Origin of the sequence: Catenulispora sp. EB89 (genome assembly GCF_041261445.1) — a bacterium.
Taxonomy (GTDB): domain Bacteria; phylum Actinomycetota; class Actinomycetes; order Streptomycetales; family Catenulisporaceae; genus Catenulispora.
This window is the reverse complement of record NZ_JBGCCU010000015.1, coordinates 1-56914: the sequence shown is the minus strand read 5'-3', so window position 1 is coordinate 56914 and position 56914 is coordinate 1. Positions and strand designations below refer to the sequence as shown.

At 70.4% G+C, this 56914-nt stretch carries 49 protein-coding genes and 1 tRNA gene; 29 read left to right on the top strand and 21 right to left on the bottom strand.

Features of this window, described 5'->3' with window-relative positions:
- The first annotated feature begins 219 nt into the window (after nt 1–219).
- Entirely contained in the window at nt 220–1167 is a 948-nt protein-coding gene (locus ABH920_RS28655) for a TIGR01777 family oxidoreductase (RefSeq protein WP_370352268.1), read from the top strand.
- 297 nt (nt 1168–1464) lie between these two features.
- Here ABH920_RS28655 and ABH920_RS28650 read toward each other — a convergent pair whose 3' ends face one another.
- The 3 genes from ABH920_RS28650 to ABH920_RS28640 form a co-directional block, all read right to left on the bottom strand.
- Nucleotides 1465–1764 (bottom strand): DUF2218 domain-containing protein, encoded by a 300-nt coding sequence (locus ABH920_RS28650; RefSeq protein ID WP_370352267.1) that lies wholly within the window; start codon nt 1762–1764, stop codon nt 1465–1467.
- Between the two features lie 92 nt (nt 1765–1856).
- Nucleotides 1857–2951: an aldo/keto reductase gene (locus ABH920_RS28645; RefSeq protein ID WP_370352477.1), complete on the bottom strand. Its 1095-nt coding sequence runs from the start codon at nt 2949–2951 to the stop codon at nt 1857–1859.
- 75 nt (nt 2952–3026) lie between these two features.
- Entirely contained in the window at nt 3027–4217 is a 1191-nt protein-coding gene (locus ABH920_RS28640) for an Ig-like domain-containing protein (protein WP_370352266.1), read from the bottom strand.
- 280 nt (nt 4218–4497) lie between these two features.
- On the opposite strand from ABH920_RS28640, the gene ABH920_RS28635 reads away from it, so the two are divergent.
- Nucleotides 4498–5787 carry an adenosylmethionine--8-amino-7-oxononanoate transaminase gene (locus tag ABH920_RS28635; protein ID WP_370352265.1) on the top strand — a complete coding sequence of 430 codons (1290 nt, stop codon included), beginning with the start codon at nt 4498–4500 and terminating at the stop codon, nt 5785–5787.
- A 176-nt stretch (nt 5788–5963) separates the two neighbouring features.
- On the opposite strand, the gene ABH920_RS28630 is transcribed toward ABH920_RS28635, so the two are convergent.
- Nucleotides 5964–6740 (bottom strand): SDR family oxidoreductase, encoded by a 777-nt coding sequence (locus ABH920_RS28630; RefSeq protein ID WP_370352264.1) that lies wholly within the window; start codon nt 6738–6740, stop codon nt 5964–5966.
- A 67-nt stretch (nt 6741–6807) separates the two neighbouring features.
- Here ABH920_RS28630 and ABH920_RS28625 point away from each other — a divergent pair, with 67 nt between their 5' ends.
- Complete coding sequence (locus ABH920_RS28625; RefSeq protein WP_370352263.1) at nt 6808–7920, top strand: phosphotransferase family protein; 1113 nt, start codon at nt 6808–6810, stop codon at nt 7918–7920.
- A 160-nt stretch (nt 7921–8080) separates the two neighbouring features.
- On the opposite strand, the gene ABH920_RS28620 is transcribed toward ABH920_RS28625, so the two are convergent.
- Nucleotides 8081–8731 carry a hypothetical protein gene (locus ABH920_RS28620; RefSeq protein ID WP_370352262.1) on the bottom strand — a complete coding sequence of 217 codons (651 nt, stop codon included), beginning with the start codon at nt 8729–8731 and terminating at the stop codon, nt 8081–8083.
- Nucleotides 8732–8738: 7 nt separating this feature from the next.
- On the bottom strand, nt 8739–9671 hold the full coding sequence (locus tag ABH920_RS28615; RefSeq protein WP_370352261.1) for a hypothetical protein: 933 nt from the start codon (nt 9669–9671) through the stop codon (nt 8739–8741).
- Nucleotides 9672–9925: 254 nt separating this feature from the next.
- On the opposite strand from ABH920_RS28615, the gene ABH920_RS28610 reads away from it, so the two are divergent.
- The 3 genes from ABH920_RS28610 to ABH920_RS28600 all read left to right on the top strand — a co-directional run bounded on the left by ABH920_RS28610 (nt 9926) and on the right by ABH920_RS28600 (nt 12176).
- Nucleotides 9926–10891 (top strand): TetR/AcrR family transcriptional regulator, encoded by a 966-nt coding sequence (locus ABH920_RS28610; protein ID WP_370352260.1) that lies wholly within the window; start codon nt 9926–9928, stop codon nt 10889–10891.
- 184 nt (nt 10892–11075) lie between these two features.
- Complete coding sequence (locus ABH920_RS28605) at nt 11076–11705, top strand: DUF6230 family protein (protein ID WP_370352259.1); 630 nt, start codon at nt 11076–11078, stop codon at nt 11703–11705.
- 3 nt (nt 11706–11708) lie between these two features.
- Complete coding sequence (locus ABH920_RS28600; RefSeq protein ID WP_370352258.1) at nt 11709–12176, top strand: DUF6114 domain-containing protein; 468 nt, start codon at nt 11709–11711, stop codon at nt 12174–12176.
- A gap of 306 nt (nt 12177–12482) precedes the next feature.
- Here ABH920_RS28600 and ABH920_RS28595 read toward each other — a convergent pair whose 3' ends face one another.
- Together ABH920_RS28595 and ABH920_RS28590 are read right to left on the bottom strand one after the other, a co-directional pair.
- Nucleotides 12483–13769 carry an FAD-binding oxidoreductase gene (locus ABH920_RS28595; RefSeq protein WP_370352257.1) on the bottom strand — a complete coding sequence of 429 codons (1287 nt, stop codon included), beginning with the start codon at nt 13767–13769 and terminating at the stop codon, nt 12483–12485.
- Nucleotides 13763–15265, bottom strand: coding sequence for an FAD-linked oxidase C-terminal domain-containing protein (locus ABH920_RS28590; RefSeq protein WP_370352256.1), 1503 nt, complete (start codon nt 15263–15265; stop codon nt 13763–13765). The genes ABH920_RS28595 and ABH920_RS28590 overlap by 7 nt, the downstream gene beginning before the upstream one ends.
- 288 nt (nt 15266–15553) lie before the next feature.
- Between ABH920_RS28590 and ABH920_RS28585 the strand changes: the two genes are divergently transcribed.
- Entirely contained in the window at nt 15554–16585 is a 1032-nt protein-coding gene (locus ABH920_RS28585) for a GlxA family transcriptional regulator (RefSeq protein ID WP_194906590.1), read from the top strand.
- Between the two features lie 48 nt (nt 16586–16633).
- Here ABH920_RS28585 and ABH920_RS28580 read toward each other — a convergent pair whose 3' ends face one another.
- Nucleotides 16634–17008, bottom strand: a complete 375-nt coding sequence (locus ABH920_RS28580) for a cupin domain-containing protein (protein ID WP_370352255.1) — start codon at nt 17006–17008, stop codon at nt 16634–16636.
- A 124-nt stretch (nt 17009–17132) separates the two neighbouring features.
- Between ABH920_RS28580 and orn the strand changes: the two genes are divergently transcribed.
- From orn to ABH920_RS28565, 3 genes are all read left to right on the top strand, one after another.
- Nucleotides 17133–17774: an oligoribonuclease gene (gene orn, locus ABH920_RS28575; RefSeq protein ID WP_370352254.1), complete on the top strand. Its 642-nt coding sequence runs from the start codon at nt 17133–17135 to the stop codon at nt 17772–17774.
- A 129-nt stretch (nt 17775–17903) separates the two neighbouring features.
- Nucleotides 17904–17978: transfer RNA gene (locus tag ABH920_RS28570), tRNA-His, on the top strand.
- Nucleotides 17979–18063: 85 nt separating this feature from the next.
- Nucleotides 18064–19428, top strand: coding sequence for a (Fe-S)-binding protein (locus tag ABH920_RS28565; RefSeq protein WP_370352253.1), 1365 nt, complete (start codon nt 18064–18066; stop codon nt 19426–19428).
- A 46-nt stretch (nt 19429–19474) separates the two neighbouring features.
- On the opposite strand, the gene ABH920_RS28560 is transcribed toward ABH920_RS28565, so the two are convergent.
- Complete coding sequence (locus ABH920_RS28560; RefSeq protein WP_370352252.1) at nt 19475–20686, bottom strand: hypothetical protein; 1212 nt, start codon at nt 20684–20686, stop codon at nt 19475–19477.
- A 273-nt stretch (nt 20687–20959) separates the two neighbouring features.
- Here ABH920_RS28560 and asnB point away from each other — a divergent pair, with 273 nt between their 5' ends.
- Nucleotides 20960–23623 carry an asparagine synthase (glutamine-hydrolyzing) gene (gene asnB, locus ABH920_RS28555; RefSeq protein WP_370352251.1) on the top strand — a complete coding sequence of 888 codons (2664 nt, stop codon included), beginning with the start codon at nt 20960–20962 and terminating at the stop codon, nt 23621–23623.
- A gap of 97 nt (nt 23624–23720) precedes the next feature.
- On the opposite strand, the gene ABH920_RS28550 is transcribed toward asnB, so the two are convergent.
- Entirely contained in the window at nt 23721–23912 is a 192-nt protein-coding gene (locus ABH920_RS28550) for a hypothetical protein (protein WP_370352250.1), read from the bottom strand.
- Nucleotides 23913–24077: 165 nt separating this feature from the next.
- Here ABH920_RS28550 and ABH920_RS28545 point away from each other — a divergent pair, with 165 nt between their 5' ends.
- Complete coding sequence (locus ABH920_RS28545; protein WP_370352476.1) at nt 24078–24650, top strand: SMI1/KNR4 family protein; 573 nt, start codon at nt 24078–24080, stop codon at nt 24648–24650.
- A 535-nt stretch (nt 24651–25185) separates the two neighbouring features.
- Here the strand turns inward: ABH920_RS28545 and ABH920_RS28540 are convergent.
- From ABH920_RS28540 to ABH920_RS28525, 4 genes are all read right to left on the bottom strand, one after another.
- Complete coding sequence (locus tag ABH920_RS28540; RefSeq protein WP_370352249.1) at nt 25186–25665, bottom strand: carboxymuconolactone decarboxylase family protein; 480 nt, start codon at nt 25663–25665, stop codon at nt 25186–25188.
- Entirely contained in the window at nt 25662–26921 is a 1260-nt protein-coding gene (locus ABH920_RS28535) for a dihydrodipicolinate reductase (RefSeq protein ID WP_370352248.1), read from the bottom strand. The genes ABH920_RS28540 and ABH920_RS28535 overlap by 4 nt, the downstream gene beginning before the upstream one ends.
- An 8-nt stretch (nt 26922–26929) precedes the next feature.
- Complete coding sequence (locus ABH920_RS28530) at nt 26930–28573, bottom strand: GMC oxidoreductase (RefSeq protein ID WP_370352247.1); 1644 nt, start codon at nt 28571–28573, stop codon at nt 26930–26932.
- A gap of 123 nt (nt 28574–28696) precedes the next feature.
- A complete protein-coding gene (locus ABH920_RS28525) occupies nt 28697–29380 on the bottom strand; it encodes a flavin reductase family protein (RefSeq protein ID WP_370352246.1) in 684 nt (227 codons plus the stop codon).
- Nucleotides 29381–29445: 65 nt separating this feature from the next.
- Here ABH920_RS28525 and ABH920_RS28520 point away from each other — a divergent pair, with 65 nt between their 5' ends.
- The gene (locus ABH920_RS28520) at nt 29446–30201 is read left to right on the top strand and encodes an ArsR/SmtB family transcription factor (protein WP_370352245.1); all 756 of its coding nucleotides are present in this window, start codon (nt 29446–29448) and stop codon (nt 30199–30201) included.
- 228 nt (nt 30202–30429) lie between these two features.
- The gene (locus ABH920_RS28515) at nt 30430–31899 is read left to right on the top strand and encodes a choice-of-anchor P family protein (protein WP_370352244.1); all 1470 of its coding nucleotides are present in this window, start codon (nt 30430–30432) and stop codon (nt 31897–31899) included.
- 130 nt (nt 31900–32029) lie between these two features.
- Here ABH920_RS28515 and ABH920_RS28510 read toward each other — a convergent pair whose 3' ends face one another.
- Together ABH920_RS28510 and ABH920_RS28505 are read right to left on the bottom strand one after the other, a co-directional pair.
- Nucleotides 32030–32611 carry a hypothetical protein gene (locus ABH920_RS28510; protein ID WP_370352243.1) on the bottom strand — a complete coding sequence of 194 codons (582 nt, stop codon included), beginning with the start codon at nt 32609–32611 and terminating at the stop codon, nt 32030–32032.
- 125 nt (nt 32612–32736) lie between these two features.
- Entirely contained in the window at nt 32737–33228 is a 492-nt protein-coding gene (locus tag ABH920_RS28505) for a nucleoside 2-deoxyribosyltransferase domain-containing protein (protein WP_370352242.1), read from the bottom strand.
- Between the two features lie 148 nt (nt 33229–33376).
- On the opposite strand from ABH920_RS28505, the gene ABH920_RS28500 reads away from it, so the two are divergent.
- Nucleotides 33377–34837, top strand: a complete 1461-nt coding sequence (locus tag ABH920_RS28500) for an alkaline phosphatase family protein (RefSeq protein WP_370352241.1) — start codon at nt 33377–33379, stop codon at nt 34835–34837.
- A gap of 353 nt (nt 34838–35190) precedes the next feature.
- Nucleotides 35191–35931, top strand: coding sequence for a transglycosylase family protein (locus tag ABH920_RS28495; protein WP_370352240.1), 741 nt, complete (start codon nt 35191–35193; stop codon nt 35929–35931).
- Between the two features lie 81 nt (nt 35932–36012).
- On the opposite strand, the gene ABH920_RS28490 is transcribed toward ABH920_RS28495, so the two are convergent.
- Nucleotides 36013–36606, bottom strand: a complete 594-nt coding sequence (locus ABH920_RS28490) for an AAA family ATPase (protein WP_370352239.1) — start codon at nt 36604–36606, stop codon at nt 36013–36015.
- 68 nt (nt 36607–36674) lie between these two features.
- On the bottom strand, nt 36675–37838 hold the full coding sequence (locus tag ABH920_RS28485; RefSeq protein ID WP_370352238.1) for a pyridoxal phosphate-dependent aminotransferase: 1164 nt from the start codon (nt 37836–37838) through the stop codon (nt 36675–36677).
- A 150-nt stretch (nt 37839–37988) separates the two neighbouring features.
- Between ABH920_RS28485 and ABH920_RS28480 the strand changes: the two genes are divergently transcribed.
- Both ABH920_RS28480 and ABH920_RS28475 read left to right on the top strand, forming a co-directional pair.
- Entirely contained in the window at nt 37989–38915 is a 927-nt protein-coding gene (locus tag ABH920_RS28480) for an LLM class F420-dependent oxidoreductase (RefSeq protein ID WP_370352237.1), read from the top strand.
- 11 nt (nt 38916–38926) lie between these two features.
- Nucleotides 38927–39739, top strand: a complete 813-nt coding sequence (locus ABH920_RS28475) for a pentapeptide repeat-containing protein (protein ID WP_370352236.1) — start codon at nt 38927–38929, stop codon at nt 39737–39739.
- Nucleotides 39740–39828: 89 nt separating this feature from the next.
- On the opposite strand, the gene ABH920_RS28470 is transcribed toward ABH920_RS28475, so the two are convergent.
- Nucleotides 39829–40050 (bottom strand): hypothetical protein, encoded by a 222-nt coding sequence (locus ABH920_RS28470; RefSeq protein ID WP_370352235.1) that lies wholly within the window; start codon nt 40048–40050, stop codon nt 39829–39831.
- A gap of 423 nt (nt 40051–40473) precedes the next feature.
- On the opposite strand from ABH920_RS28470, the gene ABH920_RS28465 reads away from it, so the two are divergent.
- The 10 genes from ABH920_RS28465 to ABH920_RS28420 all read left to right on the top strand — a co-directional run bounded on the left by ABH920_RS28465 (nt 40474) and on the right by ABH920_RS28420 (nt 52831).
- The gene (locus tag ABH920_RS28465; RefSeq protein ID WP_370352234.1) at nt 40474–41625 is read left to right on the top strand and encodes a sugar ABC transporter substrate-binding protein; all 1152 of its coding nucleotides are present in this window, start codon (nt 40474–40476) and stop codon (nt 41623–41625) included.
- Between the two features lie 222 nt (nt 41626–41847).
- Nucleotides 41848–42825, top strand: a complete 978-nt coding sequence (locus ABH920_RS28460) for an ATP-binding cassette domain-containing protein (protein WP_370352233.1) — start codon at nt 41848–41850, stop codon at nt 42823–42825.
- Nucleotides 42822–44150, top strand: a complete 1329-nt coding sequence (locus ABH920_RS28455) for a sugar ABC transporter permease (protein WP_370352232.1) — start codon at nt 42822–42824, stop codon at nt 44148–44150. The genes ABH920_RS28460 and ABH920_RS28455 overlap by 4 nt, the downstream gene beginning before the upstream one ends.
- A gap of 88 nt (nt 44151–44238) precedes the next feature.
- Nucleotides 44239–45498, top strand: coding sequence for an ROK family protein (locus tag ABH920_RS28450; RefSeq protein ID WP_370352231.1), 1260 nt, complete (start codon nt 44239–44241; stop codon nt 45496–45498).
- 90 nt (nt 45499–45588) lie between these two features.
- A complete protein-coding gene (locus tag ABH920_RS28445) occupies nt 45589–46704 on the top strand; it encodes an alanine--glyoxylate aminotransferase family protein (RefSeq protein ID WP_370352230.1) in 1116 nt (371 codons plus the stop codon).
- 73 nt (nt 46705–46777) lie between these two features.
- Nucleotides 46778–47695 carry a LysR family transcriptional regulator gene (locus ABH920_RS28440; RefSeq protein WP_370352229.1) on the top strand — a complete coding sequence of 306 codons (918 nt, stop codon included), beginning with the start codon at nt 46778–46780 and terminating at the stop codon, nt 47693–47695.
- Between the two features lie 61 nt (nt 47696–47756).
- On the top strand, nt 47757–48116 hold the full coding sequence (locus ABH920_RS28435) for a S26 family signal peptidase (RefSeq protein ID WP_370352228.1): 360 nt from the start codon (nt 47757–47759) through the stop codon (nt 48114–48116).
- Nucleotides 48117–48210: 94 nt separating this feature from the next.
- Nucleotides 48211–50322, top strand: coding sequence for a serine/threonine-protein kinase (locus ABH920_RS28430; RefSeq protein ID WP_370352227.1), 2112 nt, complete (start codon nt 48211–48213; stop codon nt 50320–50322).
- A 48-nt stretch (nt 50323–50370) separates the two neighbouring features.
- Complete coding sequence (locus tag ABH920_RS28425; protein WP_370352226.1) at nt 50371–51867, top strand: alkaline phosphatase family protein; 1497 nt, start codon at nt 50371–50373, stop codon at nt 51865–51867.
- A gap of 205 nt (nt 51868–52072) precedes the next feature.
- Nucleotides 52073–52831 (top strand): LLM class F420-dependent oxidoreductase, encoded by a 759-nt coding sequence (locus ABH920_RS28420; RefSeq protein WP_370352225.1) that lies wholly within the window; start codon nt 52073–52075, stop codon nt 52829–52831.
- A gap of 98 nt (nt 52832–52929) precedes the next feature.
- Here ABH920_RS28420 and ABH920_RS28415 read toward each other — a convergent pair whose 3' ends face one another.
- The gene (locus ABH920_RS28415) at nt 52930–55614 is read right to left on the bottom strand and encodes a GH92 family glycosyl hydrolase (protein ID WP_370352224.1); all 2685 of its coding nucleotides are present in this window, start codon (nt 55612–55614) and stop codon (nt 52930–52932) included.
- Between the two features lie 147 nt (nt 55615–55761).
- On the opposite strand from ABH920_RS28415, the gene ABH920_RS28410 reads away from it, so the two are divergent.
- Nucleotides 55762–56784: a LacI family DNA-binding transcriptional regulator gene (locus ABH920_RS28410; protein WP_370352223.1), complete on the top strand. Its 1023-nt coding sequence runs from the start codon at nt 55762–55764 to the stop codon at nt 56782–56784.
- Nucleotides 56785–56914 lie beyond the last annotated feature (130 nt).

The window sequence follows — 56914 nt, the reverse complement described above, 5'->3', positions numbered from 1 at the left end:
GGTTCTTGGCCTGATCGGCGCCCTAGTTCTCGGCCTAGTTCTCGGCCTGGTCCTCCGGCTGGCTCTCCCTCCGGATCTTCGCCTGGTTCTCCGTCTAGTCGTAGGACCAGGCGCCGAAAGCCTTCCCCGGCAACGGAACCCGACAATCCCGGACCCCGCCTACCTGTGCAAAACCCCCTCCGCTACGATTTGAGCGATCGCTTAAACGGGAGGCGCAAGGTGAAGATCGTGATACCCGGCGGGTCCGGACAGGTCGGCGCGGTGGTCGAGCGTGCGTTCACGGCGGCCGGCCACTCGGTCGTCGTGCTCAGCCGTAACCCGCGGCGGCCGAACGAGGCGCGCTGGGACGGCCGGACACTGGGCGCGTGGGCGGGGGAGATCGACGGGTGCGACGTCGTGCTGAACCTGGCGGGACGCAGCGTCAGCTGCCGCTACACGCCCGCGAACCTCCAGGAGATGATGGATTCGCGCGTGCTGTCGGCCCGCGTGGTCGGCGAGGCGATCGCCCGGGCCGAGCGTCCGCCGCGGGTCTGGCTCCAGGCCAGCACGGCGACCATCTACCAGCACACCTTCGGCGCACCGAACGACGAGGACGGCGTCATCGGCGGCGGCGAGAGCGGCGTGCCGGCGTACTGGGCCTACAGCGTCGAGATCGCGAAGAACTGGGAGCGCGAACAGGCCGAGGCGAACACCCCGCACACGCGCAAAGTGGCGCTCCGCTCCGCGATGGTGATGAGCCCCGACCGCGGCGGCGTCTTCGACTACCTGGCCTGGATGGCCCGCCTCGGCCTCGGCGGCCCGGTGGCGGGCGGACACCAGTACGTGTCCTGGATCCACGCCCACGACTTCGTCGCCGCCCTCGACCACCTCACCACCCACCCCGACCTGACAGGCCCGATCAACCTCGCCGCCCCGAACCCCCTCCCCCAACGCGACTTCATGCGCACCCTCCGCCACGCCTGGGGCACCCCCATCGGCCTCCCGGCGACCCGCACCATGGCCGCCCTCGGCGCCTTCGCCCTCCGCTCCGACACAGAGCTGCTGCTCAAGAGCCGCCGCGTGATCCCCGGCCGCCTCCCCGACACCGGCTTCCGCTTCACCTACCCCCACTGGGACGACGCGGCGCGAGACCTGGTACGCCGGGTGCGCGCCGGCCGGGAGAGTTGATGAGGGCGAATCCGCTGGCACACAGCGAATACGGGCCGCTGTCTACGGCCGTACCTCTGCGGCAGCCGACCGCTCCGCTGTCAGCTGGCCTGATGCCGGGCTGTGCTGCGATGGCTCAGCCAGTCGCAAGCCGCCGAGCCGCCACTTCGCATCAGCTGTACCTGCGCCGGATCCGGGCTGCTATGCGGCTAGCGCGCTCGTCTGCCAGCGCTGCGCACGCCGCGTTCGCCGCCCGCGAGCCCGCCGAGCCTCCCAGCCCCCAGCCCCCAGCCCCCGAGCCCTCAGCCCCCGAGCCGCCTAAACCTCCGCCGAGGCCGACCACTCCACCACCAGCTCGTCCTTCTCCCCGAACCGCACCAAATGCCGCGCCACCACGGCCTCGACCGCTGCGAGGCGTTCGGCGTCCTCGGCGCGGGCCGTCATGCGGAGCGTGCCGGGTTCGGCGGACAGGGTGCAGCCTCCTGAGCTGAAGATCAGTGCGCCGTTCTGGCCGTCTTCCGACTGCTCGGCGTCGACTTCGCGGCCCAGGTGCGAGACCAGCTGCTTCAGATAGCGCGCGGGGCGGTCTGTGGCGACGGTGGCGACTGATTCGATCATGCTGCGATTATCTCCGCTCGGGCCGGGATCCGCGGGTGCTGCCGTCCACCCGCGGATCCCGGTTTCGTTCACTCGGCCGAATCGTCCGTCGGCTACGACTGCGAACCCGACTCCGAACCCGACTCCTCAGCAGCCGCCGCGGCCCTGTCTCCGACCCCGCGCCGCCGCAGTGCCTTCTCGCTCAGTGCCGGGGGCAGCCAGCCGCCGCCGTCCTGGACCCACGCCAGGTCCGTGCCCGGGGGCACGATCTCGTCGATGCGGTCCAGGGTCGCGTCGTCCAGGACCAGGTGCTGGCCGGCCAGGGAGGACTCCAGCTGCTCCATCGTGCGTGGGCCGATGATCACCGAGGTCACCGCGGGGTGCGCCAGTGGGAACGCCGTCGCCAGCTGCGGGAGGGTGACGCCCAGGTCGTCGGCGAGCTTCACCAGGTCCTCGACCGCGTCGTACTTCGCGGCGTTGGCCGGCAGGGTGGGGTCGAAGCGGTCGGCGCGCAGGGCGGCGCGGCCGGCGGTGAAGTCCACGTCCGTGCCGCGGCGGTACTTGCCGCTCAGGAAGCCCCAGGCCAGTGGGCTCCAGGTGAGGACGCCCATGTTCAGCCGCTGGGCGGTGGGCAGGAGTGCGCGCTCGATGTCGCGGGACAGGATCGAGTACGGCGGCTGCTCCGTGCGGAACTTCATCAGGCCGCGGCGCTCGGCCACGTGCCAGGCCTCGACGGTCTGCTCGGCCGGGAACGTGGAGCTGCCGAAGGAGCGGATCTTGCCGGCGCGCACCAGGTCGGTCAGGACGCCGAGGGTCTCCTCGATGTCCGTCTTCGGGTCCGGCCGGTGGATCTGGTACAGGTCGATCCAGTCCGTCTGCAGTCGCCGCAGGCTGTCCTCGACGGCGCGGGTGATGTAGCGCCGGGAGTTGCCGCCGTGGTTGCGCTCGCCGTCCAGGGAGAAGTGGACCTTGGTGGCCAGCACGACGTCGTCCCGCCGGCCCTTCAGGGCCTTGCCGACGATCTCCTCGGACTCCCCGGTGGAGTACATGTCCGCGGTGTCGACGAAGTTGATCCCGGCGTCCAGCGCGGCGTGGATGATCCGCTCGCCGTCGGCGTGGTCGGGGTTGCCGATCGCGCCGAACATCATGGTGCCGAGTGCGTAGGTGCTCACTTCGATGCCGGTGGCACCGAGGACGCGGTAGTTCATCGTCATGATTGGGACGCTACGACCTGGAGTCGACTCCAGGTCAAGCGCGCACCGTCCCGGACCGGCGGCGAAAGCCTAAGCCTTCACCGCGCTCCCGCTCAGCCACTGGTTCCAGTTCTCCTGCCAGTCTCCATAACCGTTGCCCGGCGCGACGGTCTTCGGCGAGTTCACCACCTGCACCAGGTCCCCGGGCAGGGTGCTCTGGAACAGCCAGGCCGCGCGGTCGGTCGACAGCCCGACACACCCGTGGCTGACGTTCGCATAGCCCTGCGATCCGACCGACCACGGCGCGGCGTGGATGTACGTGCCCGAATACGTCAGGTGGATCGCCCACTGGACGTTCGGGATGTCGTACGCGTCGCCGAACCCGACGGTGCGCGACTGCATGTGCACCGACGCCGCCTTGTCGATGACCGCCATGGTCCCGCCCCAGGTGTCGTCCCCCGGCTTGCCGCCGGTGACCGGCATCGAGCGGATCACCTTGTCGTTGTCGTAGACCGTCATCTCGTGCTTGGACAGGTCCACCAGCGAGAGCTGCTTGCGCCCGACGTTGAAGGCGAACGAGGTGTCGCTGCCGCCGTACTGCCCGGCCCCGGCCGGCACGCCGTCCAGGTTCAGCGACACCCGGACCTTGGTGCCGGGCTGCCAGTAGCTCTCCGGGCGCCAGTCCAGGCGCGCGTCCGACAGCCAGCTCCAGTGCCCCGGCTGCGGCGGGTCGGTCTGCACGACCAGCGCCTTCTCCACCGCCGCGCGGTCGGTGACCGGGTGCGTGAACTGCACCAGGATCGGCATGCCGACGCCGACCAGGTCGCCGTTCTGCGGCTCGGTGGTCTGGAACTTCAGCTGGCTGTCGGCCGTGGGGGAGAAGGTGGTGAACGACGAGCTCCGGGTCACCTGGGTGCCGTCGGAGGCGACGCCGATCGCCGTGAGCGTGTACTTGGTGTGCGTCCGCAGATGGTCGTCCGCGGTCCACACGGTGCCCTCCGGGTTCAGCGACCCCGGCACGGCGTTCCCGTCCGGCGCGGCCAGCGTGACCGCGGCCAGCTTCTCCCCGGACTGCGCCGTGACGCTCACCGGCACCTCGGTCCGGATGCCGGTGGCGCCGTCGGTCGGCACGCTGGTCAGCGGAATCGGCGTGGCCACCGGCTGTACGGTGGCGTTCGCGGTGCCCGGCACGGCGGCCGAGCCGAGGGCCCCGCCGAGCAGCGTGGCGACGGCGGCGACGCCGAGGGTCCGGCGGGTGTGGCGCGGGGTCCCGGTGCGCACTCTGGTCTTCCTCAGGTTCGTGGCGGATGAGCGGTGCATACCGATACATGTGCGCCGCTTCCTCCTCATATATGCCGATCGATGAGCCGAACGGCGGAAGGCGCACCGAGTTGTCCCCCGGAAGTTTGAACGGGGGTGGGTAGTGTCTCGTTGATCGTCTGTCCGACGGCCTGCCCGACGCCCTGCTCGGCCGTCTGCCCCGGCGCCCCGCGCCCCGCTCGTTCGGCCCCGTGACGAGCGCCGGTGGGAGCCGCGCACACCGAAGTGTTTTCATAGCCCGGTGACCGACGCACTGCCCTGGACCCCCGAACTCGCCGCCGCGGACCGCGACAAGGTCTGGCACCCCTACGCCCCGATGCCCTCGGTGGTCGAGCCCTTCCCGGTGGTCGGCGCCGACGGCGTCCGCATCCGCCTGGCCGACGGCCGCGAACTGGTCGACGGCATGGCCTCCTGGTGGTCGGCGATCCACGGCTACCGCCACCCGGTCCTGGACCAGGCGGTCCGCGACCAGCTGGACTCCATGGCGCACGTGATGTTCGGCGGCCTCACCCACGCCCCGGCCGTCCGCCTCGCCGAACGCCTGACCGCGATGGCCCCGGCCGGCCTGGAGCACGTGTTCTTCGCCGACTCCGGCTCGGTCTCGGTCGAGGTGGCGATCAAGATGTGCCTGCAGTACCAGCGCTCGCAGGGCCACGCGTCCCGCACGCGCCTGATGACGGTGCGCGGCGGCTACCACGGCGACACCTTCGGGGCGATGGCCGTGACGGACCCGGCGGGCAGCATGCACCAGCTCTGGGCCGACGTGCTGCCCGAGCACGTCTTCGCCGACCGCCCGCCGAAGACCCTCACCGAGGAGTACGCCGCACACCTGGCGCGGCTGGCGGCCCGGCACGCCGACACGCTGGCGGCGATCATCGTCGAGCCGGTCGTGCAGGGCGCCGGAGGCATGCACTTCTACGACCCCGAAGTGCTGAAGGTACTGCGCGCGCTGTGCGACGAGCACGGCCTGCTGCTGGTCTTCGACGAGATCGCCACCGGCTTCGGACGCACCGGCGAGCTGTTCGCCGCCGGGCACGCCGCCGTCAGCCCGGACATCATGACCGTCGGCAAGGCACTGACCGGCGGCTACATGACGCTGGCCGCGGTGCTGTGCACGACCCGCGTCGCCCACGGCATCTCCAGCGGCGAGGCCCCGGTGCTGATGCACGGGCCGACGTTCATGGCCAACCCGCTGGCGTGCGCGGCGGCGTACGCCTCGACCGGGCTGCTGCTGGAAGGCACGTGGCGCGAACAGGTCGCCGGAATCGGGAAGCTGCTCACGGAGCACCTGGAACCGGCGCGCGAGCTGCCGGGCGTGGCGGACGTGCGGGTGCTGGGGGCCATCGGGGTGATCGAGATGGAGCAGCCGACGGACATGCGCGTGGCGACCGGGGCGGCGATGGCGCAGGGGGTGTGGATCCGGCCGTTCGGGAAGCTGCTGTACGTCATGCCCCCGTACGTGACGGGGGAGGAGGACGTCGCGCGGATCGCGGCGGGGTTGGTGGCCGCGGCTCGGGCTTCGGGGGAGTGAGGTCGGCGGCCGGGGCGGTGCCGGCGGAGTGAGGTCGGTGGTCAAGGCCGTGTCGGCGGCCGGGGCCGTGTTGGTGGTCAAGGCGGTGTCAGTGGCGCGCGCTATACGTATACAAGGGGCGAAAACGTCCTAACAGAATGCGCGATCATCGCCCCCACCGCCCCAGCCTCCCACTCTCAAATCCCACCCTTGATCATCGCCCCACCATCCACCACCAGCACCTCCCCGGTGATCCACGAAGCCAGCTCGCTCGCCAAGAACAGCGCCGCGTTCGCAATATCCTGCGGCTCCCCCAGCCGCTCCAGCGCCCACGGGTACTTCGCGTCCGGCTCCGCGCCCTCCCACAGCATCCGCGCGAACTCCGTCTTCACCAGCCCCGGCGCGATCGCGTTCACCCGCACCGCCGGCGCCAGCTCGCCCGCCAAGTGCTTCGTCTGATGGATCAGCGCCGCCTTCGTGGTGCCGTAGACGCCCAAGGGGTCGTTGAACTGCAGCCCGCTGACCGACGACAGGTTGATCACGCACCCGCCGGGCCGCTCCGCCTCCGGGTTCATCGCCTGGCGCCAGGCCTCCTGGGTCCAGATCAGCGGGCCGCGCAGGTTGACCTCGACCGTCTTGTCGAAACGCGGGGGGTCCACGTCGATCACGTTGCCGAAGTGCGGGTTCGTCGCGGCGTTGTTGACCAGGATGTCCAGGGTGCCGAAGGTGTCGACGGCGAACTTCACGCAGTCGTGCGCCGCCTGCGGGTCGCCGGCGTGCGCGGCGAACGGCAGTACCTGGGCGTCCGGGACCTGGGCTCGGATCTCCTCGGCGGCGCGCTCCAGGCCGTCGAGCTTGCGGGAGCTGATCACCACCCGGGCGCCGCAGGCCGCGTAGGTGGCCGCGATGGCCTGGCCGATGCCGCGGGAACCGCCGGTCACCAGGGCGACCTTGCCGTCGAGTCGGATGTCCACAGGTTGCTCCTTCGTGCTGCAGTCTTCGCTCTTCCGCGACGGAACGATAGGCCATACCTTTCGAAGGGTGACAGACCCCGCCGCGCCCGCCCTGTCCGGGCTCGACCCGGCCGCCGTCGCCGGCTACCTCGCCGCCGTCCCGCACGTGGAGGCCCGACCCCCGCTGACCGCCGAGCTGATCGCCGGCGGTCTTTCCAATCTCACCTACGAACTCCGCGACGCCGACGGCCGCGCCTGGGTGCTGCGCCGCCCGCCGCTCGGGCACGTCCTGCCCACCGCGCACGACATGCGCCGCGAGTTCCGCGTGATCTCCGCGCTGCACGGCACCGGTACCGTGCCGGTGGCGCGCGCCCACGTGCTGTGCGAGGACCCGGACGTGATCGGTGCGCCGTTCTACGTGATGGAGAAGGTCGACGGCGTGGTGCTCCGGACACGCGAGCAGTGCGCGGCGCTCACCGCGGAGCAGCGGCGCTCGGTCGGCGAGAGCCTGGTCGACGTGCTGGCCGCGCTGCACGCCGTCGATCCGGCGCAGGTGGGACTGGCCGATTTCGGGCGCCCGGAAGGGTATCTGCACCGGCAGCTGGACCGGTGGGACCGGCAGTACGCGTCATCGCAGAGCCGAGAGATCAGGGGCCTGTTCGAGCTCGGCGACGGCCTGCGCGCCGCCGTCCCGGTGACTCAGCGCTCGACGATCCTGCACGGCGACTACCGGCTGGACAACGTGATGATGCGGCTGCCCGGTGTTCCGGACGGAGCTAGGAACACGCCCGCAAACCCAGGCGGGCCACCAGATCGCCCCGCCGTCGCCGCCGTCTTCGACTGGGAGATGTCCACCCTCGGCGACCCGCTGGCCGACCTCGGCCTGCTGCTCACCTACTGGGAGGATCCCGGCCACCCGCCGAAGGACATCCTCGCGGCCAGCGGCGGCGGCCTCACCAACCAGGAGGGCTTCCCCGGCAGCCGCGAGATCGTCGACCGCTACCAGAGCGCGACCGGCCTGATCGTCGACGACCTCGACTGGTACATCGCCTTCAGCCACTACAAGCTCGCGGTGATCCTGGAGGGCATCCACTACCGCCACGAGCACGGCCTGACCCTCGGCGAGGGCTTCGAACGCGCCGGGGCGGCGGTTCCCGGGTTGGTCGAGCTCGGCCGCCGCTATCTGGACAAGACCAGATAGCGCGCACGAGGCAGGGAACACAGCGCAAAAAAGGCGTAAAAACCCCAGTACAACACAAGAAGCGGAGGAGCCCGGAGCCCGACCGGGCCCCTCCGCTTGTGGGGCGGTTCAGCGTATTGGTTGTGCGGGCTCGCTGCCAGTTTCCGCCCGGTAGCTTCCCTTAATTGACGTACACCGCCTGGTTGCTCTGCGAGGAGTCCAGCACCGGACCGACGCCGCCGCTGAACGTGCCGTTGCTCGGGCACAGCCCGGAGCCGCTGATCAGGTTGACGTTCTGGGTCGCGAAGCTGATCGACTTGCTGACGTTCGACAGCGCGCCGTCGATCTCGGTGACCGAGCCGGTGGTCCCGTAGTCACACGTGACGTCGCCCAGGAACGAGGACAGCGTGACCTGCTCGTCCAGGTTGGTGACCTTCAGCTTCGGGCTGGAGCCGTCCACGACGGTGCCGTTCGCCGCGCCGTTGATCTCCACGCTGACCACGCCGAGGGTGCCGCCGATGGTGGTGCTGCAGTTCGCCGGGTCGGCGTGCAGGCCGGTGATGGACTCGGTGGCGTTTCCGGAGCCGACCGCCGGGTTGGCGGTGACGCCGGCGGTGAACGAGCCGGTGCTGCAGTCGATGGTGCCGCTGCTGGTGGTGAAGATGAAGTCGCTGTTGATCGCGCCGGTGAGGGTGTCGCCGACGTTCGCGTTGGTGCCGCCGGCGCTGCCGACGGTCAGCACGCCGCCGGTGCTGGCGCCGGCCTGGCCGGCCGCGCCGAGCACGAGGCCGGCGGCGGCCAGAGCGGTCAGGGCGAGGGTACGGGTGCGCATGACGGACTCACTTTCTGGTGGCGTTGATGGCGTTGATCAGATCGCTGTCGCTGTTGTCGACGGCGAGGGCGGTGGTGACCGAGGAGAGCGTGATCGCGTTGTGGCCGGCCGCCGAGGGCAGGCCGAACAACAGGTTCACGATCCAGTCGGCGGTGTCGAACAGGCCGCAGCCGTTGGCCGAGGGCACCGGCAGCGCGTTGTCGTTCAGCGTCGCGCCGTTGAAGCCGACGATCGTGGGCTTGAAGCCGTTGGGGTCCCGGCCGATGGAGATGGTGCCGGTGCTGCCCTTGACCGGCTGGTTCGGCGGCGGCGGGCTCGTGGTCCCGGCCGTCGGGCTGAGCAGGATCGGGGCACTGTCGGAACCGACGTAGCAGTCGGAGCCGAGGAACAGGTTCATCAGATGGAGCTTGATCGGCAGCTGGAACAGCGGGTAGTTCTCGCCGGCGGACAGCGGGGCGAAGTTCGTGATCGGCCCGGCCAGCTCGATCTGCACGATGGCGCTGGTGACGCCGGGCCAGAAGTTGGACAGGCCGGGGATCGGCACGTCCAGCGGGCTGGCCTGGAGCTCGTCGCCGTCGGTCGGGGACACGGTGGAGAACAGCTGCGCGACCGTCTTGTCCGGGAACGTGACCGTCGGGCCGCCCTTGGCCCAGGTGACGCCGAACGTCACGGTCATCGGTGAGCTGAAGTTCACCTGAGTGGAACCCACAGAAAACCCGCCACCGCCTATGGTGGCCACCACGCAGCCGACCACGGCCTGGTTCGGGTCCTGCATCTGGGTGCTGGAGGTGGGGCACGTGCCCATGCCCGTGTACGGGCCCGAAGGCTGCCCGGTCGCCGCGGCGGACGGCGAGGCGGCCACGGCGACCAGCGCCAGGGCGGCCGCGACCGCGGCGGCTGTACGTGTTCTGAACCGATGGAACAGGCCTGGGACAGCCATGTTCACGCTCCCTCGTCAGCGGGGATGTCAGATGAGCGGGGACTGCGTCGACGACGACGCCGGGGAGAAGCAAGATCGAGAAGGCGTTTGTGCAGATCCAAGAGCGCTCTTGCGGGGGTCGAGCAGGGACTTTCAGGGGTCGAGTACGGATTTTCAGGGGTCGAGTACAGATCACACTCTGATACCGGCCGGTAACAAAACCCGTGGGAGTTGTAACTCTGCGGGGTTCTCCAGTCAAGCCCCCGGGGGAGAAGATGCCTGTTTCACCCGTTCTGACCCCGCTGCCCGGCGCGCGTTCGCCGCGTGATCCGCAGCGGGCTATCAAACGCGGGCCCAGCCGGGTGCCGCGCGAGCAGGTCGTGGCGACGCAGCGGGACCGGCTGTACGACGGCTTGGTGCGCACGGTCGCCGAACGCGGATACGCGAACGCCTCGGTCAGCGATATCTGCCGGGTCTCCGGCGTCACGCGGCCGGCTTTCTACGAGCACTTCGAGAGCAAGCAGGGCGCCTTCCTGGCCGCCTACCGGCATGGGACGGACGTGCTGTTCGCCATGCTGCGGCATGCTTTTCGCGACGCGGTCGACATCGACGAGGTCGTGGACGGTGCGGATGGCTCGGGTGCCGTGGATGACTCGGATGACGCGGGTGCCGCCGCCGGCGCGGGCGCTTCCGCCGATGCCGCCGGCGCGTATGCCGACGCCGACGACGTCACCGCGCACGCGGCCGACGGCACGGCGCACGCCGCCGAAATCCCTTGCCCCGCCGCCGACTACGAGACCGACGTCGAGACGTGGACCCGTGCCACCAGCGCGGTTCTCAGTGTCCTGCTGGACGTCCTGGCCAGCGTCCCGGCCTTCGCCACGGCCGCGATCGTCGAGATCGACGCCGTCGGCCCGGCCGGCCGCCAGGCCCGCTCCGAGCGGCTGCGCGACTTCGAGGCCTTCTTCGCCCTGGCGCCGGCCACGCCGCCGGCCGTGGACCGCGGGGAGCTGGTGAACGCGGTGGTTGCCGGCGCGTACGGCACCCTCTACCGGTACATCGCCAACGGCCGCACGACCGAACTGCCGAACCTGCTGCCCGGTCTGGTCTATTTCGTCGTCGCACCCTTCGTCGGCCCCGAGATCGCCGCGAAGGCCTCGCACGCCGCGCTGGCAGATCATCCCCGCTCGGTCGCACCGTGCGTCCCGCCGCAGGCCGACGCCGGTGTCGGCAGCGACTGAATCAGCGCACGAAGAATCAGGTACCGAACGGTTGACCGATTCAAAACCCTGAGAGTATGTTACCCGTCAGTCACCTAGCAGGTGACTCATGTCACATTCCAGCTGTGCCGGTGCTGGTTCCATCTCGTCCAGGCGATCGCGCCGGCATCACCCGCGCCTGGTGACAGGAACGGAAAGGAGCCGAATGGCGACGAAATCCGTCAAGGCCGAAGGCAAAGTCCGCTACCGTCGCGCCGCGATACCCGGGATGGCCGCCCTGGCCACCACCGGCGCGCTCGTGATCCTGACGGCGCAGGGCGCCCTCGGCGTGCAGTTCGCGATCTCGGGCATGCCGTTCGTGGTGACCGCGAGCCACCTGCACGGGTCGAACTTCGAGCAGTTCGCCGGGCTCGACACGACCCTGCTCAACAGCCAGAACAAGTGCGACAACCCCTGGCTGAAGAGCTCGAACTGCCAGGCCCTGGTGATGACCTCGGTCATCGGCGACGCGCAGATCACCAACCTGTGCCAGAGCGTCCACCTGCCCGGGATCGACCTGGTGATCAGGGCGGGCGACAAGGGCACCCCGGTGCACGCCAGCAACCTGATCCTGGACTCCACGGACCTGTCCGGCGACGCGACCTTCCAGAACATCCAGATCGGCCGCGACGCGTCCAACCTGTCCGAGGACACCCAGGTGGGCCCGAAGTACAGCTTCGGCCAGCAGGCGGACACGGTCGACATCGACAACGTCCGCCAGGACAGCTACGCGACCACCGCTTCGACGTTCACCCTGCCGGGCCTGAGCATGAGCTTCCAGAGCACGGGCTGCTGAACGGTGACCGAGCATGAAGAAGGCGCGCTCCTCTTCCCGGAGGCCCCGGCCCCCGAGGAACACCGAGGAGCGCGCCGTGCCTTCCGGCACTGGCGCCGCACCCGGCCGTTCTGGGGCGGACTGCTGGTGATCCTCGGCGGCGGCGAGATGCTGCTGCTGTACCACGCCGCCATGAAGGCCAGCATCCACATGGGCCTGTACGGCCTGGCCGGCTACGCGGTCCCGGTCCTGCTGGTGGTCCTGGGCCTGTGCCTGATCTTCGACCCCCAGCACCGCGTCTTCTACTCGGTCCTGTCCCTGCTGTTCGCCGCCGCCAGCTGGATGACCAGCAACCTCGGCGGTTTCCTGATCGGCATGCTGCTGGCCATGGTCGGCGGCTCGCTGGCGTTCGGCTGGACCGAGGCGGAGCAGGCGGAGGAGCAACCCGCGCAGCAGATGGAGAACGTGACCGAAGGACTGCCGACCGCCTGAGGCGCGCCGCCGGTGGGCTTCGGTGCAAGCAGGGCCAAGCGTGTTGCCCTGGCGCGGCGTTTTCGCGCGATGGGTAGGGCCGCCCCACCCAAAGGGGGCCACCAACCTCAAAGGAGAGCGCGCGCCAACGAATCCTCAGCCAGCATCGGCGCCGGCGGCGGTCGCGGTCAACGCCGGCGGCAGGACTCGCCGAGGAAGTTGCGCCGAACGTGGGCGTGGCGGCGACGAACGGCGCGGCCTGCGACGCCGTCCGGCAGCGTCACGCCCGCGTCCGGCTCAGGCCCTCAGCCCCGCGCCCCCAACCCCTCAGAACCAAGGCGCAAACCGCCCCGGAGCAAACCGATTCTCCGGATCAAAGTTCGCCTTCACCCGCCGCATCACCTCAACGCTCCCCGGCGCGCGCCCCCAGGACTCCACCATCGCGTCGACCCCCGGGCGCCGCCTCCGCAGCATCACGAACCCGCCGACCGCCTCGACCGAGGCGCGCCAGTTCTTCACCACCTCCGCGTGCGCCTTCGCGTCCGCGCCCGTGATGCGCACCGTGTACGCACCGGTCGCCGGGCTGCAGGTCAGCAGTGCCTTGACCCCTGCCCGGTCCGCCCACGCCGACAGCGCGCCGACCAGCGCCGGGTCGACGCCGGGCCGGGTCGCGGCGCGGAGCACCGTGTCTCCGGGTTCTGCGACGACGCGGGCCGCGTGCGACTCCCAGAAGCTGTGCGCCTCGCCCGCGTCCAGTTCTGCCAGGCTCCCTGTGAGCATCGAGCGCGCGGAAGCCGCGCGGGCCGCCGCGCCGTCGGCGGTTCCGTCGAAGCGCACCGCCAGCACCTGCTCCGGTTCGCACCACTCCACCGCCGTCGGTTCGACCGCCGACTTCGTCAGCGCCCACGTCAGGCGCTGCGCCGTCGCGGTGTCGACGTCGCGTGCCATCACCGTGCGCGAGGCCTGGGGGAGCGGGTGCACCCGCAGTACGAGCTCGACCACCACCCCCAGGGTGCCCAGCGATCCGTGGCACAGCTTCGCCAGGTCGTAGCCGGCTACGTTCTTGATGACGTGCCCGCCGCTCTTGGCGATCGCGCCGTCCGGGAACACCATCGTCGCGCCGATGACCAGCTCCCGCAGCGAGCCGTACGCCATGCGCCGGGGCCCGGCGTCGCCGGTGGCCAGCAGCCCGCCGATCGTCGCCTCCGAGCGCGCCGGGTCGTACGGCAGCCACTGGCCGTGCTCGGCCAGCTCCTCCTGCAGCACGTCCAGCCGGATCCCGCCCTGGACGTGCACGGTCATGTCCGCGGGCCGGTAGTCCAGCACCCGGTCCATGCCGGCCAGCGACACCGTGGTGCGCGCGTCGCGCACCGGCGCGCCCCACGTGGTCGCCGTCCCTGTGCCCCGTATCAGCACCGGGCCGTTCGTGGTGACGGCGTCGCGCAGGTCCTTCACCGTCGTCGGCGTGATCGAGCGCGGGCTGGACGACGCCTCGAAGGTCGGCGTGCCGTCGGCCGACGAGTTCTGGCCCGCCGACGAGCCGCCGCCGGACGAATGCCCGCCGGATGAATGCCCGCCGGGCGTGGAAGCGGAGGACGATGATGCGCCTACCATCTCTGGATCTTTCCGGTCTCTTCGAGCGGGTGCGGCTGATAGGCCCCGCCCCTGGCCTCGCCGCACAACGCGGGAGTCGGGAACACCTTGTTGGGGTTGCACAGCCCTGACGGGTCGAACGCGGCACGCAGACGGTCCATCGCCGTCAAGTCCGCGGGGGAGAACATTTTGGGCATCGAGCACGCTTTGTCCACGCCGATCCCGTGCTCGCCGGACAGCGAGCCGCCGAGCGCGACGCACAGCTCCGCGATCGCCGCGGCGAGCGCTTCGGCGGCCGGACCCTCGCCGTCCGATTCGCGGTACAAAACGAGCGGATGGAGGTTTCCATCGCCCGCGTGGAACACATTGGCAACACGCAACCCTGCGGCCGAAGAAAGGTCCGCAATTCCGGCCAATGCCTCAGCAAGGCGGGTCCGCGGTACGACTCCGTCCTGCAAAAGGAATTCCGGAGAGAGCCGTCCCATGGCCGCGAAGGCGGCTTTTCGGCCGGCCCAGATCGCCGCGCGCTCGGCGTCGTCGGCGGCGATGCGCAGCCGGGTGCAGGCGTGCTCCGAACACAGGGCGCTGACCTGCTCGAACAGCTCCGCGCACTCCTCGCCGGGGCCGTCCAGCTCGATGATCAGCGAAGCCGCGGCCTCCCGGTCGTAGCCGGCGTGCACGGCGTCCTCACAGGCGCGAATGGCCAGGTTGTCCATCATTTCGATGGCCGCGGGCACGATCCCGGCGGCGATGACCGCGCTGACCGTCTCGCAGGCCGAGGGCACGTCCGGGAAGTCCGCGACCAGCGTCCGGACGACCTCGGGTTTGCGCAGCAGCCGCACCGCGATCCGGGTGGCGACGCCGCACGTTCCCTCCGCGCCGACGAACACTCCGCGCAGGTCATAGCCGGGGGCGTCATAACAAGGTGCTTCTATGTCATCCGAGCCCAGGACCACCGTCGAGCCGTCCGGCAGCACCGTTTCGACCGCGAGCACATGATGCGAGGTGAAGCCGTATTTCAGGCAGTGCGCACCGCCGGAGTTCTCCGCGACGTTGCCGCCGATCGTGCACACCACCTGCGACGACGGGTCCGGCGCGTAGTAGAGCCCGTATCCGGCGACGGCCGCGCTGATCGACAGGTTGGTCGCGCCCGGCTCCACGACGGCCACCATCCGGTCCGGATCCACATCAAGTATGCGGTTGAGCTTTGCCAATGCGATGACGACCCCTGATTCAGTCGGCAGCGCGCCCCCGGACAAACCGGTCCCGGCGCCGCGCGCGACGTAGGGCACGCCGTGCCGCAGACAGGCGCGGACGATCGGCGCGACCTGGGAACGGTCGGCGGGCAGCAGCACCAGACCCGGCAGCACGCGGTGCGAGGTGAGCGCGTCGGTCTCGTACGCGCGGCGTTCGGCCGCCACGGCCAGCACCCGGAGGCTGGGACCGCACTCGCGGCGCAGGTCAGCCAGTACCGCGTCGAGCTTTCGCCGCCGGTCCGCCGCGGCTTGCGCATCCATCGGCCGTGCCCCCTTTCCGCCGTCCCCCGCGTCGTGATGGATCACCACATGATGATTGGTGAGGCCACCCAGATTATTAATAGATCAACACAGATCACCATTGTGCGCCACCGCCGCGAGCCCCGGCGGGGCCTGGAGCGCGGGTGGACACCCGTGCCCCGATCATGTATGTGTTCTGATAATCACCGGCCCGGCACGGCTTCCGCTCCAAGTCGCTTTTGCCTTTGCGCACAAAGGAAAATGGCTCGTTCCGACGATCCATCTGGACCAGAGAGGTCAGCCCGCCGAATGACACTGACTGCCCCCCGCCCGCGCCTGGCCCCCACGCGCGACCGGGGTACCGTCGCCGTCCTGCTGTTCCGGGACGCCCCCTTGTTCGAGTCGTCGATCCCGATCTCGGTGTTCGGCGTCGACCGGCGCGTCATGGGCCTGCCGTACTACCGGTTACTGGTGTGCGCCGGGGAGGCCGGGCCGTTGGCCACCACCGGCTCCCTGCGGATCTCCACGCCGTTCGGGCTGTCGGGGGCCGACCAGGCCGGCACCGTGATCGTGCCGGCGTGGCGGGCGCCGGGCGAGCGGCCCCCGGAACCGGCGCTGGCCGCGGTGCGCAAGGCTCACAAGGAGGGCGCGCGGCTGGCCGCGTTCGACTCTGGGGTCTTCGTCCTCGCCGCGGCCGGCGTCCTGGACGGCCGAGGGGCCACCACGCACTGGATGTACGCGCCGGCCCTGGCCCGCCACCACCGCAGGGTGAAGGTGGACGCCCGCTCGATGCAGATCGACCACGGCGACGTGGTCACCGGGGCGGGCGCCGCGGCCGGCCTGGATCTGTGTCTGTACCTGGTCCGGATGGACCACGGGGCCGAAGCCGCCAGCGCGCTGGCCCGCCGCCTGGTGGTGGGCCCGGGACGGCGCAGCGGCCAGGCCGCCTACTTCGACCGCCACCTGCCCTCCGAACTCGGCGCCGGCACGCCGATCGGCGACGCGATGTCCTGGGCCCTGGACCACCTGGCCGAACCCTTCGACGTGGACGAGTTCGCCAAACACTCCGCGATGTCCCGCCGGACCTTCGACCGCCGCTTCCTGGAGGTCACCGGCACCACGCCGCTGCGCTGGGTGAACTCCCAGCGCGTGATCGCCGCCCAGCGCATCCTGGAGTCCACCGACCTGCCGGTGGACGAGGTGGCCCGGCGCTCCGGGTTCGCCTCGGGTCCGGCGATGCGCGCCAACTTCCTGCGGGTGCTCGGCACCCAGCCCGCGCGCTATCGCGAGGCCTACCTGGCGTCCCGGGCCAGGGGCGGCCGCGAGGGCCGCGACGGGTAGGACCCGTTCCGGACGGACCCGTTCCGGACGGACCCGCTCCCACCGGCCCTACTGAGCCCACGGCGGCGCGAACGCCGCGCCGCCGACGGTCGCGTTCATCCCGGCGGACGTCACGGCGGTGAGCACCGCCGGGCTCTCGGTGCTGGCGTTGCCCAGCCGCAAGGTGGTGTGCGGCGGCACGATGACCGCGTCTCCGGGGCCGGCCTGCACCTCGCGCTCGCCGACGGTGGCCGAGACGGCGCCGCTGACCACGACGAACACCTCCTCGCGGTCCATGGTGTGCGGCTGGCTGCGGGCGCCGGGCTCCAGGTCCAGGGCCCAGATCGCCAGTTCGGTGCTGCCGCGCGAGGGGACCGCGAGCGGGCGGAAGGTGAAGCCGTCGAGGTCGAATCGCGGGGCCTCGGCGAGGGTGGACAAGGGCATGGCTGACTCCTGGTTCTCAGTAATGGTCAACGGGGTTGTCGATCTGAGCCTAGAGCGCCGTCGGTCAAATGGTCAACACAGTTGTCGATCCCGCTCCCACTCCCACCCCCACTAGGGTGGGAGCATGAGTGACAGGCTGGTGTGGATCGACTGCGAGATGACCGGGCTCGACCTGGACAAGGACGCTCTGATCGAGGTGGCCGTCCTGGTCACGGACTCGGAGCTGAACGTCCTGGGGGACGGGGTCGACGTGGTGGTCGCCCCACCGGCCGACGACCTGCCGGGCCTGCTGGCCGGCATGGTGGACGTGGTCCGCGACATGCACACTTCCTCCGGCCTGCTGGAGGAGCTCGCGGACGGGATCCCCATGGCCGAGGCCGAGGAGCGCGTCCTGGCCTATGTCCGTGAGCACGTCCCGGAGGCCGGCAAGGCGCAGCTGGCCGGCAACTCCGTCGGCACCGACCGCGGCTTCCTGGCCCGCGACATGCCCGATCTCGAACAGCACCTGCACTACCGCATCGTGGACGTCTCCTCGATCAAGGAACTGGCCCGCCGCTGGTACCCGCGCGTCTACTTCAACGCCCCGAAGAAGACCGGCAACCACCGCGCCCTCGGCGACATCCGCGACTCCATCGCCGAACTCCGCTACTACCGCGACGCGATCTTCGTCCCGCAGCCCGGCCCGGACTCGGAGACCGCGCGCACCCTGGCCGGCCGGATCGAGGCCGAGGAGGCCGCCGCCGCGGCGGCACGTGCGGAGTCCTGACCTCCCGATCGGGTCCTTCGGGACCCGGGCGAAAGGGTTGTGCGGAGCACCGCCGGATCCATGTATGCTTGGCGGTGCCAGCGCGGCGCGGGACCCGGGAGACCGGAGTCCACCGACGCGACGGTGCATGGTGGGCGTAGCTCAGTTGGTAGAGTCCTGGGTTGTGATCCCAGTTGTCGCGGGTTCGAGCCCCGTCGCTCACCCTCCATGGAGCGGTCCCTGATCTCGGTGAACGAGAGCAGGGGCCGCTTTTCTGTCATCTGGATCTTCTGATCAGTACACTCCCATCATGGGCGAGAACCTGGACGACCTCACCGCCAAGTGCGTCCACTGCGGCTTCTGCCTCCCGGCCTGTCCCACCTACGCCCTCACGGGTGACGAGAACGACTCCCCGCGCGGCCGCATCCACCTGATCCGCCAGGTGATCGAGGGCCAGGCCGAACTCGACGACGCCGTCGCCGAACACGTCGACTCCTGCCTGGGCTGTCTGTCCTGCGTCAGCGCGTGCCCCTCCGGCGTCCAGTACGACCGGATCATCGAGGAGTTCCGCCCCGAGGTCGAGCAGGCCTACGCCGAGCACCGCGGCGACCGGGCCTTCCGGGAACTCGTGTTCGGCCTGTTCCCGCACCCGGCACGGCTGCGGGTCGCGGCGCTCGGCGCGGTCGCGTACCGCCGGACGGGTGGTGCGGCGCTGGTCCGTTCCAGTGGACTGCTGCGGCGCTTCCCCAAGCTCGGCGCCATGGAGGCGCTGATGCCGGAGACCACGCTGCGCAAGGCGTGGCGCAGGCTGCCGGCCAGCAGCCAGCCGCAGGGGGAGCGGCGCGCGATCGTCGGCATGATCTCCGGCTGTGTGCAGCGCGTGTTCTTCGGCGACGTCAACGCCGCGACCGTGCGGGTGCTGCAAGCCGAGGGCTGCCACGTCATGGTGCCGGAGCAGGGCTGCTGCGGCGCGCTGTCGCTGCACGCGGGGCGCGAGGAGGAGGCCAAGCGCTACGCGCGGCGGCTGATCGACGCCTTCCGGCGCCCGGTGTCCGCCACGTCCGTGACGGTGCCGCTGGGCAACCTCGACGCGGTCGTGGTCAACGTCGCCGGCTGCGGCTCCACGCTGAAGCAGTACGGCGAACTGCTCGCCGACGACCCCGAGTACGCCGAACCGGCCGCCGAGTTCGCCGCGAAGATCCGCGACGTCTCCGAAGTCCTGGCCGACCTCGAACCCCGCGCCGAACGCCACCCGATCGAAGCCCGCGTCGCCTACCACGACGCCTGCCACCTGGCGCACGGCCAGGGCGTCCGCGCGCAGCCGCGCAAGCTGTTGAACGACGTCCCGGGCCTGGAAGTGGTCGAGCCGGCGGAGGCCGCGTTCTGCTGCGGCTCGGCGGGCGTGCACAACCTGGTGCGACCGGAGGCCGCGGAGGAACTGGGACGGCGCAAGGCCGAGCGGGTCCGGGCCACGGACCCCGACCTGGTCGCCACCGGCAACCCCGGCTGCCTGCTGCAGATCCAGCGGCACCTCGGCGACGACACCCCGGTGCTGCACCCGATCGAGATCATCGACGCCTCGATCCGGGGGTTGAGGCTCAACCCGGCGCGGATGCGGCCGCGCGATGCGGCGGGTGGCTCGGCGCGCGACTCAGCCGGTGATTCAGTCGGCTGAGTAGCCGCTCAGTCCGACGTGGCCCGCTTCGCCCGACGTGTCCCGCTCAGTCCGACGTCGCCCGCTCGATCCGTCGTCGCTTCCACGCCGGCCACCACCGGTCCAGCAGGAAGTACGTGATGATGCCCAGGCTGATCGCCACCAGGTGCTCGCGTCCGGCCAGGTTCGGCAGGATCGCCGCCTCGCCGCCCATCGACACCGCGGTCAGCGCCACCACCCAGTACGTCCGCAGCCGCAGCGCCAGGTAGATCAGCAGCGACACCACCGCTACCGAGGGGCCGGTGTCGACCTGGAAGTTGTCGATCTGCGGGGTGCCGATGTGCAGCCAGTTGCTGGCGTAGACCATCACCCGGGCGGCCATCGAGGTCACCGCGCTGGTGATCATCGCGATCGCGATCATCTTCTTCCAGCCCAGCCAGCACTCCGCGATCCCGAAGGCGATCAGCACCTGCGCCATCGCGCCCCAGGCCGGCAGGTCCGGGGCCGGGGCGAACAGGGACAGCGGGAGCTGGGGGAGCAGCTTCCAGATCGGCTCGCCCTGGCGCACGCCGGCGACGTCCAGCACGAACGCCAGCCCGGTGGGCCGGATCAGCTCCAGGATCCACAGCACGCCGATGGTCGCCACGCAGATCAGCGTGGCCGGGATGGCCAGCAGGTGCTTCGTGCGGACCTCGCGGACCGGGACCGAGAAGAAGACGACCATGTCGTGGGCGAAGGTGCGGGCCACGGCCGTGGCGGCGCGGACCACCGGGTTGCGCTGGGGCGCGGCGTCCGGGTCGGCATCGGCGAGGAACGCGTCGGCGGCGCCGTTCGCCTCCGCGGCGCGGTCCGCGTCGACGGCCAGGTCCGCGGCCGCGACGGCGGCGGCGGCCTGCGGGTCCAGGGCGAGCACGGAGCTGGTTTCGGCGTCGGTCTTGGCGTCGGTCTTGGCGTCGGTTTCGGCATCGGCGTCGGCATTGGCAGCGCCGTCGGCGGCGGGCTTCGCGCCGGCGGCCGTGCGATCGGCCTCGGCGGCCGTGCGGTCGGCCTTGGCGGCGAGCCCCGGAGCTGCGGCTGCGGCGGCAGCCTGCGGGTCCAGGGGGAGCGCGCCATCGGTGCCCGTGGCCGTGTCGGTCGCAGCCTCGGCATCCGCGGTCCGGACGGGGTCGCCGCCGACGGCGGCGCCGGGTGCCTCCACTGCGCCCCCGGGTTCGCGAGCTGTGCCGGAACCGGCGTCGAGCGGGTCCTGCGCCCTGTCGGTCACGGTCTCATTCGCCATCGTCGTCCCCCCGGATCGGTAGCCGTGGCGTCCGGCATGGGCGGATGCGCTGGAAATTCGCCTCCGACTCCGATGGTAGCAACGTCGGAAGATCCCACGCCGGGCCGGGCGCCCACACCGATCACACGGGTGCGGGGGGCGACGGGACAGCTCACGGGGTACCTCTGCCCGCTCGAAGATCACACTACTCGACGTCGCACAGGCGTCACCCGCTCGTCGTATAGGTTTGGCTCAGCGCGGCAGGTTCTATTACGGCGAGGAGTGGCACGGTACATGTGCGGTATCGCGGGTGTCTTCGGGGCTCATGACGAGGCCATGCTCAAGCGGATGGGCGACGCCATCGCCCACCGGGGGCCCGACGGCGAGGGCGTCTACAGCGACGGATCGAACGTCGGTTACGCCCACCGCCGCCTGGCGATCATCGACCGGGCCCACGGCGACCAGCCCTTCCTCACCGAGGACGGCCGCTACGCCGCCGTCTACAACGGCGAGGTCTACAACTACCGGGAGCTGATGGCCGAGCTGGAAGCCCTCGGCCACACCTTCCGCACGGTCTGCGACACCGAGGTCGTGGTCCGCGCCTTCGCCGAGTGGGGCGAGGCGGCCTTCGACCGGTTCAACGGCATGTTCGCGGTGGCCATCCACGACGCCGAGACCGGCAAGAGCTACCTGGCGCGCGACCACTTCGGCATCAAGCCGCTCTACCTGGCCTCGGTCACCGGCGCCGACGACAGCCACCGGCTGGTCTTCGGCTCGGAGATCAAGGCGATCCTGGCCTCCGGCCTGGTCCAGGCGGCTCCGGACGACGCCACCCTCTACCGCTACCTGCGCTTCCGCATCCACGAGGACTCCGACCGCACCTTCTTCGCCGGGATCGAGAAGGTCCGCCCGGGTGAGGTCGTCGTCATCGACGGTGCCGACGTGCAGCGCCGCATGTTCACCACGCTGCGCGAGGACCTGCTGGCCGACGGCCCGCGCTCGCCGTTCACCAAGGACACCACCAAGGAGTTCAAGGAGCGGCTCACCGAGTCGATCCGGATGCGCCTGGTCGGCGAGGTGCCGGTGGGCACCGCGCTGTCCGGGGGCCTGGACTCCTCGACCGTGGTCGCGGTGATCAGCAAGCTGATGAAGCAGCACGCGCAGGACGTGGAGTCGGTCGGCGCGACGCAGAACAGCTTCTCCGCGGTGTTCCCCGGCAGCGTCAACGACGAGGAGCGCTACGTCGACGCAGTCATGGCGAAGGCCGACGGCCCGATCGAGTGCCACAAGATCCACCCGAACCCGGACGAGTTCCTGGAGGACCTCGCCGACTTCGTGCGCACGCAGGAAGAGCCGACCATCTCCACCGGCCCCTACGCGCAGTACAAGGTCATGCAGGAGGCCACCAAGCACGTCACCGTCCTGCTCGACGGCCAGGGCGCGGACGAGATGATGGCCGGCTACCTGCCGTACTACTTCGTCTACCTGCGCCAGCTGCGCAAGCAGAAGCAGTACACGAAGCTGATGCGCGAGGTCGTCTCCTCCACCGACGTGCTGTCCCGGTACGGCAAGCAGGTGGTGCGCGGCAAGCTCGGCCTGGACAAGCCGGTGGACATCCGGCAGATGCTGGACAAGGGCTTCGCCAAGCAGCACAAGGCCGAGACGTTCAGCCCGGTCCCGGACGACCTGCGGGCCCGCCTGGTCGAGGACATCTTCGCCAACTCCCTGCCCTCGCTGCTGCGCTACGAAGACCGCAACACCATGCGCTTCTCGCTGGAGGGCCGCGTGCCCTTCCTGGACTTCAACCTGGTGCGCTACCTGTTCACGCTGGAGCCCGAGGCGATCATCAAGGGCGGCTGGAACAAGAAGGTCCTGCGCGACTCGGTGCGCGGGCTGCTGCCGGACCAGATCGTCGACCGCCGCAACAAGATCGGCTTCACCACGCCGGAGCGCGAGTGGTTCCTGCGGATCAAGAACCACGTGCACACGGTGTTCCGCTCGGACTCCTTCGGCTCGCGGCCGTACTTCGACCAGGCCTCGGTGCTGCGCGCGTTCGAGGAGTTCATCTCCGGCAAGAACAGCGACACGATGCTGTTCTGGCGGATGCTGAACGTCGAGCTGTGGCTGCGCACCTTCGTGGACGCCCCCGGGACCCACGTGGACTCCACGACCTCGGCGGCCAAGGAGTACTTCGCGGCCAACCCGGGCAAGGAGATCGCGATCAGCACGCCGTCCAGCGGACAGGTGCTGCGTTTCCCGATCCAGACCGACGCCTTCGCCAAGGGCGACGACTTCCACACCAAGATCTCCGAGTACGGCGCGGAGTTCGCGACCCGGGTGGCGGAGTCCGACGACCACGCCGAGGCGCTGAACAGCCCCTGGTTCCTGGCGGTCAGCGAGAAGGTTGTCGCCATCTCGCAGGGCCGCAGCTACTTCCTGTGGGAGATCAAGCCCTCGTTCGCGGCGCGCAAGCTGCAGAAGTTCGTGGTCCGCACGCCCGCCGGCATCGGGCTGGGCTCCCCGGAGACCATGCAGCTGGCGATCCAGGAGGCGGGGCTGGCGCGGATCGTGGCCGCCTCGGCGGCGGGCGCGGTCGGCAAGGTCGTGGGCCGCAAGGGCCTGTTCTACCAGCTGGCCGGCCCCGCGGTGCGGGCCATCGACGGGCCGACGCAGTACTCGCTGTACCCGTCGAACGTCTCGGCGAAGCTGGCGCCGGCCGACCCCGGGAAGGCGGCTTCGGAGCTGGCCGACCGGCTGCGCCGGGCGCTGCCGAAGCAGGCTGCTGACACGTTCCAGGGCGTGGCCATCATCGACGCCAACGACCTGGGGTGCAACATCCTGGGGCAGGCCACGACGGTCGCCGAGGAGAAGATCGCGGAGATCTTCAAGGACAACCCGCTGGGGCAGGGCGCGCAGCGTACGCCGCTGGCCGTGGTGGTGCTGCCCAAGCAGAAGTAGCGCTTGGGCTCACGGCGTCTGAGTCCCACCATGCTGGAAGGCCCGGTTCCCTGCGGTGGCAGGGGTCGGGCCTTTTTGCTTTCTTTAGTTTTCGGTCTCAGTCGATCTCGTGGAACGCGTGATAGTGGCTCTCAGCCCACTGCTGGGCCTCCTCGTGCGTCCGCTGCCCCGGCGAGCGCGTGGTGCACTCCTCGCACTGAGCCCGCCACGGCCATCCGCCCCACGTGTGGACGATGGTCACCGGACCCCACTCGTTGCCTTGACGCTCGCGTTCGATGACCGCGTTCATCGGCACACCCTCCCCCAACGCTACGCAACCCATTTCACCAGGACCGCACACGCCGGCGCCATCGGATATACCCCTAGGGAGCGCGCCATCGGCCCGCCACCCCGAGATGCTCCCCGGGAGGCTGGAGTAGACGGCCCGGGCGCGGCTAATCTACGGCTCGTGACTATCGAAGACGACGACGACCTCGCCCTGCCCGCGGCGCTGGCCGCGATAGCCGCGATCGGCTTCCCCCTGGAAGCCGACGAGGACGAGCAGGGCGACGACGAGCGCGACGAGGACGACGCCCCCGAACACCCCCCGGTGGACTTCGAACCCTTCGAGGAGTTCCTGGACTCCGAGGACACCGCCGACTGGTTCCAAGGCTGGACCGGCAACCCGGACGCCGACGCCGACCAGTTCCGCGTCTTCGGCCAGACAGCCGACGGCGGCTACGCAGCCTTCTGGCTGGTCCGCGAGGAAGCCCCCCTGGCCGAGCAGCCCATCGTGTTCCTGGGCTCGGAGGGCGAGACCGGCGTGGTCGCCTGCGACCTGCCCTCGTTCCTCTGGCTGGTGGCCGACGGCTCAGGCCCCTACGAAGCCGTGGAGCACCCCACCCGCCGCTCCAACCCCCACCCGGAGTTCACAGCCATCGCCGAGAAGCACGCCGGCACAGACCGCATGACGGCCCGCGAAGTGGTCGCCGCAGCCCGCGACGAGTTCCCGGACTTCGAGGACACGATGGTGGAGCTCTCGCGCTGAGGCGGCGGGGCGCCGGGGAGTTCACGATGGTGGGGGCGGCAGCGTTGCCGCCCCAGTGTGTCCCGGTCGCTGGCGGTGGCACGAGTCGGCATCGGTGACGGAAGCAGTTGTCCGGCGGCGCGAGCAGCTCTCCGGCGGCGCGAGTTAGTGTCGGTGGCGGGCGCTATACGTATACAAGGGGCGAAAATGTCCTAACAGAATGCGCCGACCGCCCCGCCGGGCCGCTGCACAACTCCGCCGCACCGCAACACAGTGCATCGCGCCCCGCGCCAGACTGCTCGCGCCGCGGCCCTGCCGCCCATACCGGCAGGTCACACCGCCCGGTGCCGCCGCGCCGCCGTCTCGCGCCGTACCATCTCACGCCGCAGCGCCGGACCGCTCGCGCCGCGCCGCGGCCTTGCCGCCCCATACCGCCCGGCCACTGTCGGTACCGCCGCGCCGCCCTACCACCGCTCGTTTCCTCACGCCGCACCGCAACACATTGCGCCGCCCCGCCCTGCACTGCCGGGCCGCCACACCCCGCCCCGCCGCCGCCTCAGTGCCCCGGCAACACGCACACCGCGTCAATCCCCAGCACATGGTTGAGCCGCCCGAAAGCCAACCACGACCCCAGACACATCGTCAGCTCCACCACCTCGGCCTGCGAGTACGCCGCGAGCATCCGCCCCCAGAACTCCTCGTCCAGGCCGTGATGGTCCAGCGCGTACCGCTCGGCGTACTCGGCGGCGAGCCGCGTCCGTTCGTCGAAGCCGTCGGCCGTGCGCCACTCGGCGACCGCAGCGTCGAAGCCGTCCTCGACCTTCGCTCCGTCGCGTTCGGTGCGCCAGTCCAGGCAGAACAGGCAGCCGTTGATCTGGGCGATGCGCAGCCGTGCCGCCTCGAACTCGCGGAGGCCCAATGTCGTGTGCTGATACACCGCCATCGAGAACGCCGCCGCCGCGGGCCCTATGCCGGGCACCATCTCGCCCCACACGTAGCCGATCGGCTCCTTGCCTTCTGGTATGTCGATGATCACTGCGTCCCGTCCTCCCAGATCCCGAATGCCGGCGCCACCGGCACGTCCAGCGCGTCGTAAACCCCCGGCGCCTGCCCCGCCAGCCAGTCGATCGTGCCGACCAGGCGGCCGACGGCTGTGGCGTTTCCGCCCGCCGAGCGGTTTCCGCCCTCGTCGGCGGCCTCGATCGTGACCTCGATCCGGGGCCGGCCCTCGATCACCACGCGGTGTGCCCCGACGCCGTCCGGGGCTTGCGGCCACTCCGGGGCCACCGAGCCGTGGATGCGGGTCACGTGCTCGATCACGATCCGCGCCACGCCTCCGACTTCGCCGCGCACCTCGAATCGCACGCCGCCCTGCGTGCCCGCCGCGAACTTGCCCATCGTCGCGGTCTCGACGTCCTCGCCCAGTGCCGCGCGCTCGACGTGCTCCGAGATCCCCGACAGCTGCGCTCCCAGGGCCCGCGCCATCAGCCGGATCTGGCCGCCCCACACCATCGTGGGTACGCCCGGTGCGGTCATCAGCGGCTCGTACTCCATCGGCTGTCCCATGCCGACCAGGTACCGGACCGAGTCCTCCTGGTCGTACGTCGAGTAGTCGAAGATCTCCTGGCAGCGCACCGCCTCGATCCGGGACCCGAGCCCGGTCATCATCAGCGGCAGCACATCGTTGGCCCACCCCGGATCCACGCCCGAGGCGAACAGCGACCCGCCGCCCTCGGCCACCGCCGCGAGCACCCGCTCGCGCTGGTCCGGCGGCGCGCTGCGCGGATCGTAGAACGCGTACAACGCCGGCGTGACCACGATCGCGCCCGCCCGCACGGCGCGGACCACGTCGTCCAGCGCCTCCTCGGGCCGCACGTCGCCGGACGCCGCGTACACGACGGCCCGCGCCCCGCCAAGCGCCGCCTCGACATCAGACGCCGCGGACGCCGCGGACGCCGCAGATCCCGCAGATCCCGCAGATCCCGCAGCCGAGGACGCCGCAGTCGCCGCCCCCGCCCCTGCGGCCCCCGCCGCCGCTCCCGTAGTCGCCGCCCCGGCCCCCGCCGCCCCCGCGGCCGCCGCCCCCGTCCCCGCAGACGGCGCCAACGCAGCCGCCACCCCAAGCGCGCACCCCAGCCCCGCCAACTCCCCGGCATCCCGCCCGACCTTCGCTGGATCGTGCACCAGCACCGCGCACAACGCCAGCCCGGGGCGTGCGGCGACCGCTCGGATCGCCGCACGCCCGATGTTCCCGGTACCCCACACCGCGGTGGGGATCAGCTCATCCGCCATCGATCAGCTCAGCCGCCGTTCGCGATGATGTTCTCGATATTCCGCTCGGCCAGCGCGGTGATGGTCACGAACGGGTTCACGCTCGTGTTGCCCGGGATCAGCGCGCCGTCCATCACGTACAGCCCCGGATAGGCGGTGAGCCGGCCGTAGTTGTCCGTGGCCTGATTCAGTACCGCGCCGCCCAGCGGGTGGTACGTCAGCTCGTCCTGCCAGGTCTTGTACACCCCGAACAGGTCCGTCCGGTAGATGGTGCCCTCGGTCGAGTTGATCTTGTCGAAGATGGTCCTGGCCATCGTGATCCCGTCCTGCTTCCACGCCTGCTGCCAGCTCAGGTCCACCTTCTGCGTGGCCGGGTTCCACGAGAACTGCGCACGGTGCGGGTTGTTCGTGATCGACAGGTACAGCGAGGCCCACGTCTCGATCCCGATCGGCAGCGGCGCCACCTCGGCGAACGCCCCGCCCGCGGTCCAGTTGTCGATGCCGCCGCAGGGGACCGTGGACTGGTTGGAGCCGGTCGGGTCCCAGATCTGGTTCGCCCGGCCGACCATGATGTTCCCGTTGTCGCCCCAGTTCTGGCCGACCTGGTCGTTCAGGTTCGGCAGCTGCCCGGTGTCGCGCATCTGGACCAGCAGCTTGCTGGTGCCCACGCTGCCGGCCGCGAAGACCACCTTGTCGGCGGTGACCTCCTTGGTGACGACCACGTTCCCGGAGGTGTCCAGCTGGTTCATCAGCACCGTGTAGCCGCCGCCGGAGGCCGGGGACACCGAGGTCACCTTGTGCAGCGGCGTGATGTTGACCTTGCCGGTGGCCAGCGCGGCCGGGATGTACGTCTTCTGCAGGGACTTCTTGCCGTAGTTGTTGCCGTAGAGCAGTTCCTGGGCCAGCGCCGAGCGCGGGACGGTGCCGGCGTCCTCGGCCTGCATGTAGGTCCAGTCGTACACGTCCGGCACGAACTCGAACGGGAAGCCCGAGCGCGCGGCCTGCTTCTGCCCGACCCGCGCGAACTGGTACCACTGCGTGGTGTTGAACCAGCTGTTCGGGATGACCCCGGCGCCGAGCCCGGCGTTGGCGCGCGGGTAGTACACGTTGTACATCTCGGCGGGGTTCACCGAGGGCAGGATGGCGCCGAAGTTCGACTGCTTCGGCGTGACCGCCATGCCGCCGTTCACCAGCGAACCTCCGCCGACCCCGCGGCCCTGGTAGACCGTGATCCCGGCGAAGTCCTCGGCGTCCAGGATCCCGGTGTAGTTCGGGATGCTGCGGTCGATCGGGATCCCGAGGAAGTACCCGACCGGCTGTTTGGTCTGCGTCCGAAGCCAGAACGACCGCTGGTCCGGACTGGTCAGGTTGCAGAAGATCTTGCCGTCCGAGCCCGGGGTGTTCCAGGCCATGCCCATCTCGATCATCTCCACCGCGACGCCGGCCTGGGCCAGCCGCAGCGCCGCGACCGAACCGCCGTATCCGGTGCCGATGACCAGCGCCTGGACGTGCGCCCCGTTGGAGATGGGGGTGCTGCGCGGCGCGGCGGCCGAGGCGCGCCCGGCCGAGAAGCCCCCCAACGCCGCCGCACCCAGAACCGTGCCTGTTCCCGCCAGGAATCCGCGCCGTGAAAGACCTCGGGCTCCTGGGTCTGGCCTTGATGTTGCGCTCATGTGACGCTCCTCACATGGTGCGGATTTTGAGAACTTGTTCTACTACCGCCGGCATGAGAAGTCACGAGCTACTGACAAGTAATATAACGGAGCATCAGATCAAAAAGCCCAGGTAGATCGCTACTAATCGGTATGCGAGTCCTGAGACGCCGGACCGCGCGGGGTTTGACTCCGGTAGGTGAAGCCGAGCTCACGCCCGAGCCCGAAGTAGTGCCGGAAGTTGTAGATCAGCGGGCTCCAGGCCGCCGGCTCGACATGGTTCGTCCCCGGGATCACGATCGCCGGATCGGCGTGCACCCGGAGCACCCGCGCCTCCACGATGAGGAAGTCGTCGGTGACGTCCGGCAGCGCCCGCGCCACGGCGGCCTCGAACTGCAGGCCGCACTCGGCGACCCGCGGCGGATTGACAAGCTCGGACTCGGCGGATGTGAACCCCGATAGACCGAACTTGTCAGGCTCGAACCGCATCCCCGGCGGCTTCCCCTCCGGCACCGGGAACCGGCCGGTCACCCCGGCCAGGCTCTCGATCCGCCGCCACAGGTGCGGCCCCGGGACGTTGATCACGATCTGCGGACGCCGTGCCAGGTTGTACGCGGTCTGGCCCTCGGCGCCCAGACCGAGCACGATCGTGTAACCCAGCGCCCACGCCGAGGAGATCGGCGCCAGGTTGGCCGAGCCGTCGTCGTTCTCGGTCGACAACAGGACCACCGGGGTGCCGAAGTACAGGATCGACGGCTCGATCGTGACATGCGCGCCCTGCGTGACATGTGCGCTCTGCGTGCTCGTCCTACTCGTTGCGCTGCTCATGGAGCGACCGTAGGCAGCGGACACTTCGGCGGCCGCCGAACTCCGGCCGGAGAATAATCGCTGGTATGAGCACCACAGGCAGTAGCACAGGCAGTACCACCGCGAACCCCCTGCTGGCCGGCGCCGACCTGGCCGCCATGGCCCGCCTGCTCGCCGACGGCACCCGCGCCACCTTCTGCCTGGCCCTGCTCGACGGCCGCGCCTGGACCCCCACCGAGCTGGCCAGACACGCCGGCGTCGCGCCGTCCACCGCCACCGAGCACCTCAACGCCATGGTCACCGGCGGCCTGCTCGCCGAGGAACGCCAAGGCCGGCACCGCTACGTGCGCCTGGCCGACCAGCAGGTCGCCGAGCTCATCGAGACCCTGGCCGCCGCCGCACCCGTGCGCTCCGCACCGCCGCCGCGCACGCTGTCCGCCGACAGCCGGCGGCGCGCGCTGGCCCACGCCCGCACCTGCTACGACCACCTGGCCGGCCGGGTCGGCGTGGCCATCGCCGACGCGATGACCGAGCGCGCGCTGGTGGACTGGGAGCACGGCCTGCGGCTCACGCCGGGTGGCGAGCGCTGGCTCGCCGAGCTCGCCATCGACGTGCCCGCCGCGGCCAAGCGGCCGGCGCTGCGGCCGTGCCTGGACTGGACCGAGCGCCGTCCGCACCTGGCCGGTGCCGTCGGCGCGGCGCTGTGCGGCCACGCTCTCGACAAGGGCTGGATCCGGCGGGTCGGCAGTACCCGCGCGGTGCTCGTCACGCCGGCCGGCCGCGAGGTGTTCTCCGGCGCGCTGGGGCTGTCCGCCGAGCTGCTGACCCCGGCCGCCAACTGACTCAGTTCTCTGATTCAGCCGACGTCCGCCGCCGGGCGCCGGTCTATGCGGCATGAGCATGGCGTCCGGCCTCCCGGTGCGCCAGCCGACGCCCGGCTCCCGCCCGGCAGACAACCGAATCAGAGCTCGAATAGGTTCACTCCTCGCGCGGCCCGGCCACCGGTGAACTGGTGGTCCCAGTGGGGATGGTGCCGCGCGGTTCCCATTCGGGTTCAGAAGGGGTGGAACATGTCAGCAGCCTCAATCAGTGTACGAAGAGCCTTGGCGTTCCTCGGGATGCTCGCCCTCACCTTCGCCGCGGTGGTGGTCGCGCCCGCGAGCCGGGCGCACGCCGCGGCGAACGTCGCGGTGCAGGTCGGCTACGCCGACAACCTGCGCGCGAACCCCAACAACTTCCCGACCCCGTGGGAAGGCGCGCCGAACGTCACCTACGGCGGCTGCAGCGTCCCCGGCGGCTGCACGTTCGACGCCGGCGCGCTGCGCGTGATCAACAACACCGGGGTCAACGTCAACGTCGACTACATCAAGGTGAGCTTCGGCACCTGCGTGTTCGACATCTGGCGGCACAACGTCCCGCTCGGTCCGAACGGGCAGTACATCGTCACCCAGACCATCAACTCCTTCAGCTCCGGCTGCACCTCCGACGGTTCCTTCGACACCTCGGACATCGGGCCCAACGGCGCGTCCTGGTCCGGGAACTGCAACCAGTCCGGCGTGGTCCCGCTGGTCACGGTGTCCATCGACGGCGTGGTCAGCAACTTCCCGGACACCGGCAAGATCCTGAACACCGGCGGCGTCGACGGCGCCAGCTGCGGCATGGGCAACGAGTCCCAGCAGTGGGCCCCGGTCGGCAGCGTCTCGTGCCCGGGCTCGATCCTGAAGCTGGCGCCGAGCCAGCAGGAACTCGCGGTCGGGTCCACGGCCTCGGTCACCGCCACCTACGTCAACAGCTGCGGCGACCCGCTGCAGGGCGCGTCGATCGCGTTCAAGGTCGCCAGCGGCCCGAATGCCGGGGTGGGAGGCGCCGTCTCCACGGACGCCTCGGGCAACGCGACGTTCAGCTATACCGGCACGGCTTCGGGCACTGACACCGTCGGCGCCTCGACGTCGAACCCGGCCGGCACCATCACCTCCAACACCGTCTCGGTCATCTGGGACGTCCTGCTCACCGGCGACGCCTACGGCCTGAAATCCTCCGGCCTGGTGGGCATCACACCGACCCCTGAGGCCGGTCCGGTGGCGACCACCGTGGCCAGCAACAGCTCGCCGCCGTGCGTGGTGACCATCAGTGGCCTGATCAGCGCCGGAACTCTGTGCGCGAACGTCTCCACCGCGGTCGGCCCCGCCTCCTCCACGGCCAACGCCTCGGTGCAGCACGTCGGCATTGGCCTGCTGGGCCTGCCGGCGATCGCGATCGGTGCGGTCACGTCCACCTCGCACTCGGTCTGCTCCGGCAGCACCGGCGGCGCCACCATCGCCAGCATCACGGTCGGCGGCGTCGTGGTCCCGGTCAGCGTCACCCCGGGCCCGAACACCACGGTGAACATCCTGGGGATCAAGCTGATCCTGAACGAGCAGATCGCCACGAACACCGCCACCGACCACGTGCTCACGGTCAACGCGGTGCACGTGATCGTGCCCGGCCTGCTGGACACGACCGTGGCCTCCTCGACGAGCGACATCCACGGGTGTGTGTGAGCTCTGAGATGAGCCGGTAGCGTACGGAAAGCCGACGGCCCGGCCGGGAATCCAATCCCCGGCCGGGCCGTCGTGCTGTGTAGCTGTGGTGCTGTGGTGCCGCCGCCCGATGCGGCGCCGTGCGGGCTCGTCAGCCCTGGCAGGCGGTGACCATCGCCTGAGCGTCGTTCAGCACCGAGGTGGTGTCGGGCATCTTCCCGGCGCCGGCCTGCTGCGCGAGGTTGATGTAGTCGTCGCCGACCTTCTTGATCGCCGCGGCCGCGGCCGGGTTGGTGGACTTCCCGGCGTCGGCGTGCAGCTTGTCCCCGATGCCCTTGATCGCGGACAGCGCGCCGGCCGGGTCGCTCGCCGCGCCGCTGAGCGCGCTGGAGCCGCTGGCCAGGTCCGAGGTGGCCGCCTGGCAGCCGGGGTCGCTGCCCCCGAGCCCGCCGACGGTGCCCCCCGAGGAACCGCCGGTGCTGGAGCTGTCCGAGGACGAGGCGCCGCCGGTGGAGCCCGCGGTGTCCGACGACGACGCGCCGCCGGTGGACGACCCGCCGGTCGACGACGACCCGCCGGAGGCGGCGGTCGTGCTCGACCCCAGACCGCCCGCGAGCGGGTTCCCCCCGGTGGAGCCGGTGGTGGTTCCGGACGAAGCGCAGCCCCCGAGCAGAATGACTGACGAGGCCACTGCCAAGCCGACGAGAGTCCGTACGCCACGCGTGGTGGACATGGTGTTACCCCCATTGTTGTTGGACGTGCGAAGTGCTTCGCCACGCTACCGCAACGGGTTGACGGCGAGTGCACAGACCGGAGGGTCATTCCCGATATCCCGGTCCAAAAGTGCACCGCCCGAGACTAAGGCGTGATGTCGATCGCTGAGATGATCTCCACCGCCTTCGTGACGGTCTCCGCCAACGTCTGCGTCACAGGTACGCCCAACCTACGCGCCAACCGGATCAGGTACCGGTTCCTTTCCGGATTCGGGCACTCCGGCGGGCAGCCGAGCACCACTTTGCCGGTGCGCGCGACGAATCCGAACTCCACATTCGTCGTGAAGCCGGGCAATGTCCGCAGATCGCGCGGGATCCAGAACAGGATCGCCGAGGCGCGCTCCAATCCCTCCCACTCCCACTCGATCTGGTCCTCGTACTCGGTTTCCCGCAGTCCTCCCGGGCTCTCCGGCACCAGGACGTGCAGCGTCCGCGGCGCGGTCCACGCGGCCTCCAGGGCCGCGATCGCCTGCGGACGCCAGGAGGCCACGGCCTCGGAACGCGGAGTCGGACCGGCCAGGAAGACGCTCGGTCCGGACGGGATGGCCTCGCGGGCCCACACGACGGAAACGGTCACCCGGCAATCATCGCCGCACCGCGAGGCATCCGTGCGTTCTCCCCGAATCCACCATCGGCGATTACCTTGCCAAAGGAGGACGACATCTCAATTCTCTGATCTCTATCCGCCGGATCCGCACCGGTCCGGCGAAGACGGGAGCCCGCGCATGTCGTTGACCCGCCGCCGCCTGCTCACCACGGGCGCCGCCACCTCGGCCCTGTCCCTGCTGCCGGCCTCGCTCACCAAGGCGATGGCCGCCGCCGCCCCGGACGACCGGCTGCACGCCCTGGACCAGATCGAGCACGTCATGATCCTGATGCAGGAGAACCGCAGCTTCGACCACTACTTCGGCACGCTGTCCGGCGTGCGGGGGTTCGGCGACCGCGACGCGATCCGCCTGCCCGACGGCCGTCCGGTGTTCTACCAGCCCGACACCGCCAACCCCGACGGCTACACCCTGCCGTTCCGCATCGACACCACCAAGACCAGCGGCGCCAAGTACCCGAGTACCGACCACAGCTGGCACGGCCAGCACGCCTCCTGGAACAACGGCGCCATGGACGGCTGGATGGCCGCGCACCGCCCGGCCGACGGCGGCCCGTGGTCCATGGGCTACCTGACGCGCGAGGACCTGCCGTTCCACTACGCGCTCGCCGACGCCTTCACCGTCTGCGACAACTACCACTGCTCGGCCTTCGGCCCCACGCACGCCAACCGGCTGTTCGCGATCAGCGGCACCAACGACCCCGACGGCGTGGCCGGCGGCCCGGTGGTGAGCAACAGCAACCCGGCGCCGTTCCGCTGGACCACCTACGCCGAGCGCCTGGAGGCGGCGGGCATCAGCTGGCGCTATTACGTCGCCAACACTCAGGGCTCGGACCTGAGCTGGTTCCAGAGCTTCCAGAACGCCCCGCACGATTCCCCCCTGTGGATCAACGGGATGCAGCCGCGGCCGCCGCAGGCGATCGCCGACGACATCGCCAACGGCGACCTGCCCGCCGTCAGCTGGCTGAACTCGCAGTACCTGCCCTCGATCGGGCAGCCGGAGGCCAGCGAGCACCCGCCGGCGCTGCCCGGGGCCGGGGCGCAGTACATCTGGGGCGTGCTGGACGCGCTCGGGCAGCACCCCGAGGTGTGGGCCAAGACCCTGCTGATCATCACCTACGACGAGAACGACGGCCTGTTCGACCACGTGCGGCCGCCGACCGCGCCGGCCGGGACGCCGGGGGAGTGGATCACCGTCGACCCGCTGCCGGCGGAGTGCCAGGGCATCGCCGGGCCCTCCGGGCTCGGCTTCCGGGTGCCGACGATCGTGGTCTCGCCGTGGAGCGCCGGCGGCTTCGTGTGCTCGGAGGTGTTCGACCACACCTCGACGCTGCGGCTGCTGGAGCGCCGCTTCGGCGTGCGGGAGACGAACATCAGCGCCTGGCGCCGCCGCACCGTCGGTGACCTGACCGGGACGTTGCGTATGCACGACCGGCCGCAGCACCGGTTCCCGAAGCTCCCGGACGCCGCGGCGCTCTACCAGCAGGAACTGAACGAGGTCGCGACGCTACCGGCCGTCGTTCCGCCGACCGTGCAGAGCATGCCGCGCCAGGAACGCGGACATAGGCGCCATATGGGCTGATTAGTCCGTTTTTGCCCCTCCGGGAAGGCTCTGAGAAGAGTTCAGGGCCTTCCCGGATTCGTTTGTCCCGAATGTGATCCGCTCGCCACGCTTCGTGAGATCTGCGTCGGAAAGGCGCCAATTCCCTTACTGCCGGTGTGTCCCTTATCAACGGCATGTCATCGTTCTTGTGATTTGCTCAGGCTTGTGCTTACCGTCTGGGGCATGCCCCGCCACGAGCGGGGACCTCGCCGGCCGGCACGCCGCATTCCTGCCCCGGACCGCGAGAGTCATTTTCTGCACCCGACCCCCGTGATCGGAGCAGGAGGCTGGCGCCCAGCGCTGGCCGGCGTGGCGGAGAGAGCTGACTGATCATGAGCAAGTCCATGCTGTCCGGCCGCAAGAAGGCCGGGATCGTCGTGGCCTCCGTGGCCGGCGCCGCGGTCGTGCTGCCCGCCCTGATGGCCTCCACCGCCAGCGCCGCCAGCGTCTCCACCTGGGACCAGGTCGCCTCCTGCGAGAGCGGCGGCAACTGGTCGATCAACACCGGCAACGGCTACTACGGCGGCCTGCAGTTCTCGACCAGCTCCTGGCTCGGGGCCGGCGGCGGCAAGTACGCCCCGCGCGCCGACCTGGCCACCAAGGACCAGCAGATAGCCGTGGCCGAGAACCTGCTGGCCTCCCAGGGCCCCGGCGCCTGGCCGGTCTGCGGCCCGCGCGCGGGCCTGAGCGCCGGTGGCGCGGCGGCCGCCGTGAACCCGGGCAGCGGCTCGACCGGCTCCAGCTCCAGCAGCTCCAGCACGACCCAGCAGCAGACCCAGACCCAGACGCAGCAGCAGGCGCCGAAGCAGCAGACGCAGCCGCAGCAGCAGTACAAGCAGTCCTGGAACTGGAACGCGCCGAAGCAGCAGAACACTCAGCCCGCCCCGGCCCAGAACGCGGCCCCGCAGGCTCAGCCGACCGGTGCGACCTACACCATCAAGAGTGGCGACACGCTGTCGCAGATCGCCGTCACCAACCACGTGGCCGGCGGCTGGCAGAGCCTGTTCCAGCTGAACAAGGGCCAGATCTCGAACCCGAACCTGATCTTCCCGGGCCAGGTCATCAAGCTCTGAGAACCGGATCCCCGGTGCCTTTTCGCCGCCCCGGCCTGCTTCGCGCGGGCCGGGGCCGGCGGTCTGTCGCAGGAGCCTTAGTCAGGCGGTGCGTGTCGCCGAGACCTCGTCCAGCGTTTGCTTGAGCGACGTCTCAGCATCCTGTGTCGCGGAGTCCAGCACCAGATGCGGCTCCGGCCACGCCTCCCACAACCCCTGCATCCGCTGCACATGTGTCCACGGCACCGTGGGCCGCCACCCCGGGATCCCCCGGTCCCGACCCTCGACCCGCGCCTTGTGCACTTCCGGATCCGAGCACACGCACTCCACCCCCACGAAGCGCGCCCCCAGACTCTCGGCCACCCGCCGATAGCGCTCCCGCACCTCGACCTCGTGCCCCGGCACGTCCAGCACCACGTCCAGTCCCAGCTGTAGCTGCCGCGCGAGCGCCCCGACGAGCATCATCTCGGCCAGCGGCACCATGTTCTCCTCCGTCAGCACCCGGAACGGCGTCAAAGCCCCGAGCTGCCAGTCCGTGGAGAACACCGCCGCCCGCAACTCCCGCGCCAACCCCTCGGCCAACGTGCTCTTTCCGGCCCCCGGCACCCCCGCGACCAGGATCGCGGCCGGCTTCGCCGCCGGGTCCAGGGGCGTCAGCTTCTCATAGGCCTGAAATGCGGCTTCGTAGTCGGTCATGGAACCGACCCTAGGCAAGCGACCGCCCGGAACCCGCGCGCTTTCGCTGACGGCGAACGCACGCCTGGCTAACCCTTCAACCGCCCCAACCGCTCGACAGCCTCGACCAGCACCTCGTCCTTCTTGCAGAACGCGAACCGCACCAGGCTCCGCGCCGCCTCGACGTCGTCGTAGAACACCTGGTTCGGAATCGCCACGACGCCGCACCGCTCAGGCAGTTCGCGGCAGAACTCCATCCCGTTCTTCTCGCTCAGCCCGCTGATGTCGGTGGTGACGAAGTACGTCCCGTCCGGCACGAACACCTCGAACCCGGCCGCGCTCAGCCCGCCGGCCAGCAGGTCGCGCTTGCGCCGCAGGTCGGCGCGCAGCGTCGTGAAGTACTCGTCCGGCAGAGCCAGGGCGGTAGCGGCGGCGTACTGGAAGGGGCCGCTCGCCACGTACGTCAGGAACTGCTTCGCGCTGCGGACCGCGGAGACCAGCGCCGGCGGCGCCGTCACCCAGCCGACCTTCCAGCCGGTGAAGGAGAAGGTCTTGCCCGCCGAGCCGATCGTGACCGTGCGCTCGCGCATCCCGGGCAGCGTGGCCAGCGGGATGTGCTCGGGGCCGAACGTCAGGTGCTCGTAGACCTCGTCGGTGACGACCAGCAGGTCGCGCTCGCACGCCAGCCGCGCGATCGCCTCGGACTCGGCGCGGGTGAGCACCATGCCGGTCGGGTTGTGCGGGGTGTTCAGCAGCAGCAGGCGGGTGCGGTCGGTTACGGCGGCGCGCAGCGCGTCCAGGTCGGGGCGGAAGTGCGGGGGACGCAGCGTCACCGGCACGCGCACGCCGCCGGCCATCGCGATGCAGGCCGTGTACGAGTCGTAGTACGGCTCAAACGCGACCACCTCGTCGCCGGGCTCCAGCAGCGCCAGCAGCGCCGCCGCGATGGCCTCGGTGGCGCCGGCGGTGACCAGCACCTCGGTGTCCGGGTCGAAGTCCAGGCCGTAGAAGCGCTTCTGGTGCTCGGCCACGGCCCTGCGCAGCTCCGGGATGCCGGGCCCGGGCGGGTACTGGTTGCCGTGCCCGGACAGCACCGCCTCGGCCGCCGCGCGCTTGATCTCCTCGGGGCCGTCGGTGTCCGGGAAGCCCTGGCCCAGGTTGATCGAGCCGGTGGCCACGGCCAGCGCCGACATCTCGGCGAAGATGGTGGTGCCCATCGGGGCCAGGCGGCTGTTGACGTAGGGCATGCGCATGACGCCATCCTGCCGTACCGGCACCGTCACGCACGGGTGGCCCGCGCGTCCTCGGCTCGTGCGTCCGCCGCGCATCCGCGGCGCACCCGACGTGCATCCGCCGCGCGAGCGCCGCCGCGAGTGCGCCGCACCGTGTGAAAGGCTTGCCCCATGGACTTGCGCATCTTCACCGAGCCCCAGCAGGGCGCCGACTACGACACCCTCCTCACCGTCGCCAAAGCCACCGAGGACCTGGGCTTCGACGCGTTCTTCCGCTCCGACCACTACCTGAAGATGGGCGACGTCACCGGCGCCCCCGGGCCCACCGACGCCTGGATCACGCTGGCCGGCCTGGCCCGCGAGACCAGCCGCATCAAGCTCGGCACCCTGGTCAGCCCGGCCACCTTCCGGCTGCCCGGCCCGCTGGCCATCGCCGTCGCGCAGGTCGACGCCATGGCCGGTCCGGGCCGCGTGGAGCTGGGCCTGGGCACCGGCTGGTTCGGCGACGAGCACACCGCCTACGGCATCCCCTTCCCGGAGAAGCGCTTCGGCCTGCTGGAGGAGCAGCTGGAGATCGTCACCGGGCTGTGGAACACCCCCGAAGGCGCGACCTACAGCTTCAAGGGCGAGCACTACACCCTCAGCGACTCCCCGGCGCTGCCCAAGCCGGTCACCAAGCCGCACCCGCCGATCATCATCGGCGGTGGCGGCCCGAAGCGCACCCCGCGCCTGGCCGCGCGCTACGCCGCCGAGTACAACACCTCGTTCAGGTCCTTCGAGGACAGCGAACGCCTGTTCGGCACGGTCCGCGAGGCCGTCGCCGCCAACGGCCGCGCCCCGGAGTCGATGACGTACTCCGCGGCCCTGGTGGCCTGCGTCGGCCGCGACGAGGCCGAGTACGCCAGGCGCGCCGCCGCGATCGGCCGCGAGCCGGCCGAGCTGCGCGAGAACGGCCTGGCCGGCACCCCGGCGGAGGTCGTGGACAAGCTCGGCCGCTACGCCGGCATCGGCACCCAGCGCGTCTACCTGCAGATCCTGGACCTGTCCGACCTGGACCACCTGGACCTGATCGCGAACGACGTGATGCGCCAGCTGTAAGCAGCACCCTGATGCCCAGCCCCCGCACCGACCTGAGCGCCGACTGCGCCGACTGCTTCGCGCTGTGCTGCGTGGGGCTGGCCTTCACGGCGTCCCGGGACTTCGCCGTCGACAAGTCCGCCGGGACGCCGTGCCCCAACCTCGCCGCCGACGACCGCTGCTCCATCCACACCGGACTGCGCGGCCGCGGCTTCCAGGGCTGCACCGTCTACGACTGCTTCGGCGCCGGCCAGAAGCTGTCCCAGCAGACCTTCGGCGGCGTGTCCTGGCGCGAGGCCCCGCACACCGCCGCGCAGATGTTCGCCGCGCTCCCGCTGATGCGCCAACTGCACGAGATGCTCTGGTACCTCACCGAAGCCGAGACCCTGGCCGCGGCCTCCGCGCTGCGCACCGAGATCAGCTGGTCCGCCGAGGAGACCGAACGCCTCACCGGGCTGCCCGCCGACGAACTGCTGGCCCTGGACGTCGCCGCCCACCGCCAGGGTGTCAGTGAACTGCTCTCCGAAGTCAGCACCCTGATCCGAGCCGGCATCGGCACCGGCCGCAAGAAGGACCGGCGAGGTGCCGACCTGATCGGCGCCCGCCTGCCACGAGCCGACCTGCACGGCGCGGACCTGCGCGGCGCCTACCTGATCGGCACCGACCTCTCCGGCGCCGACCTGCGCCGCGCCGACCTGATCGGCGCCGACCTGCGCGACGCGAACCTGGCCGGAGCCGACCTGACCGGCGCCATATTCCTGACCCAGACCCAGCTCAACGCAGCCCTCGGAGATCAGAGGACGAAGATCAGCGAAGGGCTGACGCGGCCCTCACGCTGGGAGTGACGGCCGGGGACGAACCGACCGCCGGGATAAGTTGAATAGTCCGCGGTTCCCGACCCAGGCCCCGGACAACAAAGCCCCGAACAAAGGCCTCAATCGTTCGGATCCGCCGCCAAAGCCCTGGTCCACCCTTCGGTGACCGCCGCGACATCCGCGGAGCCGGCGACCGTGAGCGCGACGTCACGATCCGACCAGCGGTCCGCCTGACCGGTCGCCGACGAACCCAGCAGCACCGCGCCGGTGACGTCCGCGTCGGCCTCGGCGCGCGCGGCCAGCGCCGCGAGCACACGATCGCGGTCGGCGGGGGTGAACATAGCGGCACATCATCTGTCAAAGGGTGCTTACAGGACAAGATCAAGGTTGCGCGCCGCACCTAAAGATCGTCGCCGAGCGTGATCGGGCGTGTGGTGATCACCGGTCGCCGGAACCGGTACCGCGCCTCGGCGTTGAGCGAATTTGAGGTGCGCGACGCCTTCTCGCCACACCCCGGCCGACCAGGCAAGTGCCCTGCTTCACAAGGTCTGTGCGGGCCTGGACGAGGCGGTATCCGTAGCAGGGCCGCCCGCCGGGCGCCAAGGCGGTCCGGACGTTGCCGTTTCGTGACGTGTTCATGGCGGATTCGTGTCCGCCAGCTCATAGCGATCATGGTCGAAACCCGAATAGGTTTTGCGCGTCAACATATCGGCGGCGCCTCCCGGGGGTAGGCGACGTGCGGAACCAGAAAGGGGCAAGCTCCCATGCGTAAGGCGATACTCGCTATCACCGCACTCGGCGCCGCGGTTGCGTTGAGCGCAGCTGGATGCAGTAGCTCGAAGAGCAGCGGCAGCTCCACCACCGGCGGCAGCAGCTCGACCACGAGCGCGGCCGGCGGCAGCAGCAGCAGTAGCAGCGGCACTCCGCACTACACGAACAACAAGGTCGGCGTCCTGCTCCCGGACACCAACTCCTCGCCGCGGTGGGTCAACTCCGACCCCAACGAGCTCAAGACCCAGTGCGACAGCTTGGGTCTGGTCTGCGACATCCAGAACGCGAACGGTTCGGCCACGACGCAGACGACCCAGGCGCAGTCGATGCTCAACGAGGGCGTCGGCGTCCTGATGATCGTCAACCTGGACTCCGGCTCGGCCAAGGCGATCGAGGCCCAGGCCCAGGCCAAGGGCGTCGTCACCATCGACTACGACCGCCTCACCCTCGGCGGCAGCGCGCAGTACTACGTGTCCTTCGACAACACCGCGGTCGGCACCCTTCAGGGCAACGCCCTGGTCAAGTGCCCGCAGGTGGCCGGCAAGACCGCCGTGAAGTACGTCGAGGAGGACGGCGCCGCGACCGACAACAACGCGACGCTGTTCAAGCAGGGCTACGAGGGCGTGCTGAGCAAGCAGGCCGGCTGGACCCTGGCCGGCGACCAGTCCGGCAACTGGGACAACCCGGCCGGTACCGCGCAGTCGACCTTCCAGAAGCTGCTGCAGGGCGCGCCGAACCTGAACGCGGTCATGGTCGCCAACGACGAGATGGCCAACGCCGTCATCACCGTGCTCAAGCAGCAGGGCCTCAACGGCAAGGTGGCCGTCTCCGGCCAGGACGCGACCGCGACCGGTCTGCAGAACATCCTGACCGGCGACCAGTGCTTCACGATCTACAAGCCGGTCAAGGGCGAGGCCGACGTGGCCGTCAAGCTGGCCAGCCAGATCCTGTCCGGCCAGAAGCCGACCGCGCCGGCCACGGTCCACGACGGGACCGGCAACCGTGACGTCCCGTCCTACCTGGCCACCCCGGTCGTGGTGGACAAGAGCAACATCACCCTGCCGTTCACCGACGGCTACCAGAAGGCCTCCGACGTGTGCACCGGCTCCTTCCAGGCGCTGTGCACGGCGGCCGGTATCAAGTAACCCCGCTCGACCCGCGGCGGTGCGCATCGGGTTCCCACTTTCCGATGCCGCCGCCGCTGGTCTGCGAGTGCTCCGCGCGGGAGCGTCCAATCCCCCTGCGAAGCCCACGGAGCGACCCGCGGCCGAGAAGTCGAAGGGTCGCTCAAGGCAAGACCGTTCGGGCTCGACCGCTCTGGCTCGACCGTTCGATTGCTGGGCGTCATGAGTTGAGAGAGGTGTGAGGTGACGGAAACAACCACGTCCACGACACCCCGGACGGCAGGATCGGGCGAGCCGATCCTTCAGTTGCGGGCAGTCAACAAGTCCTTCGGACCGGTGCACGTCCTGCAGGACGTCGAGTTCGAGGCGCACGCCGGCGAGGTCACCGCCCTGGTCGGTGACAACGGCGCCGGCAAGTCCACGCTGGTGAAGTGCATCGGTGGCACCTACGCCATCGACAGCGGCGAGTACCTGTTCGAGGGCCAGCCGGTCAAGGTGCACGACCCCCGCGACGCCGCCGCGCTCGGCATCGAGATCGTGTACCAGGACCTCGCGCTGTGCGAGAACCTGGACATCGTCGGGAACATGTTCCTGGGCCGCGAGCGTGTCTCGGCCTGGAAGACCCTGGACGAGAACACCATGGAGCGCCTGGCCGGCGAGACGCTGGCCGGCCTGTCGGTGCGCACCGTGAAGTCGTTGCGCCAGCAGGTCTCCAGCCTGTCCGGCGGCCAGCGGCAGACCGTGGCCATCGCCAAGTCGGTGCTCTGGAACTCCAAGGTCGTCATCCTCGACGAGCCGACCGCCGCCCTGGGTGTGGCCCAGACCGAGCAGGTCCTGGAGCTCGTCCGGCGCCTGGCCGACCGCGGCCACGCGGTCATCCTGATCTCGCACAACATGCGCGACGTGCTCGAGGTCTCCGACCGGATCGCCGCGCTGTACCTGGGCCGGATGGCCGCGCAGGTCAAGCGCTCGGACGTGACCCAGACCCAGATCGTCGAGCTGATCACCGCCGGCCGCTCCGGGGACCTGGGCCTGCAGCCCGGCACCAACGGCGGCGGCAACGGCAACGGCAACGGCAACGGGCACAACGCCCCGGCCGTCGGAGGCACCAGCCTCACCGCCGCCGGCGGGACCGGCATCACCGACGCGCTCGAAGCGGCCGACGCGAACACCGCAGCCGACGCGAACACCGATTCCGACGGGAAGGGGGCGGCCTCATGAGCAGCCAGCCTGTCACCGAGAACTCCACCGCCGCGGCCACCGGCACCGCCGCCGACGCGGCCCCCGCGGCCGGCGCGGCCGGCACCCTGCTGGCCTACGGCCGCAACCGCATCGACCGGGCCCGCGGCGGCGAGCTGGGCTCCATGCCCGCCGTGGCCGGCCTGGTCGTCCTGGTCATCTTCTTCGCGATCGTGCAGAACGGCTTCCTGTCGCTGTACAACATCGCCAACCTGGTCACCCAGGCCGCACCGATCATCGTGCTGGCCATGGGCCTGGTCTTCGTCCTGCTGCTGGGCGAGATCGACCTGAGCGCGGGCACCGCCTCCGGCGTGTGCGCGGCGCTGATGGCGGTCATGATCGTGCGGCACAACGTCGCCTGGTACTGGTCCGTGCTGGCCGCGATCATCGTCGGCGCGGTCCTGGGCTTCGCCATCGGCTGGCTGCGCGCCAAGGCCCGCATCCCCTCGTTCGTCGTCACCCTGGCCGCGTTCCTGTCCTTCCAGGGCATCGTGCTGATGCAGGTCGGCAAGGCCGGCTCCATCTCGCTGCCGGACCAGGCCGCCAAGCCGATCATCACGCTCGAGGGCTACAACAACAACCTGATGCCGCTGTGGCTGGGCTGGGTCATGCTGGCCGTGGTGGCCGGCGGCTACGCCCTGGTGAAGCTGCGCATCGCGGTCAGCAAGCGCGCGGCCGGCCTGGAAGCCGAGCCGGCCCTGGTGACGTTCTTCAAGACCGTCCTGATGCTGATCCTCGGCGCGATCTTCGTCTACCTGCTCGGCGAGAACCGCGCGATCCAGCAGAACGCGTTCTTCAACAACCTGAAGATCGAGGGCATCCCCTGGGTGGTGCTGCTGCTGATCGTCCTCACCGTCGGCCTGACCTTCCTGCTCGGCCGCACCCGCTACGGCCGGCACATCTACGCCGTCGGCGGCAACGACGAGGCCTCGCGCCGGGCCGGTATCCGGGTCGACCGGATCCGCATCTCGGTGTTCGTCCTGTGCTCCACGCTGGCCGCGGTGGCCGGCGTCGTGCAGGCCTCCCAGCTGGAGTCGGTGGCCTCGAACTTCGGCGCCGGCAACACCCTGCTGCTGGCCGTCGGCGCGGCCGTCATCGGCGGCACCAGCCTGTTCGGCGGCCGCGGCCGCATCATGGACGCGGTCTGGGGCGGCCTGGTCGTGGCGGTCATCCAGAACGGCATGGGCGACCTGATCAAGGGGGCGAACAGCCAGGCCTGGCAGTGGATCGTGACCGGCCTGGTGCTGCTCCTCGCGGCCGGCTTCGACGCGGCCTCCCGCCGGGTCGGACGGGGCGACGCGCACTGACCGGGTGATTCGGCCGGTCTCGGCCATAATGTCCGAGACCGGCCGATACCGGCCGACACGCGGGGAAACGCGCAGCGAGGAGAGAACCATGAGGGCCCGCAAGGGGTTCACCTACGGTGTGACCCAGGAGGAGCTGCGCCGGCACAACCTGTCCACTCTCCTGCGCTACGTCCACGAACACGGACCCACCTCGCGGGCGGTCCTGACCGCGAGCATGAACCTCAACCGCTCCACGATCGGCGCGCTCACCGCGGACCTGTCCTCGGCCGGCCTGGTCGAGGAGGAACTCCCCGGACAGCACCTCGGTGCCGGACGCCCCTCCCTGGTGGTCGTCCCGCGCGCCGCGCACGTCTACGCGCTCGCCTACATGATCGGCGTCGACTTCGTCGTCGCGGCCCGCGTCGGACTCGGCGGCCAGGTCCTGGACCGCCGCGAGCTCTACCGCCCGCGCGGCGACTACGACCTCGAAGACGTCATGGGGCACCTCGAACGCTTCACCGGCGAACTGCTCTCCGCCGAGGACATCCCGCCCGGCGCGCTGTGCGCCGGAGTCGGCGCCGCCGTCCCGGCCGCCGTCCGCTCCGCCGACGGCATGCTGCGCTTCGTGCCCAACATGAACTGGGACGACTGGGGCGACGCCCCCCTCGGCGACATCCTGCACCGCCGCCTGGTGGAGACCTTCGGCATCGGCGCCCCCGTCGCCGTCGGCAACGACGCCGACCTCGGCGCCCTGGCCGAACGCACCCGCGGCGCCGCCGTCGGCTGCGACGACGTGGTGTACCTGGTCGGCGAGGTCGGCGTCGGCGCCGGCGTGATCGCCGGCGGCGAAGCCATGTCCGGCCACGACGGCTACGCCGGCGAAGTCGGCCACATGGTCGTCAACCCCTCCGGCCGGCTGTGCCGCTGCGGCGCGCGCGGCTGCTGGGAGACCGAGATCGGCGAACCGGCGATCCTGGCCGCCGCCGGCCACGCCGACGGCCGCCGCGCGACCGTCGCCGAACTCGTCGCCGAGGCGACCGCCGGGGACGAGAAGGCCGTCCGCGCGCTGGAGCACATCGGCAGCTGGATCGCGTTGGGCGTGGCGAACATCGTCACGGTGTTCAACCCCAGCATGGTGATCTTCGGCGGCCTGTTCGACGACGTGTTCCCGGCGGTCCAGGGGCAGATCCGCACGAACCTGCTCTCCGGGAGCCTGGGCGTGGTGCGCGAAGGCGTGCGCCTGGTGACGCCGGGACTCGGAGCGGACTCCACGCTGATCGGCGCCGCGGAGAAGGCGTTCGAGCCGCTGCTGGCCGACCCGCTGGGGTTCCTGCAGCAGACGGCGCGGAACAACGCTGTGGCGGGCTGACTTTCCGGGCGCCCCACACGCTTTCAGCTATGACCGCCATGCCCGAACAGCCATTCCGCGCCCCATGATCGCCCGCCTAGCCTGGGGGCCATGACAGCGCATCCCGCCGCCTCCCTCGTCCTGCTCAACCCCGGTCCGGCGTGCACCTCCGAGCGCGTCCGCGACGCCCTCGGCCGCGGCGACTGGTGCCACCGCGAGCCGGAGTTCTCCGAGCTGCTCGGCTCCATCCGCGCCGGGCTCACCCGAGTGCTGAACATCGCCGACACCCACGAGGCGATCGTCGTCACCGGCTCCGGCACCTCCGCGATGGAGATGGCCGTGATCAGCGCGGTACGGGCCGGCCGCTCGATCCTGGTGGTGCGCAACGGCGTCTACGGCGACCGGCTCGCCCGGATCGCCGAGGTCAACGGGATCACCGCGCACTCGGTCACGGGGGAGTGGACCCAGCCGGCCGACCCCGAGGCCGTGCGGGCCGCGCTCGCCGCGCACCCCGACGTCGACGCCGTCGCGGTCGTCCAGCACGAGACCACCACCGGCATGATCAACCCGGTCGGCGCCATCGGCCGCATCGCCCGCGAGGCCGGGGTGCTGATGGTCGTCGACGCGATCAGCGCCACCGCGATCGAGGACGAGGGCCACGAAGACCTCAACGCCGACATCATCTGCGGCACCGCCAACAAAGGCCTGCACGGCCTGCCCGGCATCTCCTTCATCCTGTGCTCCCACAAAGGGATCGAACGCCTCCAGGAAGTACCGGTCCGCTCCCTCTACCTCAACGCCGACACCTACCTCACCGGCCAACGCAAGGGCGACGTCCCCTTCACCCCGGCCGTGCAGGTGTGCTTCGCCCTCGACGAGGCCATCAAGGAGTTGGAGGAACGCGGCGGCGTCGCGGCACGGGTCGCGCAATACCAGGCGCGCGCCGCGCTCGTCCGCGCCGGATTCGAACGGCTCGGCCTGGAGATCCTGATCCCCGCCGAGCACCGCTCCAACTCGATCTCGATGGTCTACCTGCCGGAGGGCATCACCTACCCCGAACTCCACGACGCGCTCAAGGACGAGGGCTTCGTCATCTACGCCGGCCAAGGCGACCTGGCGAAGACCTTCTTCCGGGTGTCCACGATGGGAGAGCTCCCGCTGCCGACGCTGGAGCGTTTCCTGACCGCGCTGGAAACGTCCATCTCCAAGATCCGCGCCGGTCGCTGAACGGAGGCCCGTTGTTAACCCGGGGGAATAGGCTGACGGACACGGGGCAGGAGGCGTGGGAAGTGGACCTACCGTGACGCAGCTGAACTTGCACCGCTTGTCGATCTTCATGACCGTGGTCGAGACCGGCGGCTTCTCCGCGGCCGCGCAAAAGCTCTACATGAGCCAGCCCTCGGTCTCCAACCACGTCCGCAACCTCGAACAGTCCCTGCAGACCACCCTCATCGACCGCTCCGGACCCCGCATCCGCCCCACCGCCGAGGGCGAGGTCCTGGTCGAGTACGCACGCCGGGTGTTCCTGCTCGCCGAGGAGGCGGTCGCGGCCATCCGCGAGGTCTCCGGCGTCCAGACCGGCCGCCTGGAAGTCGGCGGCACCACCACCGTCGGCACCTACCTGCTGCCGCGCCTGCTCGCCCGCTTCCGCGACCGGCACAACAACATCGAGTGCGACATCGTCGTCGGCAACAACGGCCAGATCGTCAAACGCCTCCTGGACGGCGAACTCGGCCTGGCCATCGTCGCCGGCCAACCCGGCGCGCCCCAACTGAAGACCGAGACGGTCCTGGACGAACGGCTGCTCCTGGTCGCCGCCCCCGGCCACCACCTCACCCGGACCCCCGGCACCCTCACCCCGCCCGACCTGGCCGCCGAACGCTTCCTGCTGCGCGAACCCGGCTCCCAAACCCGCGACCTGCAGGAAGCGGCCCTCATCGGCTGGGACCTCGACGACATGGCCAAGGCCGACATGTGGGGCCCGGAGACCATCAAACAGTCGGTCGCCGCCGGCCTGGGCATATCCCTGATCTCCGAGCACGCCATAGACGCCGAAGTCCGCGACGGCCGCCTGGTCGTCCTCGACGTCGACCCGCCACTGCGCTCCCGCCCCGTCGTCGTCGCCTACCGCCGCGACCGGCTGCTGTCACCGGCCGAACGCGCCTTCCTCGGGCTGGTGCGGGGGCTGCGGACGTGGCCCGCGGAATCGGCGGGGTGAGAGGGGGAGCGCCGCAAGGGAGCGCCGCAAACCCCGTGGCGCGCCGGCGACGAACCCTGACATGCTCACCGCCATGGGAATGCTGGACGCCTTCGCGGCGCGCGTCGCCGCGGGCACCGAAGTGCGCTTCCGCCCGACCGGCTCGTCCATGATCCCCCTGATCCGCAGCCGCCAGCAGGTGACCGTCGCGCCGGTGGACCCCGCGTCGCTCGAAGTCGGCGACATCGTGCTGGCGCGCGTCGCCGGCACCACCTACCTGCACCTGGTCTCGGCCGTCGACCACGCGAACTCCCGCGTCCAGATCAGCAACAACCGCGGCCGCCTCAACGGCTGGACCGGTCACGCGCGCGTGTCCGGCATCTGCACCGAGGTCGAGGGCGTGGCGCGCCCCGGCGCTGCCGGCAAGGTTCGCAAAAGCTAAGCGCACCTGCTCCGCGACAGACGATGACCACGATCATGCCCATCATCGGTATGGTAACCATCTGATCGTCAGTCGCAGAACGGGATGGGGGCCGATGACGATGCAGACTCTTGGTGCCGGGGACCCGCACCGGATCGGGCCGTACGTCCTGACCGGCCGGCTGGGAGCCGGCGGCATGGGCAGTGTCTACCTGGGCTGGGACCCGGCCGGTCAGCCGGCGGCCGTGAAGGTGGTCCGCAACGACTTCCTGCAGGACCCCGACTTCCGGGCCCGCTTCCGCCGCGAGATCTCCTCGGCGCGGCGGGTCAGCGGGCCGTGGATCTCCCGGGTCCTGGACGCCGATCCGGATGCCGAGTCGCCGTGGCTGGCCACCGAGTACGTGGCCGGACCCACCCTGGACGCCGCGGTCACGCGCTTCGGTCCGCTGCCCACCGAGACCGTCGCGGTGCTCGCGCAGTGCCTGGGCCAGGCGCTGGCGGCCGTGCACGCGGCCGGCGTGGTGCACCGGGACATCAAGCCGAACAACATCCTGCTGGCCGCCGACGGTCCGCGCATCATCGACTTCGGCATCGCCCGCGCGACCGACGACACCAAGCTCACCGCCACCCACGCCGGCGTGCTCGGCGTGGCCGGCTTCATCGCGCCGGAGCGCATCGAGCGCCAGGCGATGCTGCCGGCCGGCGACGTCTTCGCCGGCGGCGTGGTGCTGGCCTTCGCGGCCACCGGCAAGCTGGCCTTCGGCGGCGGCGAGCCGGTCACCGTCGCCTACCGAGTCGTGCACGGCACGCCGGACCTGGCCGACCTGCCCGAGGAACTGCGGCCGCTGGTCGCGCAGTGCCTGGCCAAGGACCCCGAGCAGCGCCCCGACGCCACGCGCATGGCCGCCGAGGCCGAGCGGCTGCGCGGCGCCAGCGACTGGCCCGGCGTGCCGGTGACCACCACCGACTTCTCCAGCGGCGGCATCACCGGCGACACGCTGGAGCTGGCCACGACCTGGCTGCCCAAGCCGCTGGCCATGCACACCGTGCGCGACTACGACCTGACCGCGGCGCACGCGGCCGCCGAGACCGCGCGCCTGGACCTGCGGCAGGACCCGCGTCCGCCGGGTTCCGGCGGGATGGCCGGCGCCGGCGGCGTCGCCGGGTTCGGCGCCGACTTCGGCCCCGGCCACGAGGCGGGAGGCTTGACCGGCAGCGCGGTGAACGCCGCGGGGTTCGGTGACATGTCCGGGCGCGCGCGGTCCGGCGGTTCGAACGGCGGCCCGTACGGCCTCGGTGGTCCGAACGGTCCGAACGGTCCGAACGGTCCCGGCGGTGCGAACGGCCTCGGCGGCCCGAACGGCCCGTACGGTCCCCAAGGCCCGCACGGCACCGGCTCGCAACGCCCCGGCGACACCGAGCAGATGCCGCCGAGCCGCAAGCGGCCGGTCGCCCTCGTCGTCGCCGCCTCAGTGGTGGCGGTCGGGCTGGTCGCCGGGGGAGTGGCGATGGCGTTCGGCGGCGGCAAGTCGGACACCACCGCGTCGCAGGGCAGCGCTTCGACTCAGGCCGCCGCCCAGAGCTCGGCGGCAAAGGACGGCGGCGACCTGTCCGGCGGCAACTCCAAGCCGGGTGACTCCCTGCCGACCTCCAACGGCATCCCGCCGTCCGGCAGCAGCACCTCCTCGGCGGCTGCACCGACCGGCCAGGCCCAGAACTCCTCGACCGGCGGCCAGGTCCAGCCCTCTTCGGCCGGGCATTCCTCGGCCGCCGGCGCGCCGAGCGCCCCGGCCTCGCATACCACCACCCAGCAGGCCCCGCCGCCGTCCACCTCGAAGGCGCCCGCCCCGCCGCCCTCGACGTCGCAGGCCCCTGCGCCGGCGCCGGTCCCGTGCGGCGGCACCGCATCGACCCCGCAGGGCACCGGCATCAACTGCCCCTTCGACACGGCGGGCAACGGCTACAGCGGCGGCTCCCCGGTCCTGGACAGCGGCGGCGGCAACGTCGGCTACCTGCCGCAGGGCACGAACTGGGTGATCTGCCAGGCCCAGGGCCGTAGCGTGAGCGAGAGCAACGGGCAGTACTTCAACAACTGGTGGGCCTGGACCGAGGCCAACAACCAGCACTGGGGCTGGGTCAACGCCGTCGACGGCCACGGCGGCGCCAACAACGGCGCGTTCGGCAACGTCCCGATGTGCAACGGCTCGAAGGGCGCGCCACCGCAATAGGGCGCGGGCTAGACGGAATCCTTACGTCGTGTGAGTACGGTCATCACCATGAGTGATCGGAGATCTCGGACGACGCGCTGGGGCGCGGTGCTGGCAGCGGGACTGCTCGCCGGCGCCTGCACCACCGGTTCCGCAAAGCCTCATGGCAGCGCGAGCTCGACCTCGACCTCGTCGTCATCGTCGTCGGGCTCGGGCGCGCCGTCGGCCCCGTCCTCGGGCACGCTGCTGCCCGCCGGCGTGACCGCGCTGCCCGCAGGCCCGGGGCCCGGCGCGCCGGTCGGCGCCGACAAGATCCAGCACATCGTCGTGATCATGCAGGAGAACAGGAGCTTCGACTCCTACTTCGGCACGTACCCCGGCGCCGCCGGCATCCCCGCCGGAGCCTGCGTCCCCGATGCCGCAACCGGCAAGTGCGACCCGCCGTTCCACGACGGCAACCTCGTCAACAAAGGCGGCCCGCACAGCCAGAACAACGCCGCCGCCGACATCGACGGCGGCAAGATGGACGGCTTCGTCGGCCAGGTCGCGACCGGCGCCGCGGCGCAGAATACACCGTGCACGAACCCTGACAACCCCAACTGCGTCCCGGTCGGCGAGCCGGACGTCATGGGCTGGCACGACGCCCGCGAGATCCCCAACTACTGGTCCTACGCGCAGCATTTCACCTTGCAGGACCACATGTTCGAGCCGAACGCCTCCTGGTCGCTGCCGGCGCACCTGTTCCTGGTCTCGGAGTGGTCGGCGCACTGCACCAAGGCCAACGATCCGAGCAGCTGTACCAACGCTCTGCAGAACCCGGGCATGAAGAACTATGCCTGGACCGATCTGACGTATCTGATGTACCGCGCGGGAATCAGCTGGGGTTACTACCTCGTGAGCGGCAGCGAACCGGACTGCGAGGACGACGCCGCGACGTGCGCGCCGGTGAAGCAGGACGTGAAGACGCCCGGCATCTGGAACCCGCTCCCGGAGTTCTCGACCGTGAAGGACGACGGCCAGGTCGGCAACATCCAGTCCGTCGACAACTTCGTCACCGCCGCCACCAAGGGCACACTGCCCCAGGTCTCCTGGGTCGTGCCGTCCCAGCAGGTCAGCGAACACCCGCCGGCCTCGATCGCCGACGGCCAGGCCTACGTTACCAACCTGGTGAACGCGGTCATGAAGGGCCCGGACTGGAGCTCCACGGCGATCTTCCTGTCCTGGGACGACTGGGGCGGCTTCTACGACCACGTGGCGCCGCCGTCCGTGGACGGCAACGGCTATGGGCTGCGCGTCCCCGGCATCGTCATCAATCCCTACGCCAAGCAGGGGACGATCGACCACCAGACGCTCAGCTTCGACGCCTACGACAAGCTGATCGAGGACCGTTTCCTGAAGGGCCAGCGCCTGGACCCGGCCACCGACGGCCGCCCCGACCCGCGTCCGGACGTGCGCGAGGACGCCTCGCAGCTCGGCGACCTGTGGAAGGACTTCGACTTCAACCAGCAGCCGGCCGCTTCGCTGGTGCTCTCCGAGCATCCGCCGCCGGGACCGGCGAGCCGGTAGCAGGTAGCCGATAGCCGGCAAACGATAGTCGGCAAACAGCAACCGCCGGCAGGCCGCGGCGCGCCGTTCCGGACGGTGTGCCGTCCGATCGGCGAGCCGAAAAGGCCACTCAGCCGTTCCTGTGGTGGAGTGATCGGGGAAACCCCGTACCGGAACCCCCGAACACCCCTACCACCCACACCACCGACAGTGAGGACCGCCGATCATGGCGCGATTCAAAGTGGGCGTCCAGCTGCGCCCCCAGCACACCGACATCACCGCCCTGCGCGAGGCGTGGCAGCGTGCGGACGAGCTCGGCGTCGACTCGATCTTCACCTGGGACCACTTCTACCCGCTCAACGGCGACCCGGAGGGCACCCACTTCGAGGGGTCCAGCCTGCTCGCCGCGATGGCCGTGACCACCACGCGGGCCCGGTTCGGGATGCTCGTGTACTGCAACAGCTACCGCAACCCCGAGCTGCTGGCGGACATGGCCCGGACCGTCGACCTGCTCTCCGGCGGCCGGTACGTGCTGGGCGTCGGCGCCGGCTGGTTCGAGCGGGACTACACCGAGTACGGCTACGAGTTCGGCACCGCGCCGGAGCGCCTGCGGGCCCTGGGCGAGGCGCTGCCGCGGATCAAGGAGCGGCTGGGCAAGCTCAAGCCGGCCGACCCGGACCTGCCGATCCTGATCGGCGGCGGCGGGGAGAAGGTGACGCTGCGGCTGGTCGCGCAGTACGCCGACCTGTGGAACACCTTCGGGCCGGTGGAGAACTTCCGGCACAAGAACCAGGTGCTGAACGAGTGGTGCGCGAAGCTCGGCCGCGACCCCAAGGCCGTGGAGCGCACCGTGATGATCGGCGACGACGAGATCGACAACTACCAGGCGTACCTGGACGCCGGCGCCGACCACATCATCCTCGGCGGGAACCACCCGTTCGAGTTGGACAACGTGCGGCGGCTGCTGGCGCACGCGCAGGACTGAGGACTCCCTGGGGGGAGACGTCAGGGGCCTGGTTCGGTGTGAACCAGGCCCCTGATCGTGTTCAGCTCATCGCGGTGTGAGCCGGCGGCGGCGTACCGCTACGGCAGCTTCCACTTCTGAGCGTTGGTAGCGTTGCAGGTGTAGATCTGCAACTGCGTGCCGTCGGTGGTGCTGCTGTTCGGGTCGTCCAGGCACTTGCCGGACTGCGGGTTCAGCAGCGAGCCGTTGGACGTCTGCTGCCACACCTGCGACCCGGTGCCGTTGCACGTGTACAGCTGCACCAGCGTGCCGTTGGCGGTACCGCCGTTGGTGACGTCCACGCAACCGCCCATGACGCCCAGGCTGCCGTTGGAGTTGACGGTGAACTGCTGCGCGACCGAGCCGTTGCAGGTCCACAGCTGGATCTTGGTGCCGTTGGCGGTGTTGCGGTTGTTGTCGTCCGCGCACTTGCCGGCGATGCCGGAGGTGATCGGGCCGGTGTTCGAGGTGGCGCTCTGGTCGTACGCAGGCGGCGCGTCAGTGGCCGCGGTGCCCCAGGACGAGGCCGCGGAGCCGAGGGTGAAGTCCAGCGTCACGCCGGCCTTCCACGTCGAGGCCGGGAGCCAGGTGTGGGTGCTCGCCGCGCCGTTCACGTTGAGCGACTGCACGTAGTAGTTGCTCGCCGAGGCGGCCGGGGCGTTGATGGTGATGTTCGAGCCGGAGTCCAGGTGGACGATCGCCTGCGTGAACAGCGGGCTGTTGAACGCCAGGTCCGCGCTGCCCGGGGTCACCGGGTACATGCCCAGGGCGCCCCACACGTACTGCGAGGACATGGTGCCCAGGTCGTCGTTGTTCGGGAAGCCGGCGGGAGTGTCCTGGTACAGCTGGTTCAGGACCCGGTTCACCACCGACTGGGTGTGCGAGGGCTCGCCGGTCCAGTCGTAGAACCAGGGCGTGCCCAGGTCCACCTCGTTGGACAGGAACGACTGGTCGGAGCTGGTGCTGTTGAACGTCTGGAAGTAGTAGTCCAGCGCCGAGTTGATCGCGCTGTTGCCGCCGTAGAGCGCGGCCAGCGCCGGCTGGTCGAAGCCGACGTCGAAGCGGTTCTGCGCGGCCGTGGACTCGGTGAACCCGGTCGTGGTGCCGGTGTTGATGCTGTCGAAGCTGCCGTTGCTCTGCACCGGGTTCAGCAGGTCGTTGGCCGGGTTGAAGATGTGCTTCCAGTTGTTGGCCCGGATGTTGAACTTGACGCTGTTCGCGGTGTCGCCCTGGGACAGCGCGAACTTCGACAGGGCGAAGTCGGCGTTGTCGTACTCGATCAGGCTGGAGGCCGTGTCGCGGACGTTGCAGCAGCCCAGCGAGCCGGTGTAGAGGTCGGAGGGCAGGTAGCCATAGGTGTTCTCCAGGCTGGTGCCGCGGCGCACGTTGTTGTTCGTCGTGGCCTCGGTGAGCATGTCCGACAGCGCGGTCGAGGTGTCGAAGCCGGTACCGCCGAACGCGTAGTAGTTCGAGATCGCGGCGGTGGCCGGGTCGCCGTCCATGACCCAGTTGTAGAAGTTCATGAAGCCCCACTGCGGGAACGTCCCGCCCTGGGCGTAGTCGTTGACCAGGGACTGCGCCGCGTCCGAGGCGATCGAGGGATCGACCATCGCCTCCAGCTGGGTCTGGCCCTTGTAGACGTCCCAGCCGGAGAACTGGTCGTACTGCTGGTGCCCGGACGGCGCGGTGTGCACGGCGTTGTCGAAGCCCATGTACTGGCCGTTGACGTCGGTCACCGTGTTGGGGTGCAGCAGCGCGTGGTAGAGCGAGGTGTAGAACAGCTGCTGCTGCGTGGAGGTGCCGCCGGCTATCTGGATCTTGTTCAGCTGGGCGTTCCACGCGTTGTGGTTCGCGGTCTGCACCGAGCTGAAGGAGAACCCTGAGTTCTCCGCGGACAGGTTCGCGGAAGCGTTTGCGGCGCTCACATAGGAGATGCCGACCTTGGCCTGGACGACCTGGTTGGAGCTGGCGTTGAACTGCAGGAACACCGAGTTGGGGCCGGGCTGGCCGGACTCGGTGACGATCTGCGAGGCCGAGGTGAAGGGCTGGTCGAAGACCATGTCGAAGTGCAGCGTGTAGCTGCCGGTCTCACCGCAGAAGCCGCCGGAGGTCGCGGTGCCGGTGACCTCGTTGTTGCCGACGAGCTGCGCGCTGGAGGCGGTGGTGCCGTTCTGGCTGTCCAGCAGCTTGAGCAGGACGTCGGCCTGGCTGGTGGACGGGAACGTGAAGCGGGCCATGCCGGTGTGCGCGGTGGTCGTCAGCTCGGTCTTCACCGGGGTCGAGCCGGTCTTCACGGTGTAGTAGCCGGCGGTGCCCTGCTCGCTGCTGTGGTCGATCGGCTCGTCGATGACACCGGGGTCGCCGGAGGGCAGCGCCCCGGTCAGCGGCAGCACCGGGATGTCGCCCATGGCGCCGCAGCCGGGACCGGCCATGTGCGTCAGCGAGAAGCCGCGGGTCTGGCCGTCGCTGTAGTCATACCCTCCCCCGGCGTTGCGGCCGCTCACCGAGTCCGGACTCCACTGGACCATGCCGAACGGCGAGTCCGCGCCCGGGAAGTCGTTGCCGCCGCCGGAGGTCATCACCAGGGTGTTGACCGTCGAGGCCGGATCGGCGACGAAGGCGGCGTGCACGGCGGCTTTGGTGCTGGCGTTCGCGGCGCCCGCGGAGAGTCCGGCGGTGCCCAGCGCGGCGGCGGCCACCAGGGCCCCGGCCGGTATCAGGGAGCTGAGGCGCGATCTGCGCCCTGTGTGGTTCGAACCGGTCACGATGTCTCTTCTCTCGATGACGACTGACTCAGTATCTTGTGAACGTTCACAGGCATCGGGGATTGTCTGGCCCCTGAGAAGAGTTGTCAATGGGACGCACTACTGAATCACGGATGGTAACGTTAACCAGCCGAACAAGGAGGTCGGATGGCAGCGCGGCCCACGATGAAGGACGTGGCGCGGGCGGCGGGGGTGTCGCTGATGACGGTCTCGCGGGTGGTGGCCGGCGAGGCCGGCGTGGCCCCGCAGACCGCGGCCCGGGTCGAGGAGGCGATCAGGGCTCTGGGATACCAGCGTAACGACATCGCCCGGAACCTGCGCCGCAAGGCCCAGGACTCCCGCACGATCGGCCTGGTGGTCGACGACCTGGCGAACCCCTTCTTCTCCGCCCTGGCCCGCTCCGTCGAGGACGAAGCGTACCGCCGAGGCTTCCTGGTCCTGGTCGGCAGCACCAACGACGACCCCCGCCGCGAACGCGACGTGGTCTCCGCCTTCAGCGCCCGCCAGGTCGACGGCCTGGTCCTGGTCCCCACCGGCGGCAACCGCCCCTTCTTCCGGGCCCAGATGGCGCGCGGCGTGAAGGTGGTCTGCGTCGACCGCCCCGCCACCGGCCTGGACGTAGACTGCGTCGCCGTCGACAACCGCGCCGGCACCGCCACCGCCGTCCGCCACCTCCTGGACCTCGGCCACAGCCGCATCGCCTACCTGGGCGACCGCCAGGAGATCTGGACCCAACGCGAACGCTTCATCGGCTACGAACAGGCCATGCGCGCCGCCGGCCTCGCCGTGGACCCGACCCTGGTCCGCCACGGCCTGCGCGGCGTCCCGGAAGCAGCCGCCGCCATCAGCGAACTGATGACAGCACCCAGCCCCCCGACAGCCCTGTTCAGCGGCAACGACCTGGTCACCCTCGGCGCGGTCGAAGCAGGCGCCTTCCGCCGCTTCGCCCTGGTCGGCTTCGACGACTTCCTCCTCGCCGACAAGCTCGACCCACCGATCTCCGTAGTCAGCCAGGACCCGGCAGCCCTCGGCCGCACCGCCGCACAACTCCTGTTCGGCCGCATCGACGGCGACAACGCCTCCGCCCGCTCAGTAGTCCTCGCAACCCGCTTCATCGACCGCGGTTCCGGCGGCGCCCCCATCGGCCCGCCCCTCCCCGGCGGCGCGTAGCGCTTCAGGCCGCCGCCCACCGCCAGGGCGGCCTGGAGCGCTACGCGCGGCGGCGGCGGCGCCGCCGCCTGCGCCGCGCCGCCGCGCTCGTCGACGACGGCAGCTCGACCACCCGCTGGGCCAGCGCCGC

Bases quoted from the DNA above. Each gene is read 5' to 3' on its own strand.
- ABH920_RS28560 (WP_370352252.1), bottom strand. From the start codon at position 20,686: ATGGCGAATGAGACCGTGACCGACAGGGCGCAGGACCCGCTCGACGCC.
- ABH920_RS28610 (WP_370352260.1), top strand. From the start codon at position 9,926: ATGCCTGTTTCACCCGTTCTGACCCCGCTGCCCGGCGCGCGTTCGCCG.
- ABH920_RS28515 (WP_370352244.1), top strand. From the start codon at position 30,430: ATGTCAGCAGCCTCAATCAGTGTACGAAGAGCCTTGGCGTTCCTCGGG.
- ABH920_RS28445 (WP_370352230.1), top strand. From the start codon at position 45,589: ATGACAGCGCATCCCGCCGCCTCCCTCGTCCTGCTCAACCCCGGTCCG.
- ABH920_RS28645 (WP_370352477.1), bottom strand. From the start codon at position 2,951: ATGAACTACCGCGTCCTCGGTGCCACCGGCATCGAAGTGAGCACCTAC.
- ABH920_RS28495 (WP_370352240.1), top strand. From the start codon at position 35,191: ATGAGCAAGTCCATGCTGTCCGGCCGCAAGAAGGCCGGGATCGTCGTG.
- ABH920_RS28475 (WP_370352236.1), top strand. From the start codon at position 38,927: ATGCCCAGCCCCCGCACCGACCTGAGCGCCGACTGCGCCGACTGCTTC.
- ABH920_RS28455 (WP_370352232.1), top strand. From the start codon at position 42,822: ATGAGCAGCCAGCCTGTCACCGAGAACTCCACCGCCGCGGCCACCGGC.
- ABH920_RS28425 (WP_370352226.1), top strand. From the start codon at position 50,371: ATGAGTGATCGGAGATCTCGGACGACGCGCTGGGGCGCGGTGCTGGCA.
- ABH920_RS28480 (WP_370352237.1), top strand. From the start codon at position 37,989: ATGGACTTGCGCATCTTCACCGAGCCCCAGCAGGGCGCCGACTACGAC.
- ABH920_RS28465 (WP_370352234.1), top strand. From the start codon at position 40,474: ATGCGTAAGGCGATACTCGCTATCACCGCACTCGGCGCCGCGGTTGCG.
- ABH920_RS28490 (WP_370352239.1), bottom strand. From the start codon at position 36,606: ATGACCGACTACGAAGCCGCATTTCAGGCCTATGAGAAGCTGACGCCC.
- ABH920_RS28450 (WP_370352231.1), top strand. From the start codon at position 44,239: ATGAGGGCCCGCAAGGGGTTCACCTACGGTGTGACCCAGGAGGAGCTG.
- ABH920_RS28585 (WP_194906590.1), top strand. From the start codon at position 15,554: ATGACACTGACTGCCCCCCGCCCGCGCCTGGCCCCCACGCGCGACCGG.
- ABH920_RS28500 (WP_370352241.1), top strand. From the start codon at position 33,377: ATGTCGTTGACCCGCCGCCGCCTGCTCACCACGGGCGCCGCCACCTCG.
- orn (WP_370352254.1), top strand. From the start codon at position 17,133: ATGAGTGACAGGCTGGTGTGGATCGACTGCGAGATGACCGGGCTCGAC.
- ABH920_RS28565 (WP_370352253.1), top strand. From the start codon at position 18,064: ATGGGCGAGAACCTGGACGACCTCACCGCCAAGTGCGTCCACTGCGGC.
- ABH920_RS28420 (WP_370352225.1), top strand. From the start codon at position 52,073: ATGGCGCGATTCAAAGTGGGCGTCCAGCTGCGCCCCCAGCACACCGAC.
- ABH920_RS28520 (WP_370352245.1), top strand. From the start codon at position 29,446: ATGAGCACCACAGGCAGTAGCACAGGCAGTACCACCGCGAACCCCCTG.
- ABH920_RS28510 (WP_370352243.1), bottom strand. From the start codon at position 32,611: ATGTCCACCACGCGTGGCGTACGGACTCTCGTCGGCTTGGCAGTGGCC.
- ABH920_RS28615 (WP_370352261.1), bottom strand. From the start codon at position 9,671: ATGGCTGTCCCAGGCCTGTTCCATCGGTTCAGAACACGTACAGCCGCC.
- asnB (WP_370352251.1), top strand. From the start codon at position 20,960: ATGTGCGGTATCGCGGGTGTCTTCGGGGCTCATGACGAGGCCATGCTC.
- ABH920_RS28620 (WP_370352262.1), bottom strand. From the start codon at position 8,731: ATGCGCACCCGTACCCTCGCCCTGACCGCTCTGGCCGCCGCCGGCCTC.
- ABH920_RS28580 (WP_370352255.1), bottom strand. From the start codon at position 17,008: ATGCCCTTGTCCACCCTCGCCGAGGCCCCGCGATTCGACCTCGACGGC.
- ABH920_RS28470 (WP_370352235.1), bottom strand. From the start codon at position 40,050: ATGTTCACCCCCGCCGACCGCGATCGTGTGCTCGCGGCGCTGGCCGCG.
- ABH920_RS28535 (WP_370352248.1), bottom strand. From the start codon at position 26,921: ATGGCGGATGAGCTGATCCCCACCGCGGTGTGGGGTACCGGGAACATC.
- ABH920_RS28590 (WP_370352256.1), bottom strand. From the start codon at position 15,265: ATGGATGCGCAAGCCGCGGCGGACCGGCGGCGAAAGCTCGACGCGGTA.
- ABH920_RS28410 (WP_370352223.1), top strand. From the start codon at position 55,762: ATGGCAGCGCGGCCCACGATGAAGGACGTGGCGCGGGCGGCGGGGGTG.
- ABH920_RS28530 (WP_370352247.1), bottom strand. From the start codon at position 28,573: ATGAGCGCAACATCAAGGCCAGACCCAGGAGCCCGAGGTCTTTCACGG.
- ABH920_RS28430 (WP_370352227.1), top strand. From the start codon at position 48,211: ATGACGATGCAGACTCTTGGTGCCGGGGACCCGCACCGGATCGGGCCG.
- ABH920_RS28605 (WP_370352259.1), top strand. From the start codon at position 11,076: ATGGCGACGAAATCCGTCAAGGCCGAAGGCAAAGTCCGCTACCGTCGC.
- ABH920_RS28650 (WP_370352267.1), bottom strand. From the start codon at position 1,764: ATGATCGAATCAGTCGCCACCGTCGCCACAGACCGCCCCGCGCGCTAT.
- ABH920_RS28525 (WP_370352246.1), bottom strand. From the start codon at position 29,380: ATGAGCAGCGCAACGAGTAGGACGAGCACGCAGAGCGCACATGTCACG.
- ABH920_RS28595 (WP_370352257.1), bottom strand. From the start codon at position 13,769: ATGGTAGGCGCATCATCGTCCTCCGCTTCCACGCCCGGCGGGCATTCA.
- ABH920_RS28435 (WP_370352228.1), top strand. From the start codon at position 47,757: ATGCTCACCGCCATGGGAATGCTGGACGCCTTCGCGGCGCGCGTCGCC.
- ABH920_RS28550 (WP_370352250.1), bottom strand. From the start codon at position 23,912: ATGAACGCGGTCATCGAACGCGAGCGTCAAGGCAACGAGTGGGGTCCG.
- ABH920_RS28485 (WP_370352238.1), bottom strand. From the start codon at position 37,838: ATGCGCATGCCCTACGTCAACAGCCGCCTGGCCCCGATGGGCACCACC.